Source organism: Chitinophaga sancti (assembly GCF_034087045.1).
Classification (GTDB): domain Bacteria; phylum Bacteroidota; class Bacteroidia; order Chitinophagales; family Chitinophagaceae; genus Chitinophaga; species Chitinophaga sancti_B.
The window spans coordinates 6,737,584-6,795,254 of sequence record NZ_CP139247.1 but is presented as its reverse complement, the minus strand read 5'-3'; the positions used below and the strand labels follow the sequence as shown (position 1 = coordinate 6,795,254).

Annotated in this window: 53 protein-coding genes and 1 tRNA gene (2 of these 54 only partly in view); 17 read left to right on the top strand and 37 right to left on the bottom strand. The window is 42.1% G+C overall.

Annotated elements, in window-relative coordinates; genetic code table 11:
• From SIO70_RS27265 to SIO70_RS27235, 7 genes are all read right to left on the bottom strand, one after another.
• On the bottom strand, positions 1 to 719 hold the 5' portion of the coding sequence (locus tag SIO70_RS27265) for an NAD(P)H-hydrate dehydratase (protein WP_320576169.1). The gene continues 796 nt to the left of window position 1, outside the view; 719 of the gene's 1,515 nt are visible here — the first part of the coding sequence; it begins with the start codon at positions 717 to 719; its stop codon lies off the left edge, out of view.
• A gap of 155 nt (positions 720 to 874) precedes the next feature.
• Entirely contained in the window at positions 875 to 1,387 is a 513-nt protein-coding gene (locus SIO70_RS27260) for a hypothetical protein (RefSeq protein WP_320576167.1), read from the bottom strand.
• Positions 1,388 to 1,444: 57 nt separating this feature from the next.
• Positions 1,445 to 1,903, bottom strand: coding sequence for a hypothetical protein (locus tag SIO70_RS27255; protein WP_320576165.1), 459 nt, complete (start codon positions 1,901 to 1,903; stop codon positions 1,445 to 1,447).
• Positions 1,904 to 1,966: 63 nt separating this feature from the next.
• Entirely contained in the window at positions 1,967 to 3,061 is a 1,095-nt protein-coding gene (gene nhaA, locus SIO70_RS27250) for a Na+/H+ antiporter NhaA (RefSeq protein WP_320576163.1), read from the bottom strand.
• Positions 3,062 to 3,071: 10 nt separating this feature from the next.
• Positions 3,072 to 5,231: an OstA-like protein gene (locus SIO70_RS27245; protein WP_320576161.1), complete on the bottom strand. Its 2,160-nt coding sequence runs from the start codon at positions 5,229 to 5,231 to the stop codon at positions 3,072 to 3,074.
• Between the two features lie 8 nt (positions 5,232 to 5,239).
• Positions 5,240 to 6,238: an MlaD family protein gene (locus SIO70_RS27240; RefSeq protein ID WP_083723626.1), complete on the bottom strand. Its 999-nt coding sequence runs from the start codon at positions 6,236 to 6,238 to the stop codon at positions 5,240 to 5,242.
• Between the two features lie 204 nt (positions 6,239 to 6,442).
• The gene (locus tag SIO70_RS27235) at positions 6,443 to 8,038 is read right to left on the bottom strand and encodes an N-acetylmuramoyl-L-alanine amidase (RefSeq protein ID WP_320576157.1); all 1,596 of its coding nucleotides are present in this window, start codon (positions 8,036 to 8,038) and stop codon (positions 6,443 to 6,445) included.
• Between the two features lie 330 nt (positions 8,039 to 8,368).
• On the opposite strand from SIO70_RS27235, the gene SIO70_RS27230 reads away from it, so the two are divergent.
• Positions 8,369 to 11,104 (top strand): putative LPS assembly protein LptD, encoded by a 2,736-nt coding sequence (locus SIO70_RS27230; protein ID WP_320576155.1) that lies wholly within the window; start codon positions 8,369 to 8,371, stop codon positions 11,102 to 11,104.
• Positions 11,105 to 11,155: 51 nt separating this feature from the next.
• Here SIO70_RS27230 and SIO70_RS27225 read toward each other — a convergent pair whose 3' ends face one another.
• Both SIO70_RS27225 and SIO70_RS27220 read right to left on the bottom strand, forming a co-directional pair.
• On the bottom strand, positions 11,156 to 11,896 hold the full coding sequence (locus tag SIO70_RS27225) for a lysophospholipid acyltransferase family protein (protein ID WP_320576154.1): 741 nt from the start codon (positions 11,894 to 11,896) through the stop codon (positions 11,156 to 11,158).
• 249 nt (positions 11,897 to 12,145) lie between these two features.
• A complete protein-coding gene (locus SIO70_RS27220) occupies positions 12,146 to 12,769 on the bottom strand; it encodes a HupE/UreJ family protein (protein WP_320576152.1) in 624 nt (207 codons plus the stop codon).
• 88 nt (positions 12,770 to 12,857) lie between these two features.
• Here SIO70_RS27220 and SIO70_RS27215 point away from each other — a divergent pair, with 88 nt between their 5' ends.
• Positions 12,858 to 13,319, top strand: a complete 462-nt coding sequence (locus tag SIO70_RS27215; RefSeq protein ID WP_320576150.1) for a hypothetical protein — start codon at positions 12,858 to 12,860, stop codon at positions 13,317 to 13,319.
• A 74-nt stretch (positions 13,320 to 13,393) separates the two neighbouring features.
• Positions 13,394 to 15,667 (top strand): TonB-dependent receptor, encoded by a 2,274-nt coding sequence (locus tag SIO70_RS27210; protein WP_320576148.1) that lies wholly within the window; start codon positions 13,394 to 13,396, stop codon positions 15,665 to 15,667.
• A gap of 206 nt (positions 15,668 to 15,873) precedes the next feature.
• Here SIO70_RS27210 and SIO70_RS27205 read toward each other — a convergent pair whose 3' ends face one another.
• From SIO70_RS27205 to SIO70_RS27190, 4 genes are all read right to left on the bottom strand, one after another.
• Positions 15,874 to 16,959: a serine hydrolase domain-containing protein gene (locus tag SIO70_RS27205; protein WP_320576146.1), complete on the bottom strand. Its 1,086-nt coding sequence runs from the start codon at positions 16,957 to 16,959 to the stop codon at positions 15,874 to 15,876.
• Between the two features lie 149 nt (positions 16,960 to 17,108).
• On the bottom strand, positions 17,109 to 17,876 hold the full coding sequence (locus SIO70_RS27200; RefSeq protein ID WP_320576144.1) for a hypothetical protein: 768 nt from the start codon (positions 17,874 to 17,876) through the stop codon (positions 17,109 to 17,111).
• Positions 17,877 to 17,929: 53 nt separating this feature from the next.
• On the bottom strand, positions 17,930 to 18,553 hold the full coding sequence (locus tag SIO70_RS27195) for a carboxypeptidase-like regulatory domain-containing protein (RefSeq protein ID WP_320576142.1): 624 nt from the start codon (positions 18,551 to 18,553) through the stop codon (positions 17,930 to 17,932).
• A 9-nt stretch (positions 18,554 to 18,562) separates the two neighbouring features.
• Complete coding sequence (locus SIO70_RS27190) at positions 18,563 to 19,120, bottom strand: hypothetical protein (protein ID WP_320576140.1); 558 nt, start codon at positions 19,118 to 19,120, stop codon at positions 18,563 to 18,565.
• 211 nt (positions 19,121 to 19,331) lie between these two features.
• Here SIO70_RS27190 and SIO70_RS27185 point away from each other — a divergent pair, with 211 nt between their 5' ends.
• From SIO70_RS27185 to SIO70_RS27170, 4 genes are all read left to right on the top strand, one after another.
• A complete protein-coding gene (locus SIO70_RS27185; RefSeq protein WP_320576138.1) occupies positions 19,332 to 21,335 on the top strand; it encodes a sensor histidine kinase in 2,004 nt (667 codons plus the stop codon).
• A 10-nt stretch (positions 21,336 to 21,345) separates the two neighbouring features.
• A complete protein-coding gene (locus SIO70_RS27180; protein ID WP_320576136.1) occupies positions 21,346 to 21,957 on the top strand; it encodes a response regulator transcription factor in 612 nt (203 codons plus the stop codon).
• Positions 21,958 to 22,138: 181 nt separating this feature from the next.
• Positions 22,139 to 22,453, top strand: a complete 315-nt coding sequence (locus SIO70_RS27175; protein ID WP_320576134.1) for a hypothetical protein — start codon at positions 22,139 to 22,141, stop codon at positions 22,451 to 22,453.
• A gap of 142 nt (positions 22,454 to 22,595) precedes the next feature.
• On the top strand, positions 22,596 to 23,438 hold the full coding sequence (locus tag SIO70_RS27170) for a helix-hairpin-helix domain-containing protein (RefSeq protein WP_320576132.1): 843 nt from the start codon (positions 22,596 to 22,598) through the stop codon (positions 23,436 to 23,438).
• 109 nt (positions 23,439 to 23,547) lie between these two features.
• Here the strand turns inward: SIO70_RS27170 and SIO70_RS27165 are convergent, their stop codons facing one another.
• From SIO70_RS27165 to tnpA, 13 genes are all read right to left on the bottom strand, one after another.
• Entirely contained in the window at positions 23,548 to 24,009 is a 462-nt protein-coding gene (locus SIO70_RS27165) for a MarR family winged helix-turn-helix transcriptional regulator (protein WP_320576130.1), read from the bottom strand.
• A 183-nt stretch (positions 24,010 to 24,192) separates the two neighbouring features.
• Positions 24,193 to 25,089 carry an SDR family oxidoreductase gene (locus tag SIO70_RS27160; RefSeq protein ID WP_320576128.1) on the bottom strand — a complete coding sequence of 299 codons (897 nt, stop codon included), beginning with the start codon at positions 25,087 to 25,089 and terminating at the stop codon, positions 24,193 to 24,195.
• A gap of 4 nt (positions 25,090 to 25,093) precedes the next feature.
• Positions 25,094 to 25,453: a VOC family protein gene (locus SIO70_RS27155; RefSeq protein WP_320576127.1), complete on the bottom strand. Its 360-nt coding sequence runs from the start codon at positions 25,451 to 25,453 to the stop codon at positions 25,094 to 25,096.
• 248 nt (positions 25,454 to 25,701) lie between these two features.
• The gene (locus SIO70_RS27150) at positions 25,702 to 27,474 is read right to left on the bottom strand and encodes a gliding motility-associated C-terminal domain-containing protein (protein ID WP_320576125.1); all 1,773 of its coding nucleotides are present in this window, start codon (positions 27,472 to 27,474) and stop codon (positions 25,702 to 25,704) included.
• Positions 27,475 to 27,948: 474 nt separating this feature from the next.
• Positions 27,949 to 28,479, bottom strand: a complete 531-nt coding sequence (locus tag SIO70_RS27145) for a DUF1349 domain-containing protein (RefSeq protein WP_320576123.1) — start codon at positions 28,477 to 28,479, stop codon at positions 27,949 to 27,951.
• 4 nt (positions 28,480 to 28,483) lie between these two features.
• Positions 28,484 to 29,632, bottom strand: coding sequence for an MFS transporter (locus tag SIO70_RS27140; RefSeq protein WP_320576121.1), 1,149 nt, complete (start codon positions 29,630 to 29,632; stop codon positions 28,484 to 28,486).
• A gap of 90 nt (positions 29,633 to 29,722) precedes the next feature.
• A complete protein-coding gene (locus tag SIO70_RS27135) occupies positions 29,723 to 30,406 on the bottom strand; it encodes an HAD family hydrolase (RefSeq protein WP_320576119.1) in 684 nt (227 codons plus the stop codon).
• An 11-nt stretch (positions 30,407 to 30,417) separates the two neighbouring features.
• On the bottom strand, positions 30,418 to 31,443 hold the full coding sequence (locus SIO70_RS27130) for an alcohol dehydrogenase catalytic domain-containing protein (protein ID WP_320576116.1): 1,026 nt from the start codon (positions 31,441 to 31,443) through the stop codon (positions 30,418 to 30,420).
• A gap of 12 nt (positions 31,444 to 31,455) precedes the next feature.
• Positions 31,456 to 32,694 carry an aspartate aminotransferase family protein gene (locus SIO70_RS27125; RefSeq protein WP_320576114.1) on the bottom strand — a complete coding sequence of 413 codons (1,239 nt, stop codon included), beginning with the start codon at positions 32,692 to 32,694 and terminating at the stop codon, positions 31,456 to 31,458.
• 733 nt (positions 32,695 to 33,427) lie between these two features.
• Positions 33,428 to 34,159, bottom strand: a complete 732-nt coding sequence (locus SIO70_RS27120; protein WP_320576113.1) for a hypothetical protein — start codon at positions 34,157 to 34,159, stop codon at positions 33,428 to 33,430.
• Positions 34,160 to 34,243: 84 nt separating this feature from the next.
• A complete protein-coding gene (tnpB, locus tag SIO70_RS27115) occupies positions 34,244 to 34,594 on the bottom strand; it encodes an IS66 family insertion sequence element accessory protein TnpB (protein WP_320576111.1) in 351 nt (116 codons plus the stop codon).
• 276 nt (positions 34,595 to 34,870) lie between these two features.
• On the bottom strand, positions 34,871 to 36,679 hold the full coding sequence (locus tag SIO70_RS27110; RefSeq protein ID WP_414017883.1) for a reverse transcriptase domain-containing protein: 1,809 nt from the start codon (positions 36,677 to 36,679) through the stop codon (positions 34,871 to 34,873).
• Between the two features lie 545 nt (positions 36,680 to 37,224).
• The gene (tnpA, locus tag SIO70_RS33535) at positions 37,225 to 37,395 is read right to left on the bottom strand and encodes an IS66 family insertion sequence element accessory protein TnpA (RefSeq protein WP_414017882.1); all 171 of its coding nucleotides are present in this window, start codon (positions 37,393 to 37,395) and stop codon (positions 37,225 to 37,227) included.
• Between the two features lie 38 nt (positions 37,396 to 37,433).
• Here tnpA and SIO70_RS33530 point away from each other — a divergent pair, with 38 nt between their 5' ends.
• Together SIO70_RS33530 and SIO70_RS27105 are read left to right on the top strand one after the other, a co-directional pair.
• On the top strand, positions 37,434 to 37,634 hold the full coding sequence (locus SIO70_RS33530) for a gliding motility-associated C-terminal domain-containing protein (protein ID WP_414017940.1): 201 nt from the start codon (positions 37,434 to 37,436) through the stop codon (positions 37,632 to 37,634).
• Positions 37,635 to 37,695: 61 nt separating this feature from the next.
• A complete protein-coding gene (locus SIO70_RS27105; RefSeq protein ID WP_320576107.1) occupies positions 37,696 to 37,992 on the top strand; it encodes a hypothetical protein in 297 nt (98 codons plus the stop codon).
• A gap of 127 nt (positions 37,993 to 38,119) precedes the next feature.
• On the opposite strand, the gene SIO70_RS27100 is transcribed toward SIO70_RS27105, so the two are convergent.
• From SIO70_RS27100 to SIO70_RS27075, 6 genes are all read right to left on the bottom strand, one after another.
• Entirely contained in the window at positions 38,120 to 39,202 is a 1,083-nt protein-coding gene (locus tag SIO70_RS27100; RefSeq protein ID WP_320576106.1) for a sulfatase/phosphatase domain-containing protein, read from the bottom strand.
• Positions 39,190 to 39,648: a sulfatase-like hydrolase/transferase gene (locus SIO70_RS27095; RefSeq protein ID WP_320576104.1), complete on the bottom strand. Its 459-nt coding sequence runs from the start codon at positions 39,646 to 39,648 to the stop codon at positions 39,190 to 39,192. Before SIO70_RS27095 ends, SIO70_RS27100 begins: the two co-directional genes overlap by 13 nt.
• Before the next feature lie 1,047 nt (positions 39,649 to 40,695).
• On the bottom strand, positions 40,696 to 43,824 hold the full coding sequence (locus SIO70_RS27090; RefSeq protein WP_320576101.1) for an efflux RND transporter permease subunit: 3,129 nt from the start codon (positions 43,822 to 43,824) through the stop codon (positions 40,696 to 40,698).
• Between the two features lie 33 nt (positions 43,825 to 43,857).
• Positions 43,858 to 44,913 carry an efflux RND transporter periplasmic adaptor subunit gene (locus tag SIO70_RS27085; RefSeq protein WP_320576099.1) on the bottom strand — a complete coding sequence of 352 codons (1,056 nt, stop codon included), beginning with the start codon at positions 44,911 to 44,913 and terminating at the stop codon, positions 43,858 to 43,860.
• An 18-nt stretch (positions 44,914 to 44,931) separates the two neighbouring features.
• Positions 44,932 to 46,272 carry a TolC family protein gene (locus SIO70_RS27080; protein WP_320576098.1) on the bottom strand — a complete coding sequence of 447 codons (1,341 nt, stop codon included), beginning with the start codon at positions 46,270 to 46,272 and terminating at the stop codon, positions 44,932 to 44,934.
• 85 nt (positions 46,273 to 46,357) lie between these two features.
• Positions 46,358 to 46,969 (bottom strand): TetR/AcrR family transcriptional regulator, encoded by a 612-nt coding sequence (locus SIO70_RS27075; protein ID WP_320576096.1) that lies wholly within the window; start codon positions 46,967 to 46,969, stop codon positions 46,358 to 46,360.
• Positions 46,970 to 47,432: 463 nt separating this feature from the next.
• On the opposite strand from SIO70_RS27075, the gene SIO70_RS27070 reads away from it, so the two are divergent.
• The gene (locus tag SIO70_RS27070; RefSeq protein ID WP_320576094.1) at positions 47,433 to 47,696 is read left to right on the top strand and encodes a hypothetical protein; all 264 of its coding nucleotides are present in this window, start codon (positions 47,433 to 47,435) and stop codon (positions 47,694 to 47,696) included.
• Positions 47,697 to 47,732: 36 nt separating this feature from the next.
• On the opposite strand, the gene SIO70_RS27065 is transcribed toward SIO70_RS27070, so the two are convergent.
• The 3 genes from SIO70_RS27065 to SIO70_RS27055 all read right to left on the bottom strand — a co-directional run bounded on the left by SIO70_RS27065 (position 47,733) and on the right by SIO70_RS27055 (position 49,558).
• Complete coding sequence (locus tag SIO70_RS27065) at positions 47,733 to 48,533, bottom strand: site-specific integrase (protein WP_320582074.1); 801 nt, start codon at positions 48,531 to 48,533, stop codon at positions 47,733 to 47,735.
• 169 nt (positions 48,534 to 48,702) lie between these two features.
• A complete protein-coding gene (locus SIO70_RS27060) occupies positions 48,703 to 49,263 on the bottom strand; it encodes an Arm DNA-binding domain-containing protein (RefSeq protein ID WP_320576093.1) in 561 nt (186 codons plus the stop codon).
• A 221-nt stretch (positions 49,264 to 49,484) separates the two neighbouring features.
• A tRNA-Arg gene (locus SIO70_RS27055) sits at positions 49,485 to 49,558 on the bottom strand.
• Positions 49,559 to 49,663: 105 nt separating this feature from the next.
• Between SIO70_RS27055 and ung the strand changes: the two genes are divergently transcribed.
• Positions 49,664 to 50,335 (top strand): uracil-DNA glycosylase, encoded by a 672-nt coding sequence (gene ung, locus SIO70_RS27050; protein ID WP_320582073.1) that lies wholly within the window; start codon positions 49,664 to 49,666, stop codon positions 50,333 to 50,335.
• 73 nt (positions 50,336 to 50,408) lie between these two features.
• Here the strand turns inward: ung and SIO70_RS27045 are convergent, their stop codons facing one another.
• Positions 50,409 to 52,229 carry a glycoside hydrolase family 2 protein gene (locus SIO70_RS27045; protein ID WP_320576092.1) on the bottom strand — a complete coding sequence of 607 codons (1,821 nt, stop codon included), beginning with the start codon at positions 52,227 to 52,229 and terminating at the stop codon, positions 50,409 to 50,411.
• Positions 52,230 to 52,413: 184 nt separating this feature from the next.
• Here SIO70_RS27045 and SIO70_RS27040 point away from each other — a divergent pair, with 184 nt between their 5' ends.
• The 6 genes from SIO70_RS27040 (at position 52,414) to SIO70_RS27015 (ending at position 57,262) form a co-directional block, all read left to right on the top strand.
• Positions 52,414 to 53,295, top strand: coding sequence for an AraC family transcriptional regulator (locus tag SIO70_RS27040; protein ID WP_320576091.1), 882 nt, complete (start codon positions 52,414 to 52,416; stop codon positions 53,293 to 53,295).
• A 61-nt stretch (positions 53,296 to 53,356) separates the two neighbouring features.
• On the top strand, positions 53,357 to 54,082 hold the full coding sequence (locus tag SIO70_RS27035) for an SDR family oxidoreductase (RefSeq protein WP_320576090.1): 726 nt from the start codon (positions 53,357 to 53,359) through the stop codon (positions 54,080 to 54,082).
• 475 nt (positions 54,083 to 54,557) lie between these two features.
• Positions 54,558 to 55,604, top strand: coding sequence for a beta-ketoacyl-ACP synthase III (locus SIO70_RS27030; protein ID WP_320576089.1), 1,047 nt, complete (start codon positions 54,558 to 54,560; stop codon positions 55,602 to 55,604).
• 191 nt (positions 55,605 to 55,795) lie between these two features.
• Positions 55,796 to 56,161, top strand: a complete 366-nt coding sequence (locus SIO70_RS27025; protein ID WP_320576088.1) for a hypothetical protein — start codon at positions 55,796 to 55,798, stop codon at positions 56,159 to 56,161.
• Positions 56,162 to 56,175: 14 nt separating this feature from the next.
• Entirely contained in the window at positions 56,176 to 56,496 is a 321-nt protein-coding gene (locus tag SIO70_RS27020; protein WP_320576086.1) for a DUF3817 domain-containing protein, read from the top strand.
• A gap of 172 nt (positions 56,497 to 56,668) precedes the next feature.
• Positions 56,669 to 57,262 (top strand): TetR/AcrR family transcriptional regulator, encoded by a 594-nt coding sequence (locus tag SIO70_RS27015; protein ID WP_320576084.1) that lies wholly within the window; start codon positions 56,669 to 56,671, stop codon positions 57,260 to 57,262.
• A gap of 26 nt (positions 57,263 to 57,288) precedes the next feature.
• Here SIO70_RS27015 and SIO70_RS27010 read toward each other — a convergent pair whose 3' ends face one another.
• Positions 57,289 to 57,671: the end of a glycoside hydrolase family 97 protein gene (locus SIO70_RS27010; RefSeq protein WP_320576082.1), read on the bottom strand. It continues 1,570 nt past the right edge of the window; only the last 383 of its 1,953 coding nucleotides appear in the window; the start codon falls outside the window, past its right edge — the gene reads right to left on this strand; the stop codon is at positions 57,289 to 57,291.

Here is a 57,671-nt window from a genome sequence, read left to right as displayed (position 1 = left end):
GAGCGGGGTTTGTAAATGCTTTTAATCAATGCGGACTCACTAATATGAAATGGGGTAGGGGTTTGCTTAATATAATCCGGATGCAGACCTATAGGTAATATATGTACCTCGCCGGTGAGGCCTGCATTTTCAGGAAATAAAAAAGCAAGTTTATAAAATTCAAAGCTTAGTGTATGGTGGGCCTTTACCACAGGTGTATTCAGGGAAGAGTTATCTGCCTGCATGCCTGAAGGCAGGTCGATGGCGATGATGGTGTGGGTGGTATACAATGCCTGTAGTTGTTGGATAATGCCCGCTATCCAGCCACTTGCGGGCCTGCTGAGTCCTGTACCGAGCAGGGCGTCTACGATCAGTGCATTTGCAGGTGGTTCAGCAATAGAAGATGTAACAGGCACATCGTGTAAGGCATCCAAATATTTTTGTTGCAAAGCTTCCCGGTTAGCCACATGATCTGCAGACGCCTTTTCACTATGGTGCAGTATAAATGCATGGGCATCATAGCCTCTGTTTCTGAGCAGGCGTACAATGGCCAGACCATCACCGCCATTGTTGCCCATACCGCAGTAAATATATACAGGTATATCAGCAGCATAGTGCTTGCAAATCCAGGTTGTACAAGCTCCTGCGGCTCTTTCCATTAGGTCCAGGCTGCTGATGGGCGTGTGCGTGATGGTATATGCATCTGCTTCACGGATCTGTTGTGCAGAAAAAATCTTCATAGTTAAATATAAAAAAGAAAAGGGGATGTATCATAAAAGGAAGGCCATGAGAATTGCAGGTACGAAAATTTTCTTCATCAGGTTAGGTATCCGAATAAAAAAGGGGCCGTCCCGAAGTTGAGACGCCCCCTTTTCAATAATAAAGTATATTCTTCTTAGAAGACGAATCTTGCTGAAGCACCGCCGATCTCTTCGCCAATGTGGTGTGTACCACCTACGAAGTTTACATATGGTTTCAGGTCACCACTGATCACCAGCGGAATTTTTTTGAATTTGTATTCCAAACCAATGATACCATCTATACCAGGAGATGCATAAGAACCATCACCGTGCTCCCAATAACGGTCACGATCATAATCCCAACGATCGTAGATGCCTAAGTGCACACCACCACCTGCATACATACGCAGTGGGGTATCGCCCAGGTCAAAATGGTACTCATACAATGCCGTGAAAGTTACATTTGAACGACGGTTGTAATCCGTAAAGGCCAGGGCCTCGAAAGCATGGTTTTCAGTAAAGAAATGCTGGAAAGTTGCACCTACTACAAATGGATTTAATCTTACGCCTACCGCGTTCACGTAGTCTGTAGAGCTACCGCGACGTTGTGCATTAGCCTGAAATGCCATTACAGTACACAGGCTGAATAATAACACAAGTTGTTTCATATCTGTTTTTGGTTTTTAAAAAAGGTTGTTTCAATAATCTTTAAAGGCTTTCAATAATTATTTTCCAAACGTATACCTGATCGATATGGCAAAGTCAGTCAGGTCGTCATCAGTATTAAAATGGACTGCGGGCTTCCAATCTATACTCAGGTTCAGTGGAAGTGAGGGGACGGTGTAATCTACACCAGCAATACCATCCACACCACCAATCACTTTTGTATTTCCCGACACCGTCCGGCTACCCATGTGAGCTCCGCCGCCGATAAACCATGCAAATCCTTGCGTGGTCAACGCCGAGAGGTCAAAATGATGTTCGTATAAACCGGTGACAGTGTAAGTTTTGGAATAAGCTCCTGCGATGCCTTCTATTGCGTTGGCATCGTCGAAGAAGTATCGTACTGTAGCTCCAAATGGCAAACCAGCGCGCAAACCTAATTGTGGATTGCCTTTTGTTTGTGCCTTTGTGTAGCTAGCGTACGACCCCATGAGCAAGGCTATGAACAGGATCTTTTTCATTTGTTATTTGCAATGCTTCGCAATAACGGTGCCAAGATACGGAATATTGCGTGGATGAGGTAGCTATCTTTGGCGTAAATAAAAATATCCGGCTATGCCGGCTATTAATGATGCTGCCATTACTGCTATCTTGCTGTAAACCTGCCAGTTGATATCTGTGTATGCGAGTGTGGCAATAAATATGGACATGGTAAATCCGATACCGGCCAGGAGGCCCACACCTAATAACTGTGACCAGTTGCTTTGAGAAGGTAATGCCGCAATACGTGTTTTAACAGCTATGAAAGAAAAGAGGAATATACCCAGTGGTTTGCCGAGTACAAGTCCTGCAATGATGCCATAACTGATAGTGTGTTGGAAAATAGGGCCGATTGCTGTTGGGAATACAATGGCTGTATTCGCCAGTGCAAACAGGGGCATGATGATAAAGTTCACAGGTTTGTGCAGGTGATGGATCAGATCATTCAACTTATTGAGCGGTATCGTAAAGGCCAGTAATACACCCGCCACAGTGGCATGGATACCTGAATGGAGGATACAATACCAAAGAATGAAGCCGGGGATGAAATAAAATATCAGTCTTTGTACTTTAAATTTATTCAGCAAAAATAACCCGATTAAAATTCCCCCGGCTGCCAATAAATATAATTGATGCAATGCCGCTGTATAAAAAACTGCAATCGTCACTATTGCCCCCAAATCATCTATTATCGCCAGTGCAGTCAGAAATATCTTCAAAGCCAGCGGTACCCTTTTCCCTAATAATGAAATCACCCCCAGTGAAAAGGCGATATCTGTTGCCATAGGTATTCCCCATCCATTTGCATAGGGTGTACCATGGTTGAATAAAGCAAAGATCCCAGCGGGCAACAACATTCCGCCTAATGCCGCCAACACTGGTAGTGTGGCTTGTTGTACAGAAGAAAGCTCTCCGCTAATCAGCTCTCTTTTAATTTCCATACCGGCCATAAAAAAGAAGAGCACCATCAACCCATCGTTGACCCAGTGCTCTGAAAAAGCCCATCCCTGCAACCAGCTCTCCTGAAGTGGAGAATTAGCCAGTAGCAGGGATGTGATTGTACATATGATCAAAACTATTCCGGTGGCTCTGCTGTCATTCAGGAAATGATAAATGGGAGAGATGAGCCGTTTGATCATAATTATTTTTTTAAGGTAAAGAAGTTGTTATGGTTGTTGTATCAGCTACAGGTTGTTTTTCTTTCACACCACCCATCAGCTCATATTTTGACTTCGGTCTTCGCTTTATTTCCCATTTAAAGTTAGGCAGCTGCATCTGATCGATAGGCCGCTGACCAAACGGATACATCGTTCCTTCCGGATCTTTGATGAAATTTACATGGTGCAATTGTCCTTCCAGGAAGTACATATTGATAACACCACTCAGCGTCTTGTTCACACTGATAATAGAACCATCATCGTCCTGCACATAATAGATACTTTCGGCATTTCCATCTACATGCATCCAGTCGAGCGACTGATTTTTAAAGTAGCCGGTGATAAAGTTTCCTTTGATCTGATCATACAGATCCTTGTCTACTTCTTTTACAATCAGGCTATTCTGTGTCAGTAAGATCTTATCTGCCGTTTGATTTTTCGTATAAAGGTGAATGGTATCTCCGCTCAGCTGTGTACTATTCGCCCACAATACCGGGTTGCGGTAGAAGCGGAAGATGGAATCTTTTGTAGAATAATATACGCTATCTGCCACGCCCTGTAAGGAATCAGAGTAGATTTTTACATTGTGCCATGCCATGATGTACCTGATCTCTGTTGTGTCTTTTGCGGTAGTATCCGGTTTATTCTGCAATGCATCAGGCCCCGCTTTTACCAGGCTATCCCTAACTTCTTTTGGAAGGGCAGGATTGGTCAGCGCCAGTGTAGCGGTATCGACTACATTCATGAGGCTATCGCGTTCACGATCTGCCAGACCATTGGCTTTCTGCAGACTTTCCTGGAACTTTTTGCCGGTGGTGTCACTCTTTGCATCAAGGAAAGGAGGATTGCCGTTCGGAGGGGTTGGTGGATGATTACCCGGTGCCATTGGAGGACGGCCTCCCGGACCACCTGGTCCCTTACCCGGAGGTGGACCTCCCGGTACAGGTGTTTGCTTTGCGAGTGCTGAAGTAGCGATGCTATCAACCTTTGCCGCAGATGGGGTGGTGACGCTATCTATCTTTGCTACAGCCTGTATACTATCTGATAATGCTTTTGCGGTACTATCAGGTAATGCTTTTGCGATACTATCTGCTTTGGCCAGATCCGGCATTTCTTTTCCCGCAGGTTTCTCCAACACGACAGCGATGGTATCTTTCAGTGGTTTCCTGACATTGATGCTATCCTTGCCCAGGATGGCAGAATATAAGGTATCTGCAGAGAGGTACAAGGTGTCTGTTTTCCCTTCCAGGATCATGAGTGGATGCTGTGTAGCCAGGATGGTTTTTTTGGTCTGGTTCACTGTACCAAAGTTAGAAAGGAGACTCATATGCTGCGCAGTGTCTCTATAGACCATATTTCCGTAGGCATATGCCATCCCTGTTCTTTTGTCCATAATGATCCTGTCTGCAGTAATAGTCGTGGCACTATCTTCAATAGTAGGGCGGCTGTCGAAGTTACCTTCCCCGGTTTCTGTATTATACTCTCCTGAGGTGGTATACATAATGGTTTTACCATCATTGATCGTAGTAGGTGCTACGATGGTCGCTACTTTGGAAATGGTGTTATATAAGAGGGTATCGGTAGTCAGGGTATATTCCGGATCTACGAGCAATACATTCTTTTTGAAATAAACGTCTTTGGTATCGGCATAGTAGAAACCTTCCTGGCTGGTGAGTACACTGGTGCCGTTTACGAGTTTACCACCTTTGGTATAGGTGCCGATCCTGGCATTCATGTCGTATTGCAGCTCAGGGCCGGAGATGGTCACTTTACCATCTGTGAGGCGGGCATTGTCATACATGGTGGCGAGTCTGGTCTCCCCTTCATAGTGGAGATAGTTGCCATAGATATGAATACTATCAGCCTGATTGATATGAATATGACCATAGGCGTCGAGTACATTGGTCGCCTTGTCAATAAATGTACTATCGCTATAAAATAATGTATTTCCCTGGCGGAAGACGACATCGTTGATAAACCTGTTCAGCGAAACCCCGTTCTTCGTGATTACATTCAACGAGTCAGCGTGAATGATGTGGATCACTTTCCCGGTATCAGTCTTTTGCTGAAGGGTATCCTGTGCTTTGGCAGATAATATACTACCAAGGCAGATCCCGGCGAGGATAAGCCCGACTTTAGCTAAATGCTGCATGTTTAAAATCATTGTGCCGTAGCAGTATCTGATGGTATGGGCTGAGGTTTTGACTTTTTACCGAACAAAGAGAAGTGTACATACCTTTTTGGATTTACACGAAGGTCTTCCAACAATTTATTCAGGCTATTCAATGAATTCTGCAGGTTTACATATACTTTTTTGTCGTTCAGCAACATACCTGCAGTACCATCGGTACTATTCAGTTTTGCAATTGTTTCGTTCAGGCGTGTAGCCATTTGCTGCAGCTCCTGTAGTGTTTTATCCAGTTGACCGTTAGAGAGGGCAGCAGTTGTTTTTTCTGCATTGCTCAGAATAGCGGTGATTTTGTCGTTGTTTGCTTTCAGGTTAGCGGTGAGTGCTTCCAGGTTGTCGAAGGTCGCGGTCACATTACCATGTTTTGGATCCAGCATACCATTCAGGGATGCGGAAGTACGGGTAAAGTTGCCCATAGTAGCATTCAGGTGGGCGATTGCTTCTCTGAGGTTGCCTTTGGTAGTTGTGTCAAAGATGGAGTTCACGGTCAGGAGAACGGAGTCTACTGATCCAAGTGTACCTTCCAGCTTCTGAACCAATGGGTTCAGCTGTTCTTTGAGGGCGTCGGTTACGGAACCGTCTACGGCTGCATACACGGTATCGCCGTCTTTGAGATAATCGTTCGCGTTACCAAAGTCGATCTGTACGGTCTTGGTACCTAACAGGTCGCCGGTAATACGGGCTACAGAATTGCGCGGAATATCAATTTTCTTCTTGATAGTCAGCGTTACCAGGATGCGGCCTGCGTTTTTATCCATTACGTCCAGGTTGGCTACATTACCTACCACGAGGCCATTTACCTGTACGGCACTGGAAGGTTGGAGGCCATTTACCTGTGTATATACAGCATAAATAGTCTTGCTATGCGAAAAAAGGCTTTTACCTTTTAACAAATTAAAACCTAAAATCAGCATTGCGATGGCTACTGCAGCCAGGATGCCAACCTTAGTTTCGTTCGATACTTTAAGCATGTGAATACGTTATACGTTCTTGCAAAAATAATCAAAAAAGGATGCGGGCAATCAATTACTGATTTTCAATTGCAAATACCACACCTATTTTAACTAATATTTAAAAAGGTAAATATAACGTGAAGTGTTGGAAATGATTGGTTTTATAAAAAAGTTGGGGAAAGGGCCGTGGGGTTAAAAAGGCTAAAGGGAAGAGGGGAGGAGTTAACGTTGAGCGAGGCTGTTATGCTCAGGGTCCATAATAAAGGCGTTCCAGAAGCCGGCTTTTTTGGCGCGGGAGAGCGCAGACCTAGCTTCATTGATGCTGGCAAATGTGCCCCATACATATTTATTAAGTGTCTTATTATTAATAGACACGGGTTGTTTTTTAATATAACCGTCCAATTTGCTGAAGATCGGGGCCGAGCGGGTATACTTCTTATCTGTAACGAGGAGTTGTATATTAAATTTATTGCCTGGTGGCCTGCTCACCGACTTTGTTTTAGCCAGCTGTACGGGAGTCGTTGGTTTTGAACTACCTATGAAGCCATCCTTGTTAATTACAAAGGCCTGGCGAAAGCCAAGCTGCTTTGCTTTTTGCAATGCAGCTTTGGCTTCAGCTTCGGTCCGGAAATTTTCCCAGATGTATTTATTTAACTTCTTACTGTCTTTTACATACGAATACTTCCTGATGGTACCGTGCATACCATTAAATATGGTAGCACCTCTGCCATAGGTCTTTTCGGTCACCAGCAGTTGTACATCAAAAGATTGTTTGCCTGGGGCCGGTGTATTGCTTACTACCTCTTTACCAGCGGATTGCTTATAAACCGACTTGCTTTTGGTGGTAGCGGCATTATTTTGAATGGTAGCTGGCTGTTCACTGCCGGAGCGGTGGCCGCCATCGTAGCGGTTCAGTTCATCCTTGTAGCGCTTGATCGCCTTAAAGATACAGAGTGCCATTTCCTGCTGGCCATCGTCTGAGTTCAGGTACTTTTCTTCCTGTGGGTTAGAGATAAAGCCCAGTTCCACCAGTACACTTGGCATAGCGGTTGCCTGCAGTACCCATATCCCTTTTTCGTCACGCTGACGGGCGCCACGGCTGATGCGGCCTACTTCCGTAAACTGATCTTCGATCAGGGAAGAGAGGCGGAGGCTCTGGTCAAAATAAGCATTGCGCAGGGTGTTCAGCAGGATAAAAGTTTCCGGATCGGACATATCCATGACAGAATTAGCACCTTCAGATTCCGCATCCAGCATGATTACAGAGCTTTCACGCAGGGATTCTGTCTTTGCATTGTTCTTCCCGGTAGCCCATACATAGGTCTCAGTACCTTCTGCCGTGCTGGGGGAGGTTGAATAAATAGGCCTTTTGGTGGCTACTTTCTTTTTCCCTTTCTTCACATATACCGTCTTATAGCCGGTTACTTTATGAGTAGGTCCGGCAGAATTACAGTGAATAGAGATAAAAAGGTCTCCTTTTTCCCTATTGGCAATATTGGCTCTTTCATTCAGGTCTGCCTTCAGAGAGCCTGCCAGTGCGGCGGGTGTCTTCCTTGTGTACACCACGCGTACATCTTTCATATTGGCTTCGATCAGCTTGCCCAACTTAAGGGCTACATCCAGTGTTACCTGTTCCTCCGTGGAAAACCTTCCTTTTGCTCCCGGGGTAGTGGCACTATGCCCAGGATCAATAATGATAGTCCTTAGGGGCGGATTTTGTTTTTTGCCTGCTGGTTCAGGTTTGTTCCTCGCGTAAAGAAATAAACTTCCAAAAAATGTTGCACAACTTAAAAAAATCCAAAATCGGTTCCAGCGCATGACTCAGTTTTTATTTTAATTTAATGGGCGTTAGTCATAATAAGAAAAATAATTGCGAATTACAATCGAATTTCCCCAATGGGGCCGGGGTCCACACAGTAAACTTGTATTGTCCGGTTCCTTCCACAATCAGTAATTTACATGGAGTTCCTGGTTTTTCTTAAGTAATTCATCGTTTAAAATCCGTCTTTCGTCCTAATATAAGGTGTTAAATAATATCAAGGTGCACTCTTTTTCATTTTACAATTGACAATAATTTGTACAAAAACTTGTAGGTTTGTGCCCACTTAACACATGCACCTGAGTTACAAAAATAATTATAAAAAGTTTTTGAGACAGATATACCTGGTATTTGGAGGAATATTAATTGCGTTTCCTGTAATTTTTACCAGTTTGGCCTCGCCGAGGTCCAACCTCACTGTGTCTTCAATTGTTTTCGCAGATACCGTGCCGAAAGGGACGGATACGACTATTCCTGCTATAAAAACGCCGGAACAAGCAAAAACTGATACACAGCCTCCAACCCGTATTGATACTATTGGATCTTCAACCGATTCCACAGGAACAGATAGCCTTCATGGTCCCAAGCTCTCCAGGGATAGCCTGGATGCGCCTGTCGCTTACAAAGCGAAGGACTCTATTATCCTGGTAATTCCAGACAAAAAGTTTTATATGTATGGCACTGCCAATACAAAATATAAAACGATGGAGATTACATCTGAACGAATGACCTACATGCAATCTACTGGTATTATGGAAGCCACTACCGCGCTGGATACAGCTGGTAAGCCTTTCGGTCGTCCGCATTTCAAAGACGGTGGACAGGAATTTGATTCCGATACCCTGCGTTTTGCAATGGAAACGAAGAAAGCAAAGATCTACAATACCAAATCCCAATACGGAGAAGGCTATGTGCATAGTGAGCAGACGAAGCGCATGCCTGACAATAGCATCTTTGGTTTCAAAAACGGGTATACTACCTGTAACCTGGATACCCCACACTTCCAGTTCAGGGCCAAAAAGATCAAGGTAATTCCTGACAAACTGGTAATATCCGGTCCGGCAAACCTGGAGATTGAAGGTATTCCAACACCGTTATTCATTCCTTTTGCCATTTTTCCTATCACTCAGGGACAACGTTCCGGTATCCTGGTGCCAGGGTATGTGGTGAACGCCCAGAAGGGGATGGGTCTGGAAAATGGAGGATACTACTTAGGTCTGGGGGAGCATTTTGACCTTACTATGCGAGGAGATATCTACTCTTATGGTAGCTGGTCGCTTACCGCCAGTCCTACGTACCGAAAACGCTACCATTACAACGGTGGTATGACTCTGAGTTTTGCCAATACCCGTTTCGGTGATCCTTCGGTGAAATCTGAGTTTAGCCGCTCTCGTGACTTCAGGGTTACCTGGAACCACAGTATGGACAGTAAGGCCAGACCGGGTGTGAACTTCGGAGCGAACGTGAACTTTGGTACCTCCAGCTATAATACTTACAATGTAACGGATTATGCTACCCGTGTAAACAATAACATTGGTTCCTCTATCAGCTTTTCGAAGACCTGGCAGGGTAAACCTTACAACTTTACATCGAGTCTGACACACTCTCAGAACCTGAGTACCCGTGATGTGTCTATTTCCTTCCCGAATGCGACGTTTTCTATGAATACGCAGTATCCGTTTCAGCCAAAGGAACTGGTTGGGAAGTCTAAATGGTATCACAAACTCGGGATTGGTTACACCGCAACGCTGGCTAATAGCGTGACATTCAAGGACTCCGTATTTGGGAAGTCGAAGATGTTCGATGCGTTGCAGTCAGGGATGAAACAGAATATTCCTATCTCCTTTACGATCCCTGTGTTAAAAAACTTTACCCTGTCTCCCGGGGTCAGTTATGCTGAATATTGGTATACAAAGAAGACGGAGCGTAGGTGGAATCCAAACAAGCGTGTGAGTATAGACTCATTAGGTGGTTTGGATACAATATATACCCAGGGCTTCTTTGCTGCACGCCAGGCGAGTGCAAGTTTGTCCTTGTCAACAGCGGTATATGGAATGTATGTGTTCCCGAAGGGGTCTAAAGTGAAGGCTATCCGCCACGTGATGCGTCCAACACTGAGTATCAGTGCGCAACCTGATCTGGCTAGTAATGCTTATTATAACCAGTATTATAATAGAGACAGTGATGCGGTTCGTGCCTCCTATTTTACCAGTTCGTCTGTTGGGGTGCCTACGGAGGGGAGGGCGGGATCTATCTCGTTCGGGTTGGATAATAACCTGGAAATGAAGGTGTTCTCGAAGAAGGATACGTCGTCGAACCATGAGAAGAAGATCAAGCTGCTGGATGGTTTTGGTTTCAATGGTTCTTATAACCTGTTGGCAGACAGCTTCAAGCTGTCAACTTTCAGTTTGTACGCCCGTACAAACCTGTTTGATAAGATCAACATCACCGCCAGTGGTAATATTGATCCTTATGTATATAATAGCAGGGGGAAAAAAATTGACAAATATGTGTGGAATCAGGGTAAGTTCAGTCCGGGCCGATTGTCGAATGCCACGATTGCGCTGAGTACGTCCCTTACTTCGCCGGATAAGAAGGCGAAGGCCAAGCAGGATCAGCTGAATAGTATAGAAAATGCAGAAAGTACGGATGCGGCGTTCCAGGCACAGCAGCGACAGTTGGCGACGGTGAAGAAGAATCCGGGTGAGTATGTGGACTTTGATATTCCATGGAAGTTGGATCTGTCTTATAGTCTGACTTATAGTAATACGATCCAGGCGGATTCAGGAGGGGTGGTGAAGACATTCTACCAGTACCTGACGTTTAGTGGAGATTTTAGTCTGACACCGAAGTGGAAGGTGGGGGTAAATAGTGGTTATGACTTTATTAATCATGCGTTGGGGTATACAAATATGTATATCTCGAGGGATCTGCACTGTTGGCAGATGTCGATTAATTTGATTCCGATTGGTACTTATCGTCAGTTTAGTATTACAATCAGTCCGAAGGCGGGAATATTGAGAGATTTGAGGATTAACAGGTCGAGGACGTTCTATGATCTATAGCGAAGTGTAGGATATTTTAAAAGGGAAGTTCCGGTAGGGACTTCCCTTTTTTTATGGGTTTTGATAATGTTCCCACATGATCCGGAATACTTTTGCCTTTAGTTCTTCCATATCTTCCAGGGTGTACCCAATAGTAGATATGGGTGGCAGGAACTCCATTTTAACAGCATGTGGCCAGGCAAAGAACGTTTTTCCAGGGGGCATAATTTCTTTTGTGCCCCGTATAATGGTCGGTAAAATAGGCTTTTTAGTGTCAATAGCAAGGGAAAACGCCCCGTCATAGAATTCCTTCAGGGGTTGATCTGTTTTGTTCCTGGTGCCTTCCGGGTAGAGCAGCATATGCATGCCATTTCTCAGTACCTCTTTCATTTCCACGAAGCTATGTTTACGGCTGGCGGGGTCTTTCCGATCTACCAGCACGCTGCCGATCTTGTACATAATGCCAAAGATGGGTGCATTTACCATTTCCTTTTTTGCGAGGCTTTTGTGGATACCTGGGATGCCGGCGTAGGTGGCAGGGATATCCATGAAGGAGTTATGGTTACAAACGATGATATAGGCTTGTCCGGGGGCGAAATTTTCGCGGCCTTTGGTACGGACAGGACAACCAATCATCGGCATCATAATACGGCACCAGAGGCGCCCGGATTTGACAAATCTGCGAACGCGGGTTCTCAGGGAGTAGAATGATACCAACCACATTGGGAGCAGGAAAATGAGCATGAATATGGTGAAGATCATCAGCACATATAAAGCATAGATTCTGCCAGCCAGGTTTTTAAGCCAGTTCATAGATGTATGTTCAGAATATAAATATAATTATGAAATGGTATATAATTTTTAAGGGATGGAAAATTCCCTTCTGCATTAGTAGCAATGGTTATTAAAGGCGATTTGCTATAGAAAAAATTCAAAAAGCTTTCCAATGGCAAGGGATTGTGAATTTGCTAAAGGCGTATATAAGATGTTGTTATTTTCTGACTTTCCCAATGAGGAGGGGGCAGTATTGAATAAATTATTTATTCAGTGTGCAGAAGCAGGTTATATTCTTTGTACCAGCCAGATACAAGCTATCACGCCAATCAAGGCTGATAGCGGTATTGCAATATATTTTCGATAATATGGTTTATCCGCAAACCACCTGGCCAGTAAAAAATAACAGGTAAGTATCACTGTAATTTGTCCAAGTTCAACTCCCAGGTTAAACATAATCAGGCAGGTGAAATAATGCTCATGAGACAATCCCAATTGTGACAGCGAACCTGCAAATCCAAGTCCATGAATTAATCCGAAGAGGAATACAATTCCTATTCTCGAAAACCTCAGCTTAGGTGAAAGAATATTTTCGACAGCAACATAAAGAATGGACAGCGCTATTAATGGCTCTACAAGTGCCGGCGAGGGGGTAATAATATTATACATGGCGAGTCCAAGTGTAATAGAGTGGGCGATAGTGAATGCCGTGGCCTGCCATAATATCGCCTTTAGACGGGGGCTTAGTAAAAATAGTCCTAAAATAAATGCAATGTGGTCATAGCCGTATGGCAAAATATGCTGATATCCTTCTAGCAGATAAGCGGATATAACATTTGATTTTAGTAGCCGGATCAGCTCTTCTGGTTGTATATGACCGAATACAGTAATAAATTTACTTTGAGATAGCATGATTTAGGCTATATTATTATCTTGCATGTCGAAATTAGTGCGTTTCTCTGGTTAAATAATGATATTTTAGCGATAATTATCAACGATCTTGATTAAAAAACTATACTGGTTCCTTTTCGTACGCGACCTGAATGAATCCCTGGATAATGTATCCGGAGATACAGGTATGCCACTGAAAAAGAAACTGATGCAGGATCTGTCTTACGTGGTGTTATTTGCTTACGTTTTCTTTATCTTTTCACCCCTTATACCACTGGTTTCAGACATAATCGCCCATACTTTCTGGGAAAAAGAGCACCTGCAGACAGCGCATCATACATACGGCAAAGATCACGTTGGCTTTGAAATAGTAAAGGCTGAAAAGCTTGCCGGCAAAGAAGATGCTACTAATAATCAAAAAAATGGCCTGGAAGATATTTCCCATACGCCAGCAGTAAATATACAACTCCATTTCCCTGCTGAACAAATATTGAATCAGGCATATTCTCTGTTCAGATGTGCTAATTTAGCATCCAGGCAGGATATTGACTACCCTCCACCACGATTATAGGCATATACCTGGTTGTTTTTAATTTGATTAACGCATTGGCTTAATCTGTCTTTGTATGTCCTATAAATATTGAGATGAATTTATTAAAATTATTGCTTGTTATTACGATGACCATCGTGGTCAATCATTCTATTTCTGCACAACGACAAACCCTCTCCGGTATAGTCATTGACAGTGCAACACATGTTCCTGCCAGCGGGGTGACTGTACGTTTGACTCCCGGCAACCACACGGACATAACGGATGAAAATGGACGGTTCTTTTATAAAAACATTCCTGCTGAAGCGAGGGCGATTACCGTATCGGCAATTGGTTATAAGCAACAAATTTACCAGTTAAATAACTTTAGAAATGGCCAGATCATTCCTATCGCCACCCAGCAAACTCAATTAACAGATGTGATCATCACTGCTAATACCGGCAACCCATATAAGGCTTTGAGTGAAATGGATATTAAATTAAGAGGTGTATCAAATTCACAGGAAGTATTACGGATTGTGCCTGGGTTGTTTATAGGTCAGCACCAGGGCGGGGGCAAGGCAGAACAGATCTTCCTGCGTGGTTTTGATAATGACCATGGTACAGATATCAGTATGAGTGTAGACGGAATACCTATTAATATGGTTTCGCATGCACATGGACAGGGCTATGCAGATAGTCATTTCATTATTCCCGAAACGATTGAAAGTACTACTTACCAAAAGGGGATGTATAATGCCGAAAAGGGAGATCTTGCTGTAACTGGTTTTGTCAACTTTAATACAGCAGATGCGATCAGTTCCAACACTGTAAAACTGGAAGGTGGTCAATATAATACTTACCGGGCACTCGCGATGATAAACCTGCTGGGAGATAAAGCCAAAGCGAAGAATCAATCCTGGTATGCTGCTTCAGAATATCGCTATAGTGATAGTTACTTCGATCATTCCCAGCATTTCAAGCGATTTAATTTCTTTACTAAATACCATGGTCAACTCAATGAGCATAACTGGTTAACATTGACAGCATCTACGCTTTATAGCAAATGGGATGCATCCGGCCAGATACCTGAAAATGCTGTTGATGAAGGGAAAGTAGGGTTTTATGGACAGCTTGATCCGAATGAAGGGGGTGTTACTTCCCGGACAAATCTGAATGTACAGTTAGTCACTACTCTTCCTAACCATGATATCATAAAAAACCAGGTTTATTATTCCAGGTACAAGTTTGATCTGTTTACGAATTTTACTTTCTTTTTAGAAGATACTGTTAATGGAGATGAGATCAGGCAAAAAGAAGCGCGGAATTTATTTGGATATAATGGGAGTTACCTGCATGAAGGTTATATAGGGAATACAAAATTGACTACTGATGCTGGAATCAATGCGCGTTTTGATGCTACAGATAATTCAGAACTATCTCATACTATCAACCGCTATACATTAATTGAACGTTTTAAGTTGGGGGATATTACTGAATTCAGTGCAGGTGGATATGTGAATGAAACGCTACAGTTTAATAACCGGCTTTCATTAAATTTAGGACTAAGGTTTGATCAATTCTTCTATAAGTACAATAACAAACTGGCGGATGATGCTACATTAAGTGGTGAGGGGATTTATACAGCTAATAATAATGTTGTTAGCCCGAAGGTGAACCTTTATTACCAGGCAACAGATAAAACGCAGTTTTATTTGTTGTTGGGGAAAGGGTTTCATTCCAACGATGCCCGGGTAGTGGTAGTGGAAAAAGGGGGGCAGACCTTGCCTGCTGCTTATGGTGCAGATATGGGAACAGTGTTCAAACTATCAAAAAGTTTATTGTTTAATGCAGCGGTATGGTATAGCTATTTGCAAAAAGAATATGTATATGCAGGTGATGGAGGAACTGTTGAATTCAGTGGTCGTACCCGTCGTGTGGGTTTCGACTTTTCAGGACGTTTTCAACCGGTTGCTGCGCTATATGTAGATGCAGATGTAAACTATGCACATGGACGTTCTATCGATGACCCTAAGGGGGAAAACTATATTCCGCTTGCACCGGTATGGAGTAGTACGGGAGGGGTAACATGGTTATTAAAGAATGGAATCAATGGCAGTTTTCGATATCGTTATTTAGGAGACAGAGCTGCGAATGAAGATTATAGCCTGACAGCAAAGGGGTATTTTGTGAATGATTTAGTATTGAATTACTCAAGGGCGAAGTTTGAGGTAGGTTTAACGATCAACAATGTGTTTAATGTGAAATGGAAGGAAACACAATTTGAGACAGTCACGCGTTTGAAGGGTGAACAGCCTGTAGATGGCGTTGCATTTACAGCAGGGACTAAGTTTGCTGCGCTTGCTCATGTGAGTTACTTTTTCAGATAATATTTATTGTTTAGGTAAACAGTCAGAGAAGAAATGTTTTCACATTTTCTTCTCTGACCAATATAGGCATAGTGATAGTACGGGTAGGAGTAGATGAATAATTGTGTAGCAAAACTTTTCTATTTATTACCAAAAACATAACATAACTATTTTTCACCCTTGATTTCCACACTCATAAAGGCCTTTCTCCCATAATAAACTAACGATTATCCTTTTACACTACCCAGGAATTTAACGGCCAATGCCGCAATGTCCCCGGTTACCTTTGTGGGCGAATTGCAGTCGCAATTGCTCAATCCTATTACATAAATGTCTTCACCAGGTATGTATACTGCCATTGTCTTAAATCCAAATATGCTTCCCCCATGCTCCCGGGTTGGCACCTTGTTTATATCCCTGATATGCCATCCATAACCATAATTAAACTCTTCACCATTATTTAGTTTATACCTGCTAAATGCTTTCGTTGTTTCAGCGGTATCAAGTAAAAGGTTCTTGTTGAGTGCATTTTGCCATTTCAGCATATCCGATAAAGTTGACATTAAAGAACCGGAAGAAAACGGAACACTGAAACTGATAACCGTTTTATTTACATAACCGGACTCTTTTTTATGGTATCCATAAGCTCTGCCCTTAATAACTTTTCGATCACTCGCATAATATGACCGGGTCATACCAACTTTGTCGAAAATGTGTTTCCTGATATATTCTTCATACCTTTCGCCAGAAACAAGTTCAATCAAGTAACCCAGCAAAACATACCCTGAATTATTATAGTCAAATTTTTCACCTGGTACAAAATCGACGGGCTCGTTCTTAAAGAAATCAACCATCATTTTAGGTGTCATATCTTTTTGTGCTATATCCGCTAAGGACTTCATTTTTGTAAAATCCTTTATTCCGGAAGTGTGCGTCAATAGATGGTGAATGGTTATTTTGTTCCCATTTGGATAATCCGGAATATATTTGGAAACAGGATCCCCTACGCTAAGCTTACTTTGTTGTTCTAACATTAGTATTGCTACAGCGGTAAACTGCTTTGTCATAGAACCGAGCTGGAATACATCGTCTACCGACAGATCATCTCCACGTTCCAGGTTTGCTTTTCCAAAAGCCTTTTGGTACACTGGTGTTCCATGATGTGCAATCATAAATACACCACCTGGACCATTTTTATCATTAAAATCCCTAAGGATTAGTTCATCAACAGCATTTTCCAGGTTTTGGGCTTGAACGGTGAATGGACTGATGGTAAATATCCATGAAAGAAATACTACAAAAATGTTCTTCATTTAATCTATTTACGATGTTGTTCCACTATATGACGCAGTGAAATAGGAAGCGGTTGCAAAATAGCAGATATTTGTGACTTTTTGGAGCCTACTATATATAATGCCGACGCAGGCAACCCATCTACTGTCGTACGTCCCTGAAACAGTTATTATTTTTTAAATCCATAAACCTTTATATTCCTAACCAGAACTTTGGCTCCGTTTTCATACATCCATGGTGCGGTGATATAAAAATTCTTTGCAGCTGACGGATTAAAAAAAATGCCGTCCTGTATTTTCTGACCGTCCAGGTATACAGCCATCTTCTGGCCGTCCACAAACAGCGCTACACGCAATGGACGGTTTAGGTACCCCGCCAGATCAAAGGTCGTATTGACGTGTCTTTTAGGACTGCTATTACCAAAGTTTACCTGATTGCCATCATAATAATGCAGTTCGGTATAGGCACCTACATTGCTTGTATATTCCCTGGTGCTATTATCTGTTGCAAAACCAAATGACATCGGCGCAATATCTTTTACCTGCTCGCCCGTAGCCAATATATCAAACTCGACAGTAAACTGTTTGGGATATATTATTACTTTTGAAAACTTATACGTTGCCTTATCCTGCAAAGCCATCCATTTTCCGCTATTTCCCGTCACATTTTCGACAGCAACTAAACCATTGGATTTAAAGCTGCCATTTTGTGCGCTGTTTTTGGTGCCTGAAAAATCTTCAGCAAAGATCAATGTGTCTCCAGCTATGAATTTATCTGAGCTTTTTGATCCGCTGCCCGCATCTACTTTTTTATCAATAATTTCTCCGGCCTTGTCCTTTGCCTTTTTGAGTAATCCATCCAGTTGGGCATTTGCTTCCAATCCTGAGAAAAGGGATAGCAGTAAGATCAGGTAGATCGATATCCTTTTTGTTTGCATAATTTTCTTGTTTGATGAATCACTTCATTAATAAAAAGTTGGGGCATTTGGCCTTAGTTAAGTTTTAACCTGACAATTTCCCCATCCTGTTTGATTTCTACAAATTCTTCAATCCTATCTTCATGATCAACAGAGTATGTTTTCTGCTGATAATAATCAGTCTGCCCGCCATAACTGTTATAACCTGAACCAGTATATTCATTGTATGTTCCATAATGCGTATAGCCTAAAAAACCCTGGAGGAAATATTTTCCCGGTTTCATATTGGGGAAGGTAAATTCTCCATCGCTATTGGTAATCGCTTCCAATCTGTACCTGTAAGCGTCATTGGAAAGATAGACGTAACGACTTTTTTTTAAATTTTCCTTTTCCTTTCTCAAAGCGTACCAGGACTCCAGATATGGAGTCACAGGGAACAGGGTTATCTTGATCTGATTGGCATATATACGCTGGCCGACCTTAAACCCCCATTTGCTCTTCGGTTTGGTAAAAGCCACTCCCTTGATAGTAGCCTTGCCTTTGGCAAGCATTTGTTTTGCCTGCAAAGAATCAAAAGGGACTTTCGGATAAAAAGTTTCAATTTTGTCCTTTTTTTCCGGCTCTTTATACTGCGCTTTAACAGCTGATCCTGCGTAAAAGGTAATAAATACTAGTAGGATTGGTTTTCCAAAGTGCATATGGATGATTTATGGGTTAACGATAGTTTCGTAAGGAAGATTAAAAGAACCATCTGAAATACAGATAGCTACACCGGCCATATTACGTACGGTACCCGAAAATGTACCTTTTATACCCTGCTTACTGATCGCTTCTATCTTTAGGGTAAAAACATCATTCGCGAAAGATGTATTGTAAAGTAATGTTCCTTCGGACGTTTGTACAGCATAACGTGCGATCATTTTTTCCTCCACCGGGGTAGAATACGTGCCAACGGTGATATTTCCTTCAAGCCTCCATATCTCGAAATCCAGTGAAGGTGGAACAGGCTGGCCCGAAGTGGGATAAGAAGTTTCATAACCTCCCACCACAATGTGTTCCCAACGATTGTCATTTCCTCCGCCCTGAAAATTAACCGTATGGAAATTCACCTTTCTTCCGTCAATAGCAGCAATGAAGTAATAATCCGATGAGGAATCAGATCCGTCCTCATCATTTTTGGAGCATGACGAAAATGCCAGCGAGACAATTACACTAAAGATAAATGCCCTTAGGAGTTTTAATGAGGGCGTTTTTTTAAACTGCATTCTTTTCATGGTTTTTACTTATCCAGCGATACTACAGCAAAACTACCTGAAGTACATATTTCCTGAAATACGCGATTTTGATGCTTTTTTTCTACTGGTTTTTCAGTATTTTTTCCCCTGCCCATTATCATGGGTATAAGTTGTATTGATTTTAAACGGATATTTACAAGTAATTAAATCCGTTGATCAACTGGATAGTAGCGCTTTTGAAATGAGAAAAATATTAGTCTTTGTGCTCTCTGTGCTGGGATCACTCGAAATATATGCACAGCAGCAAATTCCCCTTAACGAGAAACACTATCTGGACAGCCTGCAAAATATTCTCCGTCATAACACGGCAGATAGTTCCAAGGCAGAGGCGAGTTTCCTGCTTGTGGAATACTGGAAAATGAAAGATACCCTCAAAAGTAGCGCCTACCTGGCCGCAGGAAAAAAATATGCTCAAAAAAGCCCCTATTACTCCGCCCTTGGACATTTTTACGAAGGACAATATTATTTCAGTTGGGATCACTCAAAAGCGGCTATAGCTTTTAAAAATGCGGAAGAGGCACTTGCCCGTTTTCAGACGAAGAAAGCCTATGCAAAACGTGCCGCCGCATGGTATAATTATGCCCTCATGAGCATGGATGAAAAGGGATACGACTACATTACAGAAATAACGCTTGAAAAAGCAATTCCAAATGCCGAAAAAGCGGGCGACTCAAAAGTGGTCGCACACTATTACACGCAGCTCTCGACCATCTTAATGAATAATTACCAGTTTTCAAAGGCGACTGCATACAGCCAAAATGCCATTGGCTTACTGGAGAAAGAGGCCCCCGGGTCGACCGACCTTTTGTTTGCCTATCTCAGTGCCGTGAGTATCTATTGTTATGACAATAAACCCGAAAATGCAAAGCCATTACTCCAAAAAGCCCAAAGATTGCTTGCTCCTTTTCCCGAGTCTTTGAACAATACGCTATACTATTATAACGAGGCACTTTTTTATACCACCATAAAGCAATATGCCAGAGCTCTCACCAGCATTGATACCGGTATCATACTGGCTAAAAAATATAACCAGAAGCAGCTTTATCAACAGTTCTTCTTCCGCAGATACGATGTCTACTCGGAGCAGAAAGATTATGCGAAGGCCCGCATGATTTTATTGGACATTGTTAAGGAAGGAACACTTATCTCCAACATCAACGACAGGGCTGTTATTTATTCAGAAATCGCTAAAGCCAGTGAGCGGTTGAAAGACTATAAAGAAGCTTATACCTGGTTGAGCAGGTCCCGAAACGTGAGTGACAGTATTAATAACGACCAGACCAAATTAAAGATCAATGAGCTGGAGACCAAATACAGGACTGCTCAAAATCAGGAGAAAATCGTTTCCCTTAAGGCCCAGAACAGGCAGGCTCTGTTGACATCTAAAAACCAACGGCTATATAACTGGTTCCTGGGACTTGGATGCCTATTTTTGTTGGTCACGCTCGCATTTGTGCTTCTTAATGCCCGCAACAGAAGAAAACTGCTGGAACAGAAAGAGATAAACTATAAACAACAACTGTTAGAAATGGAGCAAAAGCAGCTGCTTAAAGTCACTAAAGCAATGCTTGATGGCGAAGAATTGGAAAGGGAAAGGGTTGCCAGGGATCTTCATGACGGTCTTGGCGGTATGTTGTCCGGTGTGAAAATAGGACTTTCCGGTTGGACAGACACCAATCCGGTAGTTTCTGGCGATAAAGATCTGAGCTGTATCATCAAACAGTTGGACATCTCTGTGAATGAACTGCGCCGGATCGCAAGGAATATGGTGCCTGAAACCTTAATCAAGTTTGGCCTGGAAACAGCGTTGAAGGACCTTTGTGAATTTCATATGCAGGAAAGCCCCAACATCAACTATGAAGCTTTTAATATTGAAAAGGACATTGCACTTAATGTACAGCTCAACATCTATCGCATTGTTCAGGAATTGCTTTCCAATGCCATTAAACATGCGAAGGCAAAAAATATATTGGTACAGTGTAGTCAGAATGGGGCTACCTTTTTTATTACTTTTGAGGATGATGGTATCGGCTTTGATCTCAATTTAATGGACCAGAAAAAAGGGATGGGACTGGATAATCTAAAAAACCGTATCGCATATTTGCAGGGAAAACTTGAAATCTTATCTTCTGTAAACGATGGCACGACCATAAATATTGAACTTAACGCTGCGCTGGATGGATAAATTACGTACCGTGATAGTAGACGATCATCCAATAGTGATCGCTGGTCTGAAAACACTGCTTCAGAACGAACCGAATTTAGATATAGTAACCGAATTTTACGGCGGAAATGATCTTATTTCCTACATAAAGATAAATCCCACGGATCTGATCCTGCTTGATATAACCCTGCCCGATATAAACGGAATGGATCTCTGTTTATTGATAAAGAAAATATCGGTACAGACCATCATACTCATCCTGAGCAACCATACCGAAAGAAGTATAATCATGCAGACCATCCAAAACGGAGCCAGCGGCTATCTATTGAAAAATAGTTCCCTGGCAGAACTAAGGTATTGCATAGCCGAAGCAATGAAGGGAAACATCTGCTATAGCAGGGAGGTTATAGAGATCATGAGCCGGCCAACAAAAAATCAGTTAAGGATAACCCCTCAGCTGACCAGGCGCGAAAAACAGATATTGGGCCTTCTTGCCCAGGGGAAGACGAGCCTTATTATTGGCGAGGAACTCTTTCTGAGTCCTTTAACAGTTGATACACACCGCAGGAATCTCCTTCAAAAATTCGAGGTCAAAAACGTTGCAGAGCTTATTATGATTGCTACCCAGCAACAAATTTTATAACTCCGTTGCGTCTTTTCATTAATATTTTTATTGAACGAACTATCCAGGATATGGAATAAATCAGGTAATGAACATCAGCAAAAATAGATGGAACAAAAAAGCCTCACGGAACTTCAGAAATTGGGAATAGCAATTTCTGCACATTATCTTTCACTGCTGCCTTCTATTTTTGAGAGAAAAAATGAAGAAATTTGTATTGATCTTAACTGGCATATTGGCTGGCTATTTATCCACTGAGGCTCAGACACCGTTGACCAGTAAGGCAATCACCATGGAAATGGTTTCGCCAAATATTTATGTAAGGAATATCAAACAGACTGTCGATTTTTACAAGCAGCTGGGTTTCGATGTCCTTACCACGGTGCCTGATAAGGGTGATCCTGTTTTTGTATTGATGCGTTGCGGAGGTGTTACATTTATGTTTCAGACATTTGAAAGCATTGGAAATACGTTGCCTCTGATCAGCCGAAATGATGGCGGTTCGCTACTACTGTAAATCAAGGTGGAAAATATAAGTGCGCTGTTTGTGAAAATAAAAGACAAAGTGGCTATTGTGCATGGCCTTGAAAAAACTTTTTATGGTGCCACAGAGTTTTCGATAGTAGACAATAATAATTATCTATTAACATTTGCAGAATATGAATGACCCTTTCCTGAACAGATCAGACATTCTGGACTCCGAAAAGCGAATACTTAGAGCCAATGGAATAAAGTTAAAAGAAATTCATCATCGTTCGATCCGTGAATTAAAAGCTGTTTTGAATGTCTCCGGAATACGTGCGATGGAGCTTAGGGCCATATCCGAGTTTCAAACTATTCCTTCAATCGGGAAACAGTTTGCAGAGAATCTTATGCAACTCGGCTTTTATTCCTTGAAGGAGATCAGGGGCAAAGATCCGGCAAAACTGTTTGACAGACTGGAACTGCAGACAGGTGTGTGGATCGACCCTTGTGTGGAAGATCAATTTCGTTTAGTTGTGTATTATTCTGATCACCCTGACAGTGCTTTGAATTGGTGGGACTTCACGAGTGAACGTAAAACGTTCAGGCAAAAAAACGGCTACCCGGCTAATCGTCCTCAAAGGCCCTGGTTTGATTTGGAACAATATAAAACGGTCAACCGCGTCAAGGCATTTGCGGAATCAACAAAGGCTGATTTGCACCAAAAACTCAAATTGGCAATAAAGTATATGCATGAAAATATGGATGAAGAGATTACCCTCGCAAAATTATCCGGTGCCGCTCATATCTCCACTTTTCACTTTCTCCGGTTATTCAAAGCAACATACGAAGTCTCGCCGAACCAGTACCTTACACGTCTTAGAATGAAGAAGGCTTGCCGTTTGCTCAAAAAAACAAATCAGACTGTCAGCGGGATTTGCAGTTCCTGTGGCTTTGTGAACCAAAGCTCATTCATACGGCTTTTTAAAAAAGAATTTGGGATGACGCCGCAGGTTTTCAGGAAGCATCATCTTTCCTGAAAAGTTCGAAGTTTTCATCTTTCGGCGGCTGGATTAATGTAATGCCTTTCTGATCAAACTTATAGCGTAGAATTGCATTAAGAACCGCTCAATTGATATAGATACGTTTTTATTCTTCTTTGTTTTGTTCTATTAAATTTATCATATTCGAATTGAATGACGACAGCTTATTGTCTATAACCGAAAAGAACTCTATATCAGCATTTTCAATTGCTGTCAATGCTTTTTGCAGAACTTTTGCACCTTCATTTGTCAATTTGATTACTTTGGCTCTCGTGTCAGTCGGGTGTTCCTGTCTGCTGATAAATTTCTTTACTTCCAATGTCCGCAGAACTTTGGAAACCATCATTCTGTCTGCGTTTCCCTGATTGGCAATATCCACTTGTGTTACCGTATCATTTTCTCTTGAAAGCCAGCCCAATGCAGTCAAAAGAACAAACTGCGTTTGGGTCAAATTCAACGGGTCTAAAACTTTTTTGTGTTTACGTTGCCACAGCAAGGTTACTTGTCCAAGTAGATAACCCGGACTTTCACCTGGGTTTTTGAACTTAAATTCTATTTTTTTTTGCATACTCGTATTGAAGCATTTGTGATGAAACTTAAAACTACCCGAACACTTAATATTTTAAAGTCCATTCCTTTATTAAATCAGCTAATATATTTCCACTTTTATTCTCTTTTCTTTAAACATTTTGAATTATTTCTGATAAATCAAATGTCCTAAACGAAATTAGTTGCGTTTAAGACATTGACATTATTTATAAGTTAACATTAAATACTCGGACAACGGCGTTGTTTTTCTTCCTAAAACAGTTTCCAAATCATTCGATTGCCGGTCAAATTCCCCGTTGGCAATGGCTATACTGAATTTGCACAATATTTCGATAATATGATTGGGTAAACCAAATTTATTCATTGTAGTTTTAAATTCGGTTATTTCCGGAGAAACATACTGAATAGGTTCTTCCACAATCTTCGAGAAAATTTCGGCAATTTCTGAAAAGGTAGTCCGCTCACTACCGCTAAGCTCCAATACCTTATTTGTATAGGCTGAAGGGCTCAAAAGAATAATTGCGGCTGCTTCTGCTAAATCTTGTTTAGGTGCAAATGAAGCTGAACCATTTGCTGTAGGCAGATAGATTGTTTTTGTTTTTAATAGCTGGCTCTTATCGCCAATCAACATTGCGATTACTTCAGCATATAAATTATGCTTCAATATGGTGTAGTTCATTCCCGAAGCTTTAATCGCGTTTTCAGTTTGTAAATGGGAATCCACAAGATTTGCTAAAGGGGAAGCAGCACTTTCGTCATTCCATACCGAACTGGTATAAACAATGTGTTTAACGTCAACCTTTTTTGCCGCATCGACTACGTTTTTATGAAGTATGGCTCGCTGATTTTCATCTGCACCTGAAACGAAATATAAAACATCAATGCCTTTAAAAGCATTCTCCAAACTTTCCAAATCGGCATAATTTCCAATTTTTACTTCTATGCCCTCCTTGGTATATTGTTTTGCAAATTCATTTTTATCGTCTCTTTCTCTAACCAAAACTGTTAGATTTTCAACTTCTGTTTTCTCTTTTAAAAGATTAATAACCTTGCTCCCCAAGCTGCCTGTAGACCCTGTAACCAATATTCTATTTCCCATAAATTTATATTGTATTTAAAAAAGTAAGTTTATAGCCGTCAAGGTCTTTTACGTGGAATGCCCTGCCAAAAGGGGTTTCAAAAATTGGTCCTGTTGTAGTTATTCCATTTGTAATGAGTTTCTCTTTCAGTTCATCTACATTTTCGTTAACAGCAAACCAAAGTGCTACCCCAATACCCAATTCTTTTTCCTCGATTGGCTCAAGCGGTGTGCGAATGGCAAAACTTGCTTGTCCTTGATTATACTTAAATACACAGGCTTGCGGATTAGAATTGTCAATTTCAAATCCTAATTTTTTGGTGTAGAATTCTTTTGATGCTTCCAGATTTCTCACTTGTAGTGAGGCAAATGTTAATTGTATCATTTTCTAAAAATTTAATTGTTGTCGCAAAGATAGTATACACGACAACAATATCCAAATAGTTTTACTTTTTATTCATGATTGTCCGGGTAAATCCGAGGTAAAATAACCCTGCAGGACCTGACTACAAGGCCTACAGGGTTAAAATATATGGTTGCAATTTCATGATGAGCTTCCCCCATTGCTTACGTAGAAAAGTCAAAAGGCGCATTATGGGTTTTTCTCCATGCTTGCATTCTGCCGACCCTTTTTTATTTAATAATAACCAGTTTTCCCATATAGATCTTCCTTCGCCCGCTCTCATTTACTTCCAGGATATAACTATATAATCCCGGACTGGCAACACGTCCATCCCAGCTATTATCATAATTATCCGACCTGTAAACAAGCACGCCGCCCCGCAGCAAATTATAGACAGAAAGTCTTGAACCAGGATAATTCTCTAATCCCCGGATCACGAACAAATCGTTCCTGCCATCGCCATTTGGTGTAAACACATTAGGAATGCAAAGCCGGATGTAACTGGAATCATTATCTTCAATTGCAATCACTGCCACACTATCCGAATTAACAGGATAAATTGTACTATCTCCATATCCTCCGTCAATCTGGAGGTTTAAATATTCTGTTGACTCCACCTTGCGATCATCTATTATGTTGATTGGAAGGGTAGCACTATGTAGTCCTGCAGGAATAAGCAGAGGCGGTATTGTATAATCAACGCCTTCGGTGGCAGTAGTACCGGCTGGAATAACATGGTAATTCACATACAAATCTTCTGCAGATACAAGGCTATCCGGGTAGGATAATGTAAGGCTCGCTCCCGGGCCACCTTCTCTGCCATTAGCCACCGCGGAAATACCAACAGATCTTTTTTCAAAATCATCATCATATAGCGGAACCGTGGCCAATGGGTTATTATTATATACTGTGATGGGATCACCTGTTGGCGTGCTTGCACTTACGAGGATGGCGTGAATATATTCGTTACCTTCTATGATGTTATCATCAATAGGGTGAATCGGCACAGTTACGGTACCGTCGGTATACTTTGATACAGGGATCACAAAACTATCCAAGGGAAGATAATCCACTCCTTCAATGGCATTTCCCTCCATCCTGACTTTTACAGTGATGGGTTGTCTAAGAAAATCATCTCCAGAAGGAATTGAATAGAGGGAAATATAACCGTCTACCTGAGGACCGGCCTCCCTTGGACTTCCGACATAGTTAATGAAGACATTCGCGCTTCTTACAGGTTCAATAGTATCATTATTATCAAATACATAAATAGGACCATAGGTTGAAGCATCATACCTGAGCTCAAAATCACCGCCGGTAATATTGACGATTTCAAAGTATATCAATTCAGTGTCTTCCTTCACTTTATCGTCAAGCACGTTGATCTCGGCAATTACATTATGTTGGCCTGAATCAATCCTTAATGTTGGCCCGTCAATATCATTAAAACCAGTAGTAGTACCGGCACCAAAATTAGCATTGACCCATATGGCCTGACCTGCTATATAATCGCTGGACAAGCTGGCAGTAATGGTTGCATTGGGTCCGCCTTCTGTTCCATTTGTTGAACCGGTAAGAGAAATTATTGTATTTATCCAGTCATCATCGTAAATCCTGAGGGTAGTAGGAGTGGCATCGACATCCACGCTTGCTGATGAAGTAGCAGTTGCACTTTGAATAGAGAGTATAACATCGGCATAATCTTCAACAATTCTATTTTGTACAGGAACGACCGGGAAGGTAAAGCTGCCATTACCATCAGTGACGGGGATCTTGATTTGCTGTGGAAAAGCCTGGTAATGTACACCCGGTACTGCGGTTCCGCTGATTGTAAAGTTGACCGTAACGGTATCTGTGCCGCTGGCAGTGCCGGTAACGGTGATGGTATAACTACCTCCGGGAAGACTTTCATTGGTGTTCGCATGGTTAGTGATGGCTACGGAATAGTCAGCCGCGGATACGGAGCGAGCAGCAACTACTAGCATGAGTAGTATTAGCTTCATAATTGTGGGACTTAAATGGTTAATGAATTGCTTACAGTAAGGTATGGCTACTTATGAACTGGGGCCTGTCTGATGGCAGGGAAGGTACAATTTTATTGTTTGGAATTCAAGGGTGGTTTTTTAAACTTTAATATGTCGCAAATAGAGCAGGGGAATGTAAATATAACCTTCACTAAGCTTGTTCAGATCGCCGAGGCCATTGAGGTAGAACTAAGGGATTTGTATACTATTAAGAAACTTTTCCTCTGGGGCAAATTGAGCTTTCGACCTCTTTAATTTGAATAAACGCTCCCTACTCTGGATATCATAGACCTGCTCAACCATTTTGGCAGAACAGGAAATTACCCCCGTTATCCTCATCAAATCATATGAAATGATGGATGAATCTAATCTTGGATCCAGGACGACGTATTACCAATTCTCTCCATCAGGTACCCGAATAAAATCAGGCAAAAATTACTATTGAAGCCTCTTTTAATTTACCCGAAAATCTTCAAACAACACTGAAAATGATTCCTTACCCGGTGCAGCGGCCACAAGCCCTACCCGGACTATTCCTCCCGGAGGAAAATAAGCCAGCCGCAACATCTCATATCTTTCTCCATCAAATGAATAACTGATCTCCACATAATCACCCTTTCGCAACAAATTTAGCCAGATCGCATCCGGACTATCATTCCTGGGTACCACAGACCAGTCAGATACCTCCCGCGTCACTACAGCACTTACGTTTTGCACCCCATCCACATACTCTATGCCGGTCTTGATCCAGTTCTTATCATCAAGTCGCACCATCAAGCCCGCCTGATGAAAAAGCTCCCGATATTGCCCTCTCACCTTCACACTGGCTACAAAATCACCTTCCCGCTCTTCGTAATAAAACGGCCCATTATCACGTATAAAACCATAATGCGTGATACGCCAGAAGTCTGTATCAGCATCTACTGTCATCGACAGCTGCTGATTATCACCAGCCCATTGGGCCGGTTCATTCATCCATTTCATATTGTTATTGTTTTGTATCAATACCACGTGTCAGCCAGACAGTGCAGCCGGCAAAGACAGCAATTAAACCAAATGACCATCGCAAATCCAGTACTTCTGCTATAAAACCGATCATCGGAGGCCCAATCAGGAATCCAAGGAACCCTACAGTAGACACTGCAGCTATTGCCATGCCCGGCGGCAATGTGTCTGACTTACCTGCCAATGCCAATACCAATGGAACAATAGACGAAACGCCAATCCCTACCAACAGGAAACCCAGCGTAGCCGTCACGATATGCGGGAAGAGAATAGCGATCAATAAACCTGTACTACTGATCATACCAGCATATGTCAGCACATGCTTCACACCCAGGCGTGTCACTACCTTATCCGCCACAAATCGACCACCGGCCATCGTACTCATAAAAGCAATATACCCTACTGTTGTCAATGCCTCAGGCACTTGTACCACTTTCTGGAAATATACCCCGCTCCAGTCAAACATAGTCCCCTCTGTGACCAGGCTGGCAAACGCGATCAATCCCAGTTGCATGATCTTCCTATCCGGCATGGCAAACAGTGGCCCATCATCCGTAGGCGCATCGGCCGGCAATAGGTATGATCTGGCACTGAATACCAGCACCCAGCATAGCAACGCTACTATCAGGAAGTGCTGCCATATAGGCCAGTTCAGGTTTACAGCCAGGGTACCAATACCCACACCCGTAAATCCCGCCAGGCTCCAAAGCCCATGAAAGGAAGCCATGATCGAGCGCCCATATAAATTCTCAATACCCACAGCCTGCGTATTCATGGATATTTCAAACAGGTTGTTCATAAACCCAAAGCAGAATAATACGATGACCAACTGCCAGATGTGTGTGGTAAATCCAATAAATGTGAGCATAAAAGGAAACAGTAGGCCGGCGGCTATTAATACCCTCCTGCTCCCAGTCTTTGTTACCAGCCACCCGGACACAGGCAGACTCACCATCAGCCCGATGGGTAATGCAAAGAGGACACTCCCCAGCCCGGCGTTCCCCAGCCCAAATTGTGATTTGATGTCATGAATACGGCAGGCCCAACTTGAATAGGTCAGGCCTGCTATAAAAAAGAAAATGGACGTCGCTATACGGTAAGAACGTTTCTGGTCAATCGTAACTGAAAGCATAAATTCACATTTATTAATCTTTTTAAGGCGTACCACAGGTCATTATCAGCATGCTTCACCGCAGCCATGGGCTGCGGTGAAGCACTTTTTTCACTTAATCTTTTCAGCATATAATCCTATATGCTGATAGAGCTGATCGTAATCTTCAATCCTGATAATATTCTCCAGGTGAGCGAGTTTCTTATTTGCAATGCCAATGAACCCAATACCCATCTGCTGTGTAGTGAGATAATCCCACACACCATCTCCCACATAAACGATGCCGGGAGGTGGGGTATCCAGTCCATGTTTTTCATTCATCTTCCGGATTGTAGCATGGATAATATCCTGCCTCGCCAGTGCATCCTGAGCAAAAGAAGCTGTACAGGCACTTACATCAATCCCCGCACATTGCAGTTTAAAATGTGCCGATTGCCGCCATCCTCCTGTAGCAAGTCCTATACTATAATCCTCCTGCCGGCATAACAGCTCGATCACAGCTCCAGCCTTCGCTATTTCACGAATGGTAGCAGGATCTTCCTGGTAGGCCTGCTGCAATAATCCACAGAAGTGAGTGATGAAATGATCCCGCTCCGCTTCCGTAAATGTGCGACCCAGTCTTTCACGGCACAACTGGTCGATAATGCCACTGTCAGTGGTATTCTGATAATATCCGTAATTCGTTTCGAAATCTTTAAAACCAAAGCAATCTTCTATCGCACGGGTATAACAATGGTCGTCTATAGCAGTGGTGTCGGTCAATGTACCGTCTATATCAAAAATGATGTACTTCATACTGGTTAACTTTAAGAGATCCTGATAACTGATTTCAGACTACTGATATTATTGCTTCGCTGACGGGTAGTCAGATCGCAACCCAGATCCTTTACAGCGGCATCGAAGTTATGCAGATCATACTCATTGGTGATGATCTTCTGCAACTCCAGCTGGCCGCTGTTAATGAGATCCACCGCATGCCGGAAAGTGTCCTGTGAATCAATGGAGCCAATGATAGAAATACTGCGATCAGCTATCTCACGTGGATTGATGGTTTGCTGATTATTGCGCAATCCCATCAGTGAGATCTTTCCACCGTCAGCAATAGCCTGGATGGATTTTTCCAGCAGACTGGCCGTGGTATCAATGATTAGGTCATACTGGTTCTTCTGCGGTACAAACGATGGAGACATGGTCCAGCGATCAGTCAACACGTCATTCTTTTCAATCAATTGCATACGCTTACCCGATGCTTCATAGATCACGCCTTCGCGTATACCATATTGCTTCAGGGCCAGGTAGAACAACAGGCCAATAGGGCCCCCACCCAATATAGCTGTGCGCATGAAGGGTGTGACCTGCAATTTTTTTACAGCTGTGAGCACACAACTCAATGGCTCAGACATGGCCCCCTGCTCGAAAGGGATCGCATCTGCCAATGGATAAATAAATCGTTGCGTGGTTTTGAAATACCGGGTGAATGTGCCATCAATAGACACTCCTGCTTCTGTAGAGGATTTCAGCAGGCAATGATTACGCAGCCCTTTTCGGCAGTTATCACAATAACCGCAATAGTAAGTGGGGTCTATGATGACCCGGTCACCGATCTGGCAATTATCCACAGCTGAACCTTTATCCACGATCACCCCGGCAGATTCATGCCCGATGATCACCTGCGGTCGTGCCATGTATTCACCGGAAATAATACTGAGGTCTGTACCGCAGATGCCTGTAGCACGAACCTCTACGATCACTTCATCGGGAAGTATAATAGATGGTTCTTCCTTTTCCTGGATAGAGATCTCCCAGGGATTGTTATAAACAATTGCTTGCATGATTTGCAATTTTTAAAGTTCATGAAATATCTTATCCAGCCGGGCACAGATCTCCTCAATGTCATCAACTGTTGCTGTCAGGGAAGGTCTTACCTTCACGACATTCCCAAATCCATAACGGGAGCCACGCAGTATGAGGTGATGATTTTCAAGGCCACTGTCAATGATCTTGTTAGTAAGATCTACATCTGGCGCACCATCCTTATCAACGATTTCTAATCCCCACATGTAGCCGATACCACGTACATCGCCGATTACATCGCCATATTTTTCCTTGAGATTGTTGAGCAGGCGGCCAAGTACTATTCCATTTTCACGCACGTTTTCCAGGAAACCTTCCCGGGATACAATCTCCATGGTCTTCTGTGATGCTGTCAGCGATAGCAGGTTACCACCGGATGTGTAGGAGTGTTCAAACTTCTCCAGCACGGCCAGTTGGTGTGTGTAAAGTATAGCCGCAGCAGGAATACCAATACCACCAAGGCCTTTAGCCAGTGTGATGATGTCAGGTTTAATGTCATAGTACTCACTTGCAAACATGTGCCCTGTTCTGCCAATGCCCGTTTGTACCTCATCAGCGATCAGTACAATGTCCAGCTCATCACAGATCTTGCGGACCCGTTCAAAGTAACCTTCAGGAGGTATGATATTGCCACCATTGCCGAGGATTGGCTCTATGATGATACATGATACACCACCAGAAGCGGCATACTCAGCATAGTCGTGAATGGCTTCTGTACAAAGGAAACCACAGGCAGGTGCACCTTTTGCCGAAAAAGGGCAACGATAGCAGTAAGGCGCAGGTACAATACCATTCTGAGTTACAACCGTCTGTGGAAAAGATTTGCGGCGGAAGGCATTACCTGAAATGGCGGTCGCGAAAAGTGTCTGTCCGTGGTGGGACAGGGAGAGGCTGATGACCTCATTTCTGCCATTATACTTGTTGGCAATTTTAACGGCTCCTTCATTGGCTGTGGAACCAATAATGTCGCGCATCCAGCCGGTGGTGATATGGGCTGGTGCATGGGCAAGAATGCTATCCAGTACTTGCTGGGCAAGGTCGCCAGTGAAGGAAGACGATACGTGGATAAGGTCTTCCAGCTGCGTTTTGAGCGCATCAATCAGTTCGGGGTAGCTGTAACCTAATGCCAGGTTAAAGGTGCCGGACACGGCGTCGATGTATTCATCCTGATCAGGGGTGTACAGGCGAATGCCTTTCCCTTTGTTGAATTGGACTTGAGTAGTGGTCATGGAATTTTTTTTAGGGTATGTGCATTGAAGTGCCGGACGAGGGTGATGTTTCGCCAGGGGGTTTTGTGTCATGATACGTTTTTCGATTTTTGTAGTTTGAGGGTCTTATGGGTTTTTTAAAGGATAAACAATAAGAGATCTTGTATTAAAGTTGGAATAGTAAAACGGGTTACATAATAGCTGTAAAGTAAAATGTAATCCGGATAAATTTCTTTTTTTTATTTTCGAAAAATCAGGTACTATATATTATAATTGAGGTGCAATAAAAAATCCATTAGGTAACTTCCTTACATTCTTCTTTCTATACTTCTATCCAATCTGTGGAGCGTACTGTTCTATAACTTTATGGCCGCTGCGAAAGGATCGCAGGCCATGCATTCCATGCTTGCCACCAGTGCTTTCTTCAGTCTGATCCGGGCCCTGCTGGTGTCACTTACTCACAAATGGATCGGGTGGAAAAGTTATGGTATGTTGGCCTTCCGGTAGTGATCCTGGTAGTAATCATACCAGGTGTGGTTAATGCTACCTTTAAGTGTACACTTGGTATGTAAACTAACAACCAACCCCGTCCTTGTGATTTAAGGAACTTTCCTATAGTAGCTTAAAAGCCATACATTTACATAATTTCCCTGATTTTACCGATATTGAGGAGCAAATAAGATATTGTCATGCTATCGTTTTCCCCTCCTAATAAATTGACCGTTGGTCAGGCACTGGCTAAACTAAGAGCTATTTATAAACCTGATAAAACAATATAAACTGGTCTTTTTATAACTTTTAAATACCAGCGAAGCGGTGTGCACGCAAGCTGCCGCGTTTCTTCCACACGTAATAACCTTGCACCTGACGGAAGATTCTTCACATCTAATGTTATTACTTCTTCTTCCAATCCTTCCGGAAAGTCATGCCGGCCACCTCTTTTCTTTGGTGCAACAGATACACTGCATCGTACATGGGCAGCAATAACCTGTGTACTATTCAACTTGCACACACCCCATTCATCTACATCAAGAGATAATGTTCCCTGTATAACACCAGACTGCGTCGCAATTGCCTCAGTATGTCTTCTTTCACTTCTGATACCATGTATCCACTTTTTTACCATCCTGAGTTCATGAGTGATCCTATCCATTTTCACGAGTTCCTTTTGCTGCTTGTCAAGCAGCTGATACTGTTGAGAGATAGTCTGATCCTGCTGCCTGATGAGGTTATTAGATTGAAGTAGTTGTTCGCCTTGTGAATGGATCGTCTGGTCTTTTTGCTTAAGAACCTCCCTTTGATGAGTTAAATGCTGTTGCTGTTTGATAATTATGCTAGCCTGATCTATCAGGATTATATGCATGGTCTCACGTTCCTGTTGCATCAACGACAGCTGCTCCTGTAGTAAAAGTATTAGCTGATCTTTTTCATCGTTATGATGATCTGGATTATTCATTGATTTGTATGTACGCTGATATTTTTTCATGGAGATAGTTCTATAACAAGGGAGGCAGATCTTTGTTTGATCTGCCTCCCTTGTTATAGAATAATATTTTTATGATGCTATTTTTCAGGAGCTATACTGTCGGTATTTATGGAAAGACAGCCCTTTGATAATTGCCAATAGTTCATTAGCTTTTATTGGCAATGGTCCGCTGTCACCCTGCGGTGAATCAGGAAGTGTAAACCTACCGCGATCGAGTTTCCTGTAAAACATAGTAAATCCATTATCTTCATGCAGCAATAACTTTATATGAGTTTTATCCTTGTTCAGGAATATGAAAACATCAGTATCAGTGATACTAAGTTTCATAATATTGATAATTATTCCGCACAACCCAATAAAGCCTTTACGCATGTCTGTAGGATGGGTATATAGAAAATATCGGTAGCGGTCTGTAAATAAAGCTATATTGCTCATGCCAGTAGAGATTTAAGATATTCTGCACTTACCGGCTGATAAATATTAATTCCCCGAACCTGTGCAAAAAGCTTTTCGGTTATTGGCTCGCATGAAGCAACAGCCGGAATAATTTCTATAAATCCAGCATTATCAATATCAGGTTTGATACCAAATTTTTTCCGTAGGCTAAACACCGGGCGCCTTGCTATATTGCTATAGTAGGTTTCCCTGTGTTCGCCTCCGAACCGTACATACCCGTTCCCAGGTATACGGCTCTCCCCCAATATCCGCGGTCTACCCTCCGTTGTGTATCTTTTGGTGACATGATTTACATACGGCCATCGTTTTTCTGCGTCTTGCTATCATCATCTTTTCCCAATGCTGTTTACCCTTTTTAATATCACTCATCTTGCGAATGTGATGCATTTCAAGGTCATCGACGCTTTCACACAATTCACATTTTCGCGCTTTAAGCCTATCTATCAGGCTGGTGGTACCATAGGTGTAAGCAACTTGGGGGATGATGTCAACATTGTACATTATAGCCTTTGGCTTTTGTTTAAAACCTGTCTCATAGAAGAATTGTGATCTTACATTTCCTTTTTTGTTAATATAGTTTACTGTAAAGACATCATTTTTAATGTATTTGCTGCAAATTTTGTAAACTGAAGTCTGATACTTTGCCGCAAAAGTCTTATACATACTGTACTCCATAATATACTTAAAAGAATGTACAGAGCTGGCATTTAATGCTAGCGAGTAATAATTATAGAAGCCTCTTATCTCCGCATTATACTGCTGGAGTAATTCCAGATCGTCCTTGTAAAGCAAATTGGGTCTGTAATATGAAACCCATTTCTCCATGCCATTATTGTTCTTAAATTTGATGACACGATAATCAATCAGTTTCTTTTTGATCGTATCAGGTGGGATTTTTACGACAAGGCGTTTATTATAGTCCCTGCGTAATGCCCCCTTTGAGTTCCTTTTTGTTAGGTTAGATTTGCTTATAGTCAGATAATATGACAGAAATTTCGCTGGTGAATTAGCGTGGGTTATAAGCGTTTTTTCATTTGAGAGTTCTAGTTTTAATTTATCATTCAGGAAGTTTTTAATATCCTGTTTGATGGTTCTACAGTCCTCAAGATTGCTTATCACTCCAACAATAAAGTCATCCGCGTATCTTACATACTGTAGCCTTCTATAATTATTGTCCATCTCGTCACGTGGTGGAATCAGCGCTCTTTCTTTTTCAATCGCTTTTATTGCCCTGATCAATGCAGTGCGCTGCTGAGGCTCCTTCTCTATTTGGAGTTGTTGCACAAACATTTCTTTCCTTCGCCATAGTCTGGATTGTACGGGATTTTCTCTCTTTGCTTTTCCGGTATCGAATCGTTTTTTAAACTCTTCCATATACTTGTCCAGCTTGTCCAAATAAATGTTGGCCAAAATAGGGCTTGCAATACCACCCTGCGGAGTTCCGCTATAGGTATTATGAAATACCCAATCTTCCACATAACCTGCATTTAGGAACTTCCTGATTAAACGAATAAAGCGGTCATCATCTATTTTTTCTTTCAGTATGTTGATCAAAACATCATGATTGATGTTGTCGAAAAATCCACTGATGTCACCTTCAATGAACCATTTAGCACCTGTGAACGTCCTCTTAATTTGCATGATCGCCGTATGACAGCTTCTTTGTGGTCTAAACCCATGTGATGTCGGAGAGAAACTATTTTCATAGATTGCTTCCAATACCATCCTGATAACCTCTTGCAATAATTTGTCTTCGAAAACACTGATGCCCAACGGACGCTTTTTCCCGTTTTTCTTCAGAATGTAAGCCCTTCTCGCAGGTAAGGGATGGTAACTTTCATCCCGGATTGTATTGATGAGTGTTTCAATTCGGGTGAGGCTCATCTGATCAATTGTATTGTCCGATATACCCTCAGTCATATTACCCGGTTTAGCATAAATGTTTTGATAAGCGGTGTAATACATTTCCTCATTGAATAATATCCTGTACAACCTTTTAAACTTATAGCCGGGTAAATTACTGTGCGTTGATAGACTGTTTAATACGTTTGCCGGATTTCTCATAATGTCTCACACATTTTCCTTTAATTGTATTAAAAGATATTGGCTGCATCCCTTCGCCATGTACAAGGTTTTCCCTTGCTCGAACTACTACGGAAGCTCCGTTACCATATCGGATTTTCAAAAGCCTGCGCTTTATAGCCGCACCAGCGGCATTCCGACTTAGAGTAATCCCCATTCATCTGTTTAATAACAAAGCATTCTCGTTTATCGGATATGACTTCCATTCTTTTCTACCTACAGTAGCTGCGCTGTGATCTGTTCACGCCCGGTCTCCATTGGCGAAAGAGACTAGGTATCACAGTATGACGATTTTAGTTATCTTACATCAAAGGGTTTACGGGCCCCGCTCGAATTATCATTCAGTCAGTAAGGACTTTATCCTTGTAACGTGATCTCATCCACCTTTCAGTCGCAGTTTGATAACTAACTGACTTAAGGCTTGCCCAGCATGCTACACTCCCTGTTATTGGTTTCCCTCACAGATAAGCTGGTGATGACAGACTTATAAAGAACACTAGTCTGGTACCTTGCCATTGATACATTTATTAAACAGCCTTCATGGGCGCACGCCAATTGTAAAATGTAACTTCACTAATACCATATCTCTGGCAAAAGTCTTTTATACTCTGACCCTGACGCTCAAAATTCTCAATAAGAGGCCGAGTTTGTTCGGGAGTTAATCTAGGCTTGATTGTCTTTTTTGCTTTGGAACTCATAATGCATTTTGAGATCCAAATTATCACAATGGAATCTTATGACCAGCGAGGGGCTGCTTGGAGGTTTACTTTTTAACCGATATGGTCAGCTGGTTTTTCATTGTACCGGTGGGTACAACAATCAGTGGGATGGTCGTTATAATGGTCAACCGTTGCCCATAGGTACTTATTATTATGTGATTGACTTAAAAACCTTAATACCGTTGCATTTTACTGGATGGGTGGTAATACTTAGATAAAGAATGTGTATTCATTTACATATAGCTTGCTATAGTACTGATACTTGCCTTTATCCTGCCTATGCACCAGGATGTGCGCATCCTCTTTACCGTTATCAGCATAATCATCAATGTGTCTGGTCATCCTGGTTACGTGATTATGCCGAAAGGACTTTGCCATTCATACCTCTTCGAGATCATCGATACTCCTGTACATCCCAATCTTCACCACTGTAAATTCAAAGGCAATTACAGTCTGTATTTCCATTGGTGGGACAGACTGATGGAAACGGGAAACCCTGACTATGTGAAAGAATATGATCGCGTACAGGAAAAGCGTTTTGGTGGCGTAAGGTCTTGCAGCATCAACAAAGGCTGATTTGCACCGAATATAGCGCGACTTATGCACCAGTTGGGCTGCAACATGCAAGAAGCATTTATCAATTTTAATATTTATACGCCAATATCGTTGTTAATAATTATGAATGCGCTATAATGTAATTTAATTAAGGTTCCTGAACGCTTTGAGATTGTTGCGGGCTATGTACTCTTAGCTTATCTTCTTCAAGTTTATGCAACTGTGTTTCCATATCCATTCTAACCTCGTTGTATGCCAGATCATAGGCAAGGTTGGTATATTCAGATGGATCGTTTACCAAATCGTATAGTTCATATTCGTTGTAATAAGCTCCCGAGGCATCAAAATAATAACTATACTTCCATTTCTCTGTACGGATACATCGGATACGATTTGCAGCATTTACCACAGACCATTGACTATTGGAACCTGCTTTTGTATCATCGTATGTAAACAATATGCTATTCTGTACAGGTGTACCATCCTGCATAATTGGCAACAAGCTTGTGCTTGCAAGTCCGGCAGGAGAGTTAGATACATTAGCAATCTCCATAAACGTAGGCATGATGTCGACCAGCGTGGCCAGGGCCATAGATTGTTGAATGGGGTGGTCTGAGAATAGAAAAGGATTGGATATAACCAGTGGAACCCGTAATGCTTCTTCGTAAGCTACAAAGGTTTTCTGACGCAGTCCCCCATGTGCAAGTCCCATTTCTCCATGGTCCGAGGTGTAGGTCACGATAGCTGTATCAGCCAGGCTTATTCCAGCCCCATCTTTAGCATACAATTCTTTAATCAGGTTACCTATCTCTTTGTCAACGAGGGTTAACAGGTACCCGTAAAAATTTATATAATCCAACTTTTGTTCTACTGTTGCTAAAGGCCCTAAAGAAGCATCCATGCCCAATAGGATTTGTTCCTGCGCCATCGGTTTTTTATTGGCCAGCAAATGTTCGTTTACGGTATCGGGTAATCCAATTTCCCTTGTTGACCAGGCGGCAGGGTAATATCCAGAGGTCGCTGCTGTTTTGGGATAAGCCAGTACGTCGTGCGGGTTTACCAGCGACAAGATCAGGCAATAAGGTTTGTATTCACCTGCAGCTCTTTTCACTTTTACCTCCTGAAGGTATTTGATGGCTTCGGCCACATACCTGGCATCATGGTTGGCAAATCCTCCTCCAAAATTTAAAGGATTTACATCTTCTCCTGCATCCGGGGCTATCCATCCCATTGCACCAATAGAGAAATATCGGCCGATGTAAGGTTATCATAATTCGTGGATGCTCCATTACCGGCAACGCCCTTACTCATGTGCCATTTACCGCGGTACTGCACATCATAACCTTCATTCCAAAGTACATTCATGATGTTTGGTAAGGAAGTACTGATGGTTGGTTCCGAAGGAGATAAAGGACCGCCAATAGTCAGTGTTTGAGAAACCTTATGTTTAGCCGGATAAATTCCTGTAAATAATGTGGTACGGCTGGGAGAACACATGCAGGTATTACAGAAAGCTCTGTCGAAGCTGAAACCGTTCTTTTTTAGAAAGGTCAGCGTTGGAAGATTTGTTTCCTCCAATCCCGGAGGGAAATGCTGTGTAGCACGCTGTTCGTCTGTTATAATGAGGATCATGTCTGGCTGCTTGCCAAGTTGTGCCAACTTTGTTTTGAAGTTCATGGTTTAGAATGTTTTTTTGAAAGAGATCGTGTAAGTTCGGGGTAGATTTAAAAGTTAAATGTATTGTTAAGATTGTGTCAAGGTCAAGACTACCATATATCAATGTATGATAGTATTCTGTAAGAGTTAATATGATACTTAATTTCTGCAGGATAGCTTTCAATCCAGGAATGAATCAATTAAATATCCTGTTACGATCAGCATATATCTTTAACTAATTAAAGTCGCATTTGTTCAAAAAATATTCTATTGTTTCTTAATAGGGTACAAATCACTTATTGCTACCTCAAGGGCCTAAGGACCTAAGGACCAGTCCTGTTTAGTTCTATTTTAGCATAATAAGCAATTATAATATTATTACTATCAGACAATAGCTTCAATTTTTCAACAGCTTCGTGATTGTTAATAGTAGATAATGCTATTATGCATTTCCTTGCAAATTGGTAAGTGTCATCATAATCGAGGTACTTGAACTTGAGATCAGCCGCATTAAATAAGCATTCAACACTAACAGGATCCGCAATTTGCTTTAACAACATGGCAATGTCTTCATGTCTAAAATGCTAATCTTCGGTCAGTAGTTTACAAAGTCTACGGACAAAAGTATTTAAAGGGAGTATGTCAAAGTATAATAATCTTAGTGCTTCTTCAATCAGAACCATATCTTTCTGGACAATACATTGGTCAAACACTGCCATTAACATGCTTTCAGACATTTCTTTTCCATCAAAATAGAGTTGTACAAACTGATCCCTGGTTATTTCTCCTTTATTTAATGCTGCGAGCAGCGCCTATTTATTTATCATGTACTAAAAATTGGAATTACCTGAATATCTTCATTAAAAATAGTTAATGCCTCGCCTCTACCCATACCAATATTAAGAATATTCCGCTTTTCAATTTTTAAAATTCATTTGTATCCATCCATATATGGGCAACTTCGGGGAAATTTCTTATAAAAGGCACAGGTATAGGAATATACCCGTGGTCTACTTAAACCTACAACTGTAAAACACTGCGCTTGGGCGCATCTTTTACATTATTTTATTAGTGTGCCGCAATGGGCTTGTTATCTTCTTTTGGAGGGAAATGTTGTTTCCATTTATCACTTACTCTGTCAATACAGTAATACACGATGGGTACGACAAATACTGTGAGACATAGACTGGTGGTTAGACCTCCGATAATTACCCATGCCAGGCTGTTTTTCCATTCGCTGCCAGGGGCTTTGCTGGTGGCGATGGGGATCATACCGATGACCATGGCCAGTGTGGTCATGAGGATGGGGCGAAGCCGGGTTTTTCCTGCTTCTATTAGTGCTGTCCATGTCGAGTCTCCATGTTCTTTACGATGGTTGGCAAAATCCACGATTAAGATTGCGTTTTTGGATACCAGCCCTAATAGCATGATCATACCGAGGATAGTGAAGATACTCATCGAAGATTTTGTGAGTGCCAGTGCGAGGAATACGCCTAAGAAAGCGACAGGGATTGCGAATAGTACGACCAGCGGGTAGATAAAGTTGTTGTAAAGAGCCACCATTACAAGGTACATGAGGATGAGAGCAGCTATAATTGCAGCACCCAGTGCACCGAATGAATCGCTTTGTCGTTCAGCATCTCCGATCCATTTTAGTTCTACTCCCCTGGGTATTGGGTTTGTTATGAGTGATTCATTGATTTTATCTGTCAGATCGCCTGATCTGATGCCGAGAATATTACTTTTTATGGTGACAGAGCTACGTCTGTCACGTCTTTCCAGGACGCTTGGTCCGCTGCCTTGTCCTACTTTGGCGAATTGGGAAAGCCTGATTGTTTTTCCCTCGTCATTGATGAAGGAGATGTTTTGAACATCAGCTGCGTTGTGTCTGTCAAACTTGTCGAATTGGATGCGGATATCATATTCGTTATTGCCGTAGCGGTATTTGGCATCGGTGTTGCCTGCGTAGGCATTTTGAAGGGTGGCACCTACAGTGTAAATATTCAGGCCCAGCTGGCCCATTTTTTCACGATTGATGTTTACCTGTACTTCCGGGTTGCCTTCTTCTACGCTTAAGGTCGTGTTGATAGCACCAGGCATTGCAGCAATGCGTAGTTTCAGCTCATTGGCAGTCCTGATGAGTAGGGGATAGTCTTCTCCACTTAAAAGGATCTGAATGGGATCGCCCATATTCGCCATGCTCACGAGGCTGGGGCTGACCTTAACTCCCGGGAAATGACGGGCGATGTCCTGGCTTTTTTGTAACATCAGTTTTTCGGTGGAAGCAGTACGAAGGCTTTTGTCTATAAGAGTGACGGTTAGTTCTGTTTTATAGTCAGATCCAACTCCTGCTACTATGGAGGAGGTGCTGCTACCTGCCACATTACTGAATACTGTTGTTACATCTGGTTGTTTACGAAGGTAATTTTCAATTGCCAGGCTTTTCAGATTGTTTTGAAGTACGGTGGTGCTTTTATCATACTCCATGGCGAGGCGGAACTGGCCTTTATCGCTTTGGGCAATAAACTCACTACCGATAATGCCCATTTTCATGATGCCTGCTATAGCCAGGAACATACCCATGATTATAGCCAGCATGGCCATTTTGTGTTTTAGGGCCCATTTTAAGGAACGGGTATACCAGGTGGTAAGTGCTTCAATTATGTTTTCGAACCAAATCAGAGGTTTGTGGAGCATCTTTTTGTCGTCAAGGATGGTGATCTTACCAAAACGGGAAGCCAGCCATGGTGTAAGTGTGTAACAGACGAATAAACTCATCAGGGTTGATACCACAATTGTTATTGAATATTGACGTAAGAGGGAGCCGATGGTGTTTTGTATGAGACATAATGGACCGAATACAACCACATCTACGGTCGTGATGGCGAGGGCAGAGAATCCGATTTCATTACGGCCATCCAGGGCAGCTGTTCGTTTATTCTTACCCATATGCAGGTGACGATGTATGTTTTCCAGGACGACGATACTGTCATCTACGAGGATACCGATTACCAGTGAGAGGGCGAGTAAGGTCATCAGGTTGAGGGAGAAGCCAAAGAGGTACATGGCGATGAAGGTGGAGATCAGGGAGGTAGGGATAGCTACCAGTACGATCAATGAGTCACGCATGCTATGCAGGAAAAACAGCATGATGATGGATACGAGTAAGACTGCGATTTCAAGGTCTTCCATTACACCATCAGCAGATTCGAGGGTATAATCGGCGGTATCGTCGGCTATAATGAATTTCACATGATCGTTTGCATAGCGATTTTCGATTATACTGATCTTTTGTTTTACTTGTTTGCTGATTTCAACGGCGTTGGCATCATTTTGTTTTTTTATGAGCAGACCGATGGCGTTGAGTCCGTTGTAGCGGAAAATGGAAGAAGGATCTTTTGTCACGTCTGCTACTGTGGCGATGTCACTTAGTTTGACAGGACTACCTGCGGCAGGTAAGGATACGGTCAGGTCATTTAGTTGGGCGACAGAGGTGAACTTACCTGTGAGGCGGACTGTCATTTGGCCGGTAGACTCTGATTTTACTTTACCGGAAGGCAATTCTACATTGGCGTTGTTAATGGCAGTGGTGACATTTAAGATGGAGAGGCCGTAGTAATCCAGTTTATCCTTTTTTACATTGACCTGGATTTCTCTTTCCTGTTCCCCGATGAGGGTGATTTCTCCCACTCCTTTGATTTGTTGCAGCTGTGGATTGAGGTCGTTTTTAACGACATCATAGAAGTCTGCATTACTTAAACTCGAGGTGACAGCCAGTTGCATGATAGGTTGATCGCTAGGTGTCACTTTAGAGATGCTGGGTTGTTTCACATCATCAGGGAGGTCGCTCATGATGTTGTTGATTTTGCGTTGTACATCCTGTTGTTTACTATCAATGTCAACACCTGTATTGAACTCTGCCGTGATGATGGAGTTACTTTCAAGGGATTGTGAAGAGACGGATTTTATATCGTCTACGCCACTGAGCACATCTTCGATTTTTTTGGTGACGGTTTGTTCGACGTTGACGGGAGAAGCGCCAGGATATTGCGTCATTATGTTGAGTGTTGGCTGACTCATGTCTGGTAACAGCTCATAGCTTAATTTGGTATAGCAAAAAATGCCCCCAAGGATCAGCACTGTAAATATTACTATGATGAGCGAGGGCCTTTTGATGGCAATCTCGGTTAAGGTCATGGTGTAACTTTATTTTCTGGAATGAGTGATTATTTAATTGGATGTATTGACGTTGGAGCCATCGTGCAGGTTGACAAGGCCACTGGCCACAATTACTTCACCTGATTTCAGCCCATTTGTTACCTGGACGCGGACTTCATTGCCTGGGCCGATGGTGATAGTGCGTAGGTTGGCGACGCCATTTTTTATCACGTATACCTGGGGATTGGTGGAGCTACCTGTCAGAGCAGAGCGGGGCACGGTGAGTGCGTCATTAGACAGGGAGTTATCCAGTGTGATGGTGCCATACATGCCTGCTTTTAATTCGGCATTGGGGTTAGGGATCAGTAATTCAACTGTGAAGTTGTGGGAGGCGTCGGCCTTAGACGCGACCATATTTACTTTTCCGGGGAAGAGTTTTCCGGGGTACACATCGGTACTTATATTCACGGATTGTCCGGTTTTAAAGGCAGTGATGTTTTTTTCAGGCACGGAGACCTGCAGTTTTAAATAGCTGATATCGGATAGTGTAGCCATTTGATAACCGGGAGAAACGATGGCGCCGAGGTCGAAGTTTCGGGAGGTGACGATACCACTGAAAGGGGACAGAATAGTGTATTGGGCGATTTGTTCTTTCAGTTGGCGGATCTGGGCCTCGGTGGTTTGTATGTCGGTTTTGGCATTGTCCATCTGTAGTTGTGTGACACCTGAAGCAGCATGTTGGTAGCGGCTTAAGGTGCTGACCGCTTTGCTATAATTTGCCTGGGCGGAAAGGAGTTGTGCTTCCAGCACGCCTTTGTCTAATTGGGCGATAAGGTGGCCGGTGTGGATGGCTTCACCTTCCTGCACGCCGACCTGGATTACTTTGCCGGAGGCTTCTGCGCCGATAATCACTTCACGATTAGGTATAAACGATCCGGTAAATGGAATGTTCTGTTCGAACTTTGTAGGTCTGATTGTATCAGCCTGTACCTGAACGGCAGTATTTACGGCAGGGTGGTATATTTTCTCATCCAGTTCTTTTTTGTTGTTAGAGAGTTTTAGATAGATAACGACGATGAATGTACCTATCATTACGACTGTGAGAATGGTTTTTGTGCGTTTGTTCATTATGGCGAGTGTTTTTGTTTAGAATGACTGTGGTAATAAGGTGCCCTGTGCTTTTTTCAGGCTGATCTGGGCCTGTTTGATATTGATCTGGGCGGAGATGAAATTGTTTTGTGCGGTTTGCAGATCGGTGGTGGCGTTGATGACATCACTCACTTTTGCGATACCGCTTAAGTACTGGAGGTTGATATCTGCCAATACTTTTTGTGCAAGTACCAGGTTACGTTGTTGGTTTTGATAAGTGAGCATATTGCTTTTAAGATCAGCCATGGCATCGGCTACTTCCTTTTGGTTTTGTTGTAAAGTTTGGGCGGCCTGGACATCAAGTTTGCTGATTTCAATCTTTTTTTGTTTTGCCTGGTATTTGATATTGAACCCGTCAAAGAGGGTTAATTTCATTTTGATTCCTATTGTAGAGGTGGGGTACCATTTATCATTAATATTATTCAATGGGTTGGCATTGCTGTAATAGCCGTATACGCCATAGTTGGCAAAGAAGGAGATGGTAGGCTGGTAGCCGGATTTAATGTTTTTAAATTCCAGTTCAGCGGTTTGTTTGTTCTGCAGGATTTGCAGGTAGTTTGTTTTCTGAGCGAGGTTGTAGTTGTCAGTAGACAACGAGGGGGATTCGTTTTCAGGGATTGGATTGACCAGGATGTTTTCATTCAGGGGCAAGTTCATAAGTACTTTCAGGAGGTTGTAATATTTTTCTTTGTTGTTGTGAAGGCGTTCGAGGTCGGCTTCGCTATTGTCGTGTGTAACCTGGAGGCGGTCCACATCTGTCTGGGTGGCGAGGCCGGCCTGAAACTGAGCAATGGTGCTGTCCAGCAGGGACTGGGTGTTATGCAGGTTCTGGCTGGTCATTTCTTCCTGTTTCAGTAAGGACTGGATATTATAATAAGTAGCGGCAACATTGTAGACAAGGTCTTCTTTGCTGCTTTTGATTTGTAGTTTATTGCCCTGGAGCAGCACTTTGGCTGCTTTGAGGGCGATAATGGCAGAGGGGTTGTAGATGTTCTGGTTAAGTTCTGCGGTCGCAGATTTGGTTTGTGGGACACCTAGTTTTACAGCGCTGAAGGTGCCTGAGGTGCCGCCGAATGTTTCAGAGGGGATGACAGATGCTTGTACCTGGGGGGAATATTGATAAGCACCGTTTATGCCAATGGTGGGTAACAGAGCGCTATAAGCTTGTTTTATGGATGCGGAAGTTTTGTCAAGGTCCAATACATCAGATTTTACCTGAAGGCTTTGTTTCAGGGCGATGTCGGTGCATTCTTCCAGCGATAGGTGGCGTTGTGCCGATAGACAGAGCGAACAACAAACCAACCAGATGGTGAGGTGAATTTTAATCAATTGTTCCATTTTACTTGATTGTTCGGTTTTTTAGTTTAAATGAATTATTAGAATTTTATGTTCGACTTTGCTGTCGAATTATAGGCAAAAAAAATCAGGGTTTGAAAGCAGTGGTTAAAAAATTCATTACGTAATCCTTACGTTGCTCCAATAATTGAAGGTAATTTTCGTTGGATATGTTCATAATTGTTTTTATCATGGCCATGCCGGCGAAGGGGAACAAGCAAACGGAGAGCAGGGTAATGAAGATCTGCATGGGATCTCCGGTCATTTCTCCTTTTTCCACGGCTTCTTCGATGTATGGGAGAAAATATTCTTTCAGGTTTACGGGCATGGTGGAAAGGAAGATTTCTTTGATCATGTCTGGATTGACATTGAATTCGTTGAGAACAAAGAGGTCAATTTCAGGATTTCTGATGGCGGAGTCAATATAGTGTTCAGCGAATAGTTTCATTCGTTCGACTACTGGCATAGTTGTTCTGATGTTTTCTGGTAACCTGGAAGAGATTTCTGCGAAGAATTCAGACCATACGATGGCGTATAGTTTTTCCTTGCTACGGTAGTAGTAATGAACAGCTGTGCGGCCGATGCCGGCTTCTTCGGCTATTTCCTGAAGCTTGGTGCCTTCCAGTCCTTTTCGCACGAATACACGTTTTGCAGCTTCTTTGATTTGCAATTCGATATTGGTGGATGGATCGTGTGACATTTATTGACTTATTTGTTCGACACAAATGTCGAATTTTAAATTTATGTTTGGGAAGGTTGAATGAATTGTGACATTAATATGACAAAATCAGGAATGTTGAGAAGTTGAAATTATCAAAGTATAGGTTTGATGCACTATTATTGCCCGGTATTTTTTTATTGAGGGAATATTTTCGTAATCATTGTTTTTTGGGCGGAGATTTCATTCTTCCAGTATTAAGAAATCTTAATCTGTTCTTCCTGTTAATCTTATTTCCACAGCCCAACTTTGCAGGGCTAAGAATAATTTAGTCAACAATTCATGTATCAGAGATTCGGGAGTAGGTGCATTATTAGTCGGCACTCCGGACGATTTTATCAAACTTATCCTGGCAGATAAAAAAGAGCAACAATTCATCCTGGATGCGATTGTATATGAAGGACCTGCTCATAAGCAGGTTTATAGTGCACTTCTGTTGAAAAATATGTACAAGCTGGTACAGGAGGTGGAGGTAAAGACCAGGCAAAAATTTTCGACTCAGGCAAGGCAAATTTTGACTCCTGAGAAGGATGAAATAGAGGTGCCTATTCCTTTCGTTGCTGAAGGGGTTAAAAAGAAGGATTCCGAAGCAGTGGAAAAGATCATATCGCATTCACCTGTTCATGAAATAGCAGTGTTTAATGCGCTACTACAGGCATTTTCCTGGATGATCAGCACATTAGAAGAGATGCCCCCTTCAAATAAATAACGAGAAATGCCCTGTCTGCAGACAGGGCATTTCTCGTTATTTAACGGCGATATGAGCAACTTTTAGCGTGTTGTTTATTTCAATTACAGGTGTGGTATTTTTCAGTTCTCCATCATCATTAAATAATTTTTCCTTCACGTTTTTCATACTTTCACTGATGGCCTCTTCATCAACATCTACATACAATTCAGTTGTTTTAATGGATTGATGCCCCAACATCTTGCTGACAGTTTTTAATGGAACTCCCTTCTTGTAGGTCATCTCAGTGGCGAAGAAGCGCCTTGCATCATGGGTTGTCAACTCTAAATATTGAAAATTTAATTCTTTGGCTATTTCTTTTAACCCTTCATTGTATGCCTGATTTGTCGGAACTGGGAAAAGCCTGTTTCTTCTAAGAGCCACAGGATGGTTTTTATACTTTTGGATCAGTTTTATTGCTCCGGGAAGTAATGGTACTTTTTCCGGGAAACCAGTTTTCTGACGATCAATATATATCCATAATTCTCCATCATCCTGTAGGTTCACATGGTGAGGGGCGCTATCATATACCTCCTGGTAAGCAAAACCTGTATAGCAGCTAAATTCATACAAATCACGGAGAAGTTCATAGAAACTGTTTTTAAACTGATGATTTACAAGGGTATGAAACTCGCTCGCTTTGGGATGGGGTTTCTTTTTTCTTTTAAAGGTGCATTTGAATATCGCAAATATGTTATGACTCATCCAGCCTTTTGCAACAACTCTATCTATAATCTCTTTTATGCTTTGCGCATATTTACCGGCGGAAACATCTTTCAATTCATATTGTTTTATCAAATAGCCATAAAAATCTTCAATGAACTTATATTCAAGCGTATTAAGTAGCAGATCTGTTTTTTTTAACGGTATTGAATAAATTCTATATAACGTTTTTTCCTGCCTATTAACTTTTCAAGGCTATTTGGAGATCGCTCATCTACAAAAACCAGCTCCAGAAAATCTAACAGATATTCATTTACTGCCAGCATTAATGTCTTTTGGTGGCTTTTTTGTCGAAGATGTCGTTTCCTTGTTTGACTACCTTCGTTAATTCCTTTTTGAGGATTGATTCCTCTTCATCAAGGAGTATTTTTCTTTCAGGGGGCGGGGTCTGGTCAAACTCATATGCCTTTTTCCTTTTGTCGGAAAATTTGAGATATTTAAGGATCAGCGTATCCAGGGCATCACTAAAGGCAAGGTTTTGGGTTTTTTCGTCCCTGATCTTTGCACCGTTTATGGGAGTTTTGTAAGATTCGATCACTAAAACAGTAGTAGCAAACCCGTCTTTTGCCTGGAGGAGGTCAAAATGGCGCTCGAGGTCGGTTTTTATCTGGCCGAGAGTTTTATTGGTTTGTTTGTAGGATTTGTCTGTAGGTAAGACTTGCTTTTTTTCACCATCCCAGTCTTCATCCAGTACTTTACAGCCAGATGAAAAATAATCGTCTAAGCCGTCAATAGTGATACGGACATATATAGGTATTTTACCATCTTTCGATCTTTTACTTCTAACTAAATAGAAAAGAATGGACAGTTTTTGCTTAAAATTCATGAATTTGGATCTAATCCGGTTAAAAATTGCTCTTTAAAAAGATACAAAACGCACCATTTTAAATTCGGTGTCCATATGAAGATAGGACACCGAATAGGACACCGAAAGGGATACCATTTATCTTGATATAGAATAATATGTTTTGATCTGTAAAATTCGCTGAAACGCGCTGTGGACTTACTTATATGCATAAAAAAAGCACGATTTGCATCGTGCTTTAGTGAACCGGATTGGATTCGAACCAATGACCTGCTGCTTAGAAGGCAGCTGCTCTATCCAGCTGAGCTACCGATCCGTTTTCCAAATTTCCCGTATATTTACCGTTTCATTTGGGAGTGCAAATCTAGTGAAAATTCCCTTTATAAAACAAATTTTTGCCATTCAAAATTTTAAAAAATTTATGGACGTTAAAATTGAAGCAAGTTGGAAAGAAGTTTTAAAAGATGAATTCCAGAAATCTTACTTTGAACAAATCGCCCTCCATCTCAAGCAGGAGAAGGCTTTGAACCGCACCATTTACCCTCCTGGCAACCTTATTTTCAATGCTTTCGACAAGACTCCCTTCGATAAAGTTAAAGTTGTTTTATTAGGACAAGACCCTTATCACGGTCCCGGACAAGCACATGGTTTATGTTTTTCTGTACAGGATGGCGTTAAACCTCCACCTTCCCTTGTGAATATTTTTAAGGAGCTGCATGCTGACCTTGGCCTGCCTATTCCACAAGGAGGGAACCTCACCAAATGGGCAGAGCATGGCGTATTGCTCCTGAATGCATTTCTCACTGTCCGCGCCAATGAACCCGCTTCTCACTCAAAAGTCGGCTGGGAAAACTTTACGGATGCGGTAATCAGAAAAGTGTCAGAAAATAAAAAAGATGTGGTATTTATTCTTTGGGGACGGTTTGCTCAGGACAAACAGGTACTGATAGATGCTACCAAGCACCATATTCTGAAAGCGGCGCATCCATCGCCTTTCAGTGCTGATAAAGGATTCTTTGGTTGCAGGCACTTTTCTAAGACAAATGAAATGCTGGCAAAAGCGGGTATTGAACCTGTGGATTGGAGTTTATAACGATATGCAACTATAATGGGTACTCGTAACATCCTGTGTTACGAGTACCCATTATAGTTGCATAACCATTCTATTATTTTCCTGTTTTTAATTCATTACCCGCTCTAATCACCGCTTCATTCACCTCCTTTATCCTCTTAACATCCATTTTCTCCACCTCCCTGTCATAAGTCAACATCCCATTCACCTCATGCTCCACATCCGTTGTCTGCGTATATATCGCTACACTCAATCCTTTATACCTCATCAATTGCTCCACCTGGTCCATCAAAAGTATATAACTATCCGTTAATCGCTCCTTAGTCGGTTCATAAGCATATGCATTATTCTCCACCGGCCACATATGCCCCCGTACAAACAAGCCAACACCTCCAAACTCACCCAACGAAGCTGCCCGCTTATCATCCGGTACAGAAGCCCCATATGGCCCCACGTAAATATGTGTATCTACAAAATCTCCATTGCCCGGATCGCCTGCTGCCTCCTGGTACCCAGGGTTATTATTAAAACCTGAATTACCATTTACCAACCTTGAAGGATCCAGCTTCTTCACCCAATCAGTCATTTCTTTTACATCAAATGCTCCCCAGTTTTCATTGAACGGTACCCAGGTAATAATAGAAGGGGAGTTGTAAAGATCATCCATCATATCTACTAATTCCTTCCGGAAAACGCTTCTATTCCTGGCCGTATCTTCATGCTGATACCAGATTGCCGGCATATCCTGCCAAACTAATAAACCGAGCTTGTCTGCCCAATAGTAAAATCGCTTAGGCTCAGTCTTCATATGTTTCCTGATTAAATTGAAACCAGCTTTTTTTGTAAACGAGATATCAGATCTTAACGCTTCTTCTGTAGGTGCTGTCAAAATACCATCCGGCCAATAACCCTGATCCAGTAAGCCAACCTGCATCACAAATTTATTATTGAGCAATGGTCTTATCACTCCATTTACTTTACCCAGTTTTATATCACGCATACCAAAATAACTGCTCACTTCATCTGTGATATTTCCTTTATTGTCTGTCAGGGTTATTTTCAGATCATATAAAAACGGATCATCGGGCGACCATAATATAGATTCTTTTATTGGTACATATAGTAGCGTACCGGAGCGCCCTGAACTTTCAGACACCACGTCAGTACCATTCAATGCAACAGCCTTTACATGTGCCGGATCTGCATCCACAAATACCTGGAGCCTGTTGTTGACAAGGTCAGGTAATAGCCGGATACTTTTAATATAATGCTCGCTGACTGGTTCCAGCCATACACTTTGCCAGATACCTGATGTAAAGGTATAATCGCCCCGTGGACCGTTTTTACCGGAAGGTGTTCTGCCATCGTTAGGGTCATGTGCCGCAACGACAATCGTGTTGGTACCAGCTTTTAGATATTTTGTAATGTTGAAATGAAAGGAACTATAACCACCAGCATGCACCCCGGCTTTTTCTCCATTGACAAATAAGGTCGCGTCATGATCCACTGCATCAAAGTTGAGTATGATTTGCTTCCCTTTCCATGAAGCAGGAATTTCAAAAGTGCGGCGGTACCACATATTAATCTCCTGATTCCGCTCGATGCCTGACAGCACAGATTCCGGACAGTAAGGCACCAATATCTTTTCCGCTTTATCACTAAAAGCAATCGGTTTAACAGGGTTCAATGCACTCGCCACCTGTTTACCTCCTATATAATCCCATTTCCCATTCAAACACATCCATTCCTTTCGCCCTAACTGTGGACGTGGGTATTCAGGAAAAGGCACCGCTGCTGCCATCGCAGCTTTCGTCCATTGGGTGGGTAGTTTGGCGGTTTGGGCTAAAGACTTTTTTAAGAATAGTCCGTGGAATAATAGGATGCCCAGGTAAAGCAGGCAGTAGTTTGTTTTCATAATAAACAAAATACAAATAAAAATAACCGTATTATAGAGTTCACCTATTTTATTTTAGGGGAATCTTACCCAAAACAAACAGGTGTTTCTTACAAGAGGCGATGCTGCGATATTCCAGCAAGAGGCCATGTCAGGTGGAAAACTCAATCAGCTATTTGTATCTTTGTAGTAAACTATCTCATATATGGAAGATACGAGGGGCATGTTGGACAAAATCAGGCATCACGATAAATTGGCTATCGCGTTGAATGAAAACTGTGCTATCCAACTACCGGAGGATGTGATGGCGATTTTGGTAAAACCTCACAGGCTCTCCTTTTACTATTTTCAATATATAGTGAAGGGGTCCGCCACATTTGTGGCTGACCTGCAACAATTTACCGTTGGGGATGGTGGACTGGTCTACGGTTTGCCTAATCAGGTTTTTACCAAATTGCCTTATGATAAAAATATGCATCAATATGCGCTGTCTTTTGATGAAAGCACGCTGATGCTGTTGCCAGGTTCTTATCCGTTCCTTGTCAATCCTTATAACGCCAATACTATCTCTTTTGACGAGACTGCTCAGCAACGGGTAAAGAATCTTCTTGCCGGGCTATTTCAGCTTTTGCACGCGCCCGGCAAACAGAAAAAGTCTGAAGTGATCCTCGCACATTTGCATGCAGTACTGACTGAGTTTAATACCGCCTATTTTGAGCGGTATGAACGTAAGGAGGTGAATACAGGATCCAAACTATCAAAGTACATCGCCTTTAAATTGGCTGTAGAAACGAACCTTTCTGAGCAGCATGATGTGCAGGGTATTGCGGACAGACTCGCATTAACTTCAAGCACCTTATATGGTATTGTAAAGGAATTTGCAGGCGTTTCACCAAAAGAGTGGATCACAAACCGGCTTATGCTGGAAGCCCAGCGGAAATTACAATATTCAAAGTTATCAGTGAAGGAACTGGCTTATGAGCTGGGCTTTACTGACCCCCGTTATTTCTCCCGTGTTTTCAAAAAAAGTACAGGCAAGAGTGTAAGCGCCTATCTGTCCGAATTACAGGATTTGTCCCACAATTAAAATGATTTGTCCCCATCGGCTGTTTTTCTGCCTGCTACCTTCGTTGCATAAATCAGAAGGTATGAAATCAGCATTAATAACAGGCGCTAACAAAGGTATTGGCTTTGAAGTAGCAAAAATACTTGCGCAAAAAGGTGTCTTTGTTTATTTGGGTAGCCGTGATCCTGAAAACGGCCAGGCGGCAGTTGAAAAACTGAATGCCGAAGGTTTGACTAATATTTCAGCAATACAATTGGATGTGACCAGCCAGGCATCTGTGGATGCAGCAAGAAAAGCAATCAGTGCTTTAGATGTCCTGGTCAACAATGCAGGCATTTCTGGTGTATTAGCGCAATCGGCATTGGAGACGGCTGCAGAGCAGTATCAGAAAGTATATGATACCAATGTATTTGGTGTAGTAAGGGTGACACAGGCTTTCATTGATTTATTAAAAATCTCCCCAGAGCCTCGTATTGTAAATGTAAGCACGGCTATGGCTTCGCTTTCTGCGGCAGCGGATATTTACAATAGCAATTATCCTAAGCGATATGTAGTATATCAGTCTTCCAAGTCAGCGTTGAATATGTACACGGTGAGCCTGGCGTATGAGTTGCGGAATACCGCGTTTAAAGTAAATGCTGTTTGTCCTGGGTATACGCAAACTGATTTTACGGGGCATCAGGGTACCAGTACACCTGAAGAAGCAGGACAAAGGATTGCTAAATATGCGTTAATAGGGCATGAGGGTCCGACAGGGCAATTTTTCAGTGAGGAATATTATCCGGCACCGGCTAATTGTCCATGGTAATTAGAATAGGAGGGTATGTTATAATAAATGAAACTCCTGAGAATCGTATAAAATGGAATCTGACTCAATTAGGTATCTGAATTAAAAGATGGTGTATCTAACTTTGATACACCATCTTTTAATTCAAGCCAGGTTGTTTAGTTGCCATTCCTGGGGGTGATATGGTGTAGTTATCCATTTGTAAAAGCCAGTTTTATACGAAAGCGAAAATCATAAGGGAACGCTACTTTATGCAGGTCCTGCAAAATGGCAATCCGGGCGATGGCTTTTGCCATATTGGGTAGATAAACCTTACTTGTTAACCATGTATCGCAATATTTCGATATTTAACGGTTTTGGATGATATATTATATATATAAATACTTAAAATCAATGAGTTTGCCATATCCCAACTAAATTTGGCGAAAAAAAAAGTTCAACTGCTCTTACTTTGAGTTACCTTTGCATCCCAATTTTCTGTGATAGATTTAATGTAATGAGAAAGGAGATCAGAGCTACCATCAGCGCACTAGGAGGCTATGTACCCTCGAATATTTTGACAAATGAGTTTTTATCGACAATCGTAGATACTTCCGACGAATGGATCAAACAGCGCACAGGTATTAAAGAAAGACGTATTGCAATCGCAGAAGATGAAGCTACTTCAGATCTGGCAGCATCTGCCATCAGAAACTTACTGGATACCTACCAGGTAAAACCAGAAGAGATTGAGGCAGTCATTCTGGCCACTGCTACTCCGGACCATCTATTGTCGCCAGCCAGTAGCCTTGTATGTAAAAAGAGCGGACTTAGCAATGCTTTCGGTTTTGACCTGAATGGGGCCTGCAGTGGTTTCCTGTTTGGTCTGACTATGGGGGCCAGTTTGATCGAAAGTGGCAGGTACCGGAAAGTCATTGTGGTTGGGGCAGATAAAATGAGCTCTATTGTTGATTATAAGGACAGAAACAGCTGTATTCTCTTTGGAGATGGTGCAGGAGCAGTTTTGCTCGAACCTACTACTGAAGACTACGGGGTAATGGATAGTGTACTGAGAACTGATGGCGCAGGAAATGACGCGCTGCTGGTACCAGCTGGTGGTTCAAGACTGCCTGCTACGAATGAAACTATAGAGAACAGAGCGCACTATATCAAACAACATGGGGCACTGGTATTTAAGAATGCGGTAGAATCCATGGCTACAGCCTCTGGTGAAGCCCTGGATCTTAATGACCTGGATGCAAACGAAATTGACTGGGTCATTCCACACCAGGCAAATATGAGAATCATCCAGGCTGTGAGCGACAGACTCAATATCCCACTTGAAAAAGTAAAGATCAATATAGAAAGATACGGGAATACAACTTCGGCAACAGTACCATTAGTATTGTGGGATTTTGCAGAAGATTTTGAACCAGGTCAGAATTTGCTGATCACTACATTTGGGGCAGGATTTTCATGGGGAGCTACCTGTTTGAGGTGGGGGCAGTTAATCGCCAAAAGGGAACAATTTGAATATGCGTTACCCGAAAGCGTAACAATATAAGATCTGATATTACAATATTGCAGGCAGCGGAAACGCTGCCTTTTTTATTTAATTTTACAAAAACATACTAAGTAGTATGTTTTTGTATTACTTTTGCATTCTCCAAGTGATTAACTATGTATCTGACGATTTTAATATTACATTCTATTAACCGTTACTTTGTACTTATCAGTCTTATTTATTGTATAATAATGGCCTGGAACGGCGTGCGGGAAAACAAGGTTTTTTCCTCTACTGACAATACTTTCAGACATTTGACTGCGACCATTGCGCACATACAGTTAATGCTCGGTCTTTACCTCTATATGATTAGTCCTGTTATAAGATATAATGGGTTTGAAGGTTATACATACTTTCGTTATATACACATTGCGCTGATGGTAATTGCTATTATCATAATCACAATAGGCTCCGCCAAAGCAAAGCGGATGGAAACAGATAAATTGAAATTCAGGACGATACTGCTATGGTTTTCACTGGCGCTATTGATCATATTGATCGCCATACCATGGCCTTTTTCACCATTGGCTCACCGGCCTTATTTCAGATCATTTTAATCTTATTTAGTGTTATGTTACAACTTTTCAAAACGCCCATCGGACGCCTGAGGATCATTGGATTTTTCGAAGGCATTTCCCTGCTGATTTTCGTGTTTATTGCTGTGCCATTAAAGTATTGGGGTGGGCAGCCTGCCATGGTAAAGACAATGGGCCCTATTCATGGTTTGCTTTTTACCTTATTCGTCGTTACTACACTCAGCGTAGGTGTGACGTATAAATGGAAGTTCTCCAGGGTTTCGTGGAAGGTGTTAGTTGCCTGTATTATACCATTCGGAACTTTTTATGTTGATAAATACATACTTGCGCCACAAGCCAATAATGAAAACAGGTAAGTAGTTATCTGTCTCAAAGTATTTGCCTTTACCAAATGGAATTTTGATCTGGAGGATTGTGATAATGTACTACGTATAGAAATTAAATCCGAAATTGTAGGATCAATCATTCAACTCCTGAAAGAGAACGGTTTTGAATGTGGGGAACTGAACGATTAAAATAAACATCCAGATGAAAAAGGCGGAGGCAACAAGGATTAATATTTTACAGAAAGCATTTGAGTTAATTTATGTGAAAGGGTATAAGGCAACCAGTGTTGATGATATTATAGCAACTACCCAGGTAACAAAAGGCGCCTTTTATTACCATTTCAAAAATAAAGACGAAATGGGAGTGGCAATTATCAATGAACTGATGAAACCTGCGCTAACGAGTAGTTTTATAGCACCTTTGGAAAAAGAAGGATCAGCACTGGATGCTATCTATAACCTGATGTATCATTTGCTGATGAAGGATGAGTTTATGAAAGTAGAGTATGGTTGTCCTGTGGCTAACCTGGCTAGTGAAATGTGCCCCTGGAATGAGGATTTTAACAATGTATTGAATGAAGTGACAGAACAATGGACAAAGTTGATGATCGCTACTGTTGAGAGAGGAAAGAAAAGCGGGACGATACGGAAGGATGTGAATGCAAAACAGGTGACGATGTTTGTAATGTCTGGTTATTGGGGGGTGCGTAACTTTGGGAAGCTGGCAAATAGCAGGAGTCCGTATACGCTATATCTTAAGCAGCTCAAATACTACCTGGACACATTGAAGGCATAAAAAAACGGGGCCTAAAGCCCCGCTTTTTAGTTAAACAGTACAGCGCCACCGGCTTTTTTCAAGGTAAGCGTGATCGTTGAACCTATTTTTTGTTTTTGTAGTGTGGAGGATTGCCCCTCCCCATCTTTAATGATAGATACTTCTTTATTTGCCAGCATAGGCAGTGCGATTGTCAATGTCTTCTCTTCCGGTTCTCCGTTCACTGCGGCTACATACCATTTGGTTCCCTTGCGTCTTGCTATTACACAGTATTTACCCGGATATCCATCGATCAGGCGGGTTTCATCCCAGGTGGTGGGTATATTCCGGATAAAATCCAGCAGGTATTCCGGCTCTCCTGTCATATTATCGGGTGTTAAACCCCAGTGTTGCACGGATGAAAAGAACAATACGGCAGTTGCCATTTCAA

What these genes read in the sequence shown, in the direction of transcription:
- SIO70_RS27260 (WP_320576167.1), bottom strand. Translation starts at nt 1,387, where the DNA reads ATGAAACAACTTGTGTTATTATTCAGCCTGTGTACTGTAATGGCATTT.
- SIO70_RS27255 (WP_320576165.1), bottom strand. Translation starts at nt 1,903, where the DNA reads ATGAAAAAGATCCTGTTCATAGCCTTGCTCATGGGGTCGTACGCTAGC.
- nhaA (WP_320576163.1), bottom strand. Translation starts at nt 3,061, where the DNA reads ATGATCAAACGGCTCATCTCTCCCATTTATCATTTCCTGAATGACAGC.
- SIO70_RS27245 (WP_320576161.1), bottom strand. Translation starts at nt 5,231, where the DNA reads ATGCAGCATTTAGCTAAAGTCGGGCTTATCCTCGCCGGGATCTGCCTT.
- SIO70_RS27240 (WP_083723626.1), bottom strand. Translation starts at nt 6,238, where the DNA reads ATGCTTAAAGTATCGAACGAAACTAAGGTTGGCATCCTGGCTGCAGTA.
- SIO70_RS27235 (WP_320576157.1), bottom strand. Translation starts at nt 8,038, where the DNA reads ATGCGCTGGAACCGATTTTGGATTTTTTTAAGTTGTGCAACATTTTTT.
- SIO70_RS27225 (WP_320576154.1), bottom strand. Translation starts at nt 11,896, where the DNA reads ATGAACTGGCTTAAAAACCTGGCTGGCAGAATCTATGCTTTATATGTG.
- SIO70_RS27220 (WP_320576152.1), bottom strand. Translation starts at nt 12,769, where the DNA reads ATGCTATCTCAAAGTAAATTTATTACTGTATTCGGTCATATACAACCA.
- SIO70_RS27210 (WP_320576148.1), top strand. Translation starts at nt 13,394, where the DNA reads ATGAATTTATTAAAATTATTGCTTGTTATTACGATGACCATCGTGGTC.
- SIO70_RS27205 (WP_320576146.1), bottom strand. Translation starts at nt 16,959, where the DNA reads ATGAAGAACATTTTTGTAGTATTTCTTTCATGGATATTTACCATCAGT.
- SIO70_RS27200 (WP_320576144.1), bottom strand. Translation starts at nt 17,876, where the DNA reads ATGCAAACAAAAAGGATATCGATCTACCTGATCTTACTGCTATCCCTT.
- SIO70_RS27195 (WP_320576142.1), bottom strand. Translation starts at nt 18,553, where the DNA reads ATGCACTTTGGAAAACCAATCCTACTAGTATTTATTACCTTTTACGCA.
- SIO70_RS27190 (WP_320576140.1), bottom strand. Translation starts at nt 19,120, where the DNA reads ATGCAGTTTAAAAAAACGCCCTCATTAAAACTCCTAAGGGCATTTATC.
- SIO70_RS27185 (WP_320576138.1), top strand. Translation starts at nt 19,332, where the DNA reads ATGAGAAAAATATTAGTCTTTGTGCTCTCTGTGCTGGGATCACTCGAA.
- SIO70_RS27175 (WP_320576134.1), top strand. Translation starts at nt 22,139, where the DNA reads ATGAAGAAATTTGTATTGATCTTAACTGGCATATTGGCTGGCTATTTA.
- SIO70_RS27170 (WP_320576132.1), top strand. Translation starts at nt 22,596, where the DNA reads ATGAATGACCCTTTCCTGAACAGATCAGACATTCTGGACTCCGAAAAG.
- SIO70_RS27165 (WP_320576130.1), bottom strand. Translation starts at nt 24,009, where the DNA reads ATGCAAAAAAAAATAGAATTTAAGTTCAAAAACCCAGGTGAAAGTCCG.
- SIO70_RS27160 (WP_320576128.1), bottom strand. Translation starts at nt 25,089, where the DNA reads ATGGGAAATAGAATATTGGTTACAGGGTCTACAGGCAGCTTGGGGAGC.
- SIO70_RS27155 (WP_320576127.1), bottom strand. Translation starts at nt 25,453, where the DNA reads ATGATACAATTAACATTTGCCTCACTACAAGTGAGAAATCTGGAAGCA.
- SIO70_RS27150 (WP_320576125.1), bottom strand. Translation starts at nt 27,474, where the DNA reads ATGAAGCTAATACTACTCATGCTAGTAGTTGCTGCTCGCTCCGTATCC.
- SIO70_RS27145 (WP_320576123.1), bottom strand. Translation starts at nt 28,479, where the DNA reads ATGAAATGGATGAATGAACCGGCCCAATGGGCTGGTGATAATCAGCAG.
- SIO70_RS27140 (WP_320576121.1), bottom strand. Translation starts at nt 29,632, where the DNA reads ATGCTTTCAGTTACGATTGACCAGAAACGTTCTTACCGTATAGCGACG.
- SIO70_RS27135 (WP_320576119.1), bottom strand. Translation starts at nt 30,406, where the DNA reads ATGAAGTACATCATTTTTGATATAGACGGTACATTGACCGACACCACT.
- SIO70_RS27130 (WP_320576116.1), bottom strand. Translation starts at nt 31,443, where the DNA reads ATGCAAGCAATTGTTTATAACAATCCCTGGGAGATCTCTATCCAGGAA.
- SIO70_RS27125 (WP_320576114.1), bottom strand. Translation starts at nt 32,694, where the DNA reads ATGACCACTACTCAAGTCCAATTCAACAAAGGGAAAGGCATTCGCCTG.
- SIO70_RS27120 (WP_320576113.1), bottom strand. Translation starts at nt 34,159, where the DNA reads ATGAAAAAATATCAGCGTACATACAAATCAATGAATAATCCAGATCAT.
- tnpB (WP_320576111.1), bottom strand. Translation starts at nt 34,594, where the DNA reads ATGAGCAATATAGCTTTATTTACAGACCGCTACCGATATTTTCTATAT.
- SIO70_RS27110 (WP_414017883.1), bottom strand. Translation starts at nt 36,679, where the DNA reads ATGAGAAATCCGGCAAACGTATTAAACAGTCTATCAACGCACAGTAAT.
- tnpA (WP_414017882.1), bottom strand. Translation starts at nt 37,395, where the DNA reads ATGAGTTCCAAAGCAAAAAAGACAATCAAGCCTAGATTAACTCCCGAA.
- SIO70_RS33530 (WP_414017940.1), top strand. Translation starts at nt 37,434, where the DNA reads ATGACCAGCGAGGGGCTGCTTGGAGGTTTACTTTTTAACCGATATGGT.
- SIO70_RS27105 (WP_320576107.1), top strand. Translation starts at nt 37,696, where the DNA reads ATGCACCAGGATGTGCGCATCCTCTTTACCGTTATCAGCATAATCATC.
- SIO70_RS27100 (WP_320576106.1), bottom strand. Translation starts at nt 39,202, where the DNA reads ATGGGATGGATAGCCCCGGATGCAGGAGAAGATGTAAATCCTTTAAAT.
- SIO70_RS27095 (WP_320576104.1), bottom strand. Translation starts at nt 39,648, where the DNA reads ATGAACTTCAAAACAAAGTTGGCACAACTTGGCAAGCAGCCAGACATG.
- SIO70_RS27090 (WP_320576101.1), bottom strand. Translation starts at nt 43,824, where the DNA reads ATGACCTTAACCGAGATTGCCATCAAAAGGCCCTCGCTCATCATAGTA.
- SIO70_RS27085 (WP_320576099.1), bottom strand. Translation starts at nt 44,913, where the DNA reads ATGAACAAACGCACAAAAACCATTCTCACAGTCGTAATGATAGGTACA.
- SIO70_RS27080 (WP_320576098.1), bottom strand. Translation starts at nt 46,272, where the DNA reads ATGGAACAATTGATTAAAATTCACCTCACCATCTGGTTGGTTTGTTGT.
- SIO70_RS27075 (WP_320576096.1), bottom strand. Translation starts at nt 46,969, where the DNA reads ATGTCACACGATCCATCCACCAATATCGAATTGCAAATCAAAGAAGCT.
- SIO70_RS27070 (WP_320576094.1), top strand. Translation starts at nt 47,433, where the DNA reads ATGTACAAGCTGGTACAGGAGGTGGAGGTAAAGACCAGGCAAAAATTT.
- SIO70_RS27060 (WP_320576093.1), bottom strand. Translation starts at nt 49,263, where the DNA reads ATGAATTTTAAGCAAAAACTGTCCATTCTTTTCTATTTAGTTAGAAGT.
- ung (WP_320582073.1), top strand. Translation starts at nt 49,664, where the DNA reads ATGGACGTTAAAATTGAAGCAAGTTGGAAAGAAGTTTTAAAAGATGAA.
- SIO70_RS27045 (WP_320576092.1), bottom strand. Translation starts at nt 52,229, where the DNA reads ATGAAAACAAACTACTGCCTGCTTTACCTGGGCATCCTATTATTCCAC.
- SIO70_RS27040 (WP_320576091.1), top strand. Translation starts at nt 52,414, where the DNA reads ATGGAAGATACGAGGGGCATGTTGGACAAAATCAGGCATCACGATAAA.
- SIO70_RS27035 (WP_320576090.1), top strand. Translation starts at nt 53,357, where the DNA reads ATGAAATCAGCATTAATAACAGGCGCTAACAAAGGTATTGGCTTTGAA.
- SIO70_RS27030 (WP_320576089.1), top strand. Translation starts at nt 54,558, where the DNA reads ATGAGAAAGGAGATCAGAGCTACCATCAGCGCACTAGGAGGCTATGTA.
- SIO70_RS27025 (WP_320576088.1), top strand. Translation starts at nt 55,796, where the DNA reads ATGGCCTGGAACGGCGTGCGGGAAAACAAGGTTTTTTCCTCTACTGAC.
- SIO70_RS27020 (WP_320576086.1), top strand. Translation starts at nt 56,176, where the DNA reads ATGTTACAACTTTTCAAAACGCCCATCGGACGCCTGAGGATCATTGGA.
- SIO70_RS27015 (WP_320576084.1), top strand. Translation starts at nt 56,669, where the DNA reads ATGAAAAAGGCGGAGGCAACAAGGATTAATATTTTACAGAAAGCATTT.